The sequence below is a fragment of the Mycobacterium kyorinense genome (assembly GCF_002101735.1).
Lineage (GTDB): Bacteria > Actinomycetota > Actinomycetes > Mycobacteriales > Mycobacteriaceae > Mycobacterium > Mycobacterium kyorinense.
Genome location: NZ_LQPE01000034.1, coordinates 1 through 57671 on the forward strand (window position 1 = coordinate 1; position 57671 = coordinate 57671).

Here is a 57671-nt window from a genome sequence, read left to right on the forward strand (position 1 = left end):
GCCAGTTGCGCGCGCGCGGTGTAGAGAGCAGCGGTGTATCCGGCCGGTCCGGAGCCGATAACGATCACGTTGCGCACGGGGCTGCTGGCAGTCATACGAGCCTTTCGGATACTTCGAGCCGGGTCCAGACACTTCGAACGCCAGGGTAGGCGGCGCTGTTCCCGGGCTGAAACTCTCGTGGCGATTCGCCAGCGCGGCGGAGCCGGGCGCAGCGGGTCGCCACGGATCTTACGGACGGGGAACCGACCTGTCAGCCAGCAACCCCGTGTCGGCCCTACTGCAGGTCGGCGCCACCGCCAGTGCGGCCACCGTATCGGGCGTGTCGCCGGGCAGGACAAGTAGCACGCCCGGGCGACCGGCGATCTCGATCGGCCGGGCGCCCAGCACCCGGACCGAGGCGGCGTAGCCCAGGCCGGTCAGACACGACCCGCGCCGCTGCGGATCGGCGAGCGGGCCGTAGTCAGCGGGGCGGTCGAGCAGCGCGAGGATCTGCGCGTCGGACAACGGAATAGCCGCAGGCGGCCGCGACACCGTGATGTGCTGGGCAGTGATCGGGCTGCTGGGAGTCGCCGCCGGCTCGCTGACGAGCGCGGCCGTTCCGAGCGCGACGGCGACGCCGGCCGCGGCCAGGCCGGCCACCGCCGCCACCACCCGCAGCGGCCGACCGCCGGGCCGGGCGGCGTGTGCGGGTTTCAGCGGCGGATCACCATCCGCGTCGTCGCGAACGTCAGCCATCGGCCTCAGTGTGCGACATGGCCGGGTCGGTGTCCTTGTCGAGGTGGCCCAGTGCCGTGGCGAGCCGGGCCCGCGCGCGGGCACAGCGGCTCTTGACGGTGCCTTCGGCGACGCCCAGCAACCGGGCGGTGTCGGCGACGGTGTAGCCGTGCATGTCGACGGCCACCACCGCCGCACGCTGCTCGACGGGCAGCCGCATCAGCGCGCGCTGTACCGCAATCGCCGTTTCCACCTGCGCGGTCCGATCGGCCACCGGGTGGTCGTCGTCCAGCGCAGCGGTGGGGTGAGACCTGTTGCGGCGCAACCGATCCAGGCATGCGTTCACCACGATGCGATACAGCCAGCTGCTGACCGCGGCGTCGTGCCGGAACGATTTGGCGCCCCGGTGCGCCGAGAGCATCGCGTCTTGCAGCGCATCGGCGGCGTCCTCCGGGTCGCGGCTGGTGAGCCGGGCAAGGCGGTGCAGCTGGCGGTGGTGGCGGTAGAACAGCTCCTCGAACGCATAGCGGTCCCCGGCGACGTGGTCGGCCAGCAGTTCGGCGTCGCTGCGTTCTGTCCGCACCCGATTGCCGAGACCCACGGCCGGACACTAACCAAGCGGGCCCTGCCCGGCACTTCACCCGCGGGGCTGCCTTAGGAGGCGGCCTGCACGGTGATCTCGGAGATGTCGGCTTCGCTCTTGCCGTTGGTGGTTCCCAGCGTGGAGATCCACACCAGCAGGTTCGACGTCGGCGCCGACGCGTTGACCGGGATGCTGTTGTGCCCGGGGTGCAACGCCGTCGGCTGGGTCAGCGCCGTGGTGTCCTCGAGCTTGGCCGGCGACGACGTCGGCGACGAGCGGATCTGGACCTTTGTGCCCGTGCTGGAGATGTCGACGGTCACCGTGCCCACGGTCGTGGGTTTGGGCAGCTCCAACAGCAGCCCGACGCCGTTCTTGAAGCTGGGGAATGGCGCGGCGTCGGTGTAGGTGTCGGTCGCCCAGGCGGTGGCCGGGTTACCGTCGATCGCCTGGCCGGCCTGCCCCGGGTTGTCGGCCTCGCCGCCGGGGGAGAAGACCGTCGCCTTCAAGGGTTTGACCGTGCTGCCCGGCGCCGCCGAACTGCTGGCCGTCGCGGTGGTGCTCGACGACGGCGCGTTCAGGCCGAGGCGATCCTTGTCCAGGCCGCCGCCAAGGTCGCCGAAGATGCGGCCCAGCACCGTCGCCAGCACCAGCAGCGCGACCACGATCACGGCCACCGCTGCGCCCACCCCGATCATCACGTTGCGTCGACGCCGCAGCCGAACCTCGTCGTCTTCCGGGCTGCTGCGGCGGAACGGCCCCGGCCGCCCGGCGCCGGGCGCCGGCTCGTCGATCGGCGCCAGCAGATCGGTGCGGTCGGCAACCGCCGTGGCCTGCTGCAGTAGGTTCAAAAGCGTTGCCGCGCTGCGTATTCCGCCGTCGCCTTGGATGGCGTGACTGGCCGCCGCAGAGATCTGGAACGGAATGTCGCGATCGATCAGGCGCGGTTCCACCGGGTGACCGGACCCATCCCGCTCGGCCGGCGCCAGGCCGCTGCGCACCCCGGACTCCGGCAGCGGCCACCGGTTGACCAGCAGCGCATACAGTGCGCCGCCGATGCCGCGGATGTCGGCATCGGGCGTGGCGTCGGGCATGGTCGCCGGGAAGGCCAGCACCACGTCGCCCTCGATGCTCACCCGCACCCGGCTGGGGTGGTCGATCGACAGCGCGACGCCGGCGTGGTGGGCGGCTTCGGCGGCGGCGGCCAGGGTCTGCATCGCGCGGGCCGCTCCCACCGCCGACGGCGAGGTGTTGGCCACCTCCTGCAGCGAGCCGCCCCGGATCCACTCGGCGACCACCAGCCCGCCGCGGCCGGTGTGCACCACGTCGAGCACCCGGGCGACGCCCGGCTTGTCGATACGGCTGAGCCGCAATGTGCGAGACAGGATTTCGCGCAGTTCGTCGTCGGGCAGCGTCCCGTCGGGGTCCACGAACGTCAGCGCCACCTGCCGGTCCAGCGCGGTGTCGAGGGCCTGCCAAAACTGCAATCCCGGTCGACCGCCGTGGAATACGAGCAACCGGTAGCGGCCACCGGAGATGCTGGCGCCGGGCACCAGGTGCAGGTCTTCTCGCGCCGGCGGCCCCGGCGCCGGCGCGCGTGGCGCGTCGAACTCGATCGGATCGTCGGCGACGGAATCCCCGTTCGGCTTTTTCGGCGCGGGCGCTGAGACGGTGCCGACCTGAAGATCGGGCGGGATGTCGGGCTGGAAGTCGTCGGCGGACTGCTGCGACCGCTCGGCGTCGGACGCAGGTTTGGACGAGGTGCTGTGTGTCGGGCCGTCAGTCACCTCCGGTCCTTTCCCCATCCGCGCCCCGGCTACCTGCTCGGGAGGCATTCGCCGGATGGGTCCCCGGACCGGATACCCCCCCGGCGCCAACGAATTCCTCTGCTCAGAGTACGTGACCGGGCCACGCCCGGACAGGCGGTCGGGCGGGGCGGCCTTGCCCACGGCTAATCTTCCGCCCGTCCCGCCGAGCCATCGACGTGCCACAGCGGCCGCGGCGAGCGCCTCGGGCACCTGCGCGCGCAGCATCACCGCGGCCAGGATCGGCGCCATGATCACCGCGAGCACAAAGAGCCGCAGCAGTGAGCCGGCCCCGCCGCCGTGCGCCGTCAGGGTTTCGAGTCCAAGCAGCTGATCGACCACGTGCGCGATCAGGCCGGCCAGCAGCGACGCGGCGATGGTCACCAGGATGGTCCGGGTTTCCGCCGCACCGATCAGGTGCCGGCTGGGTGGGCGCAGCGTGTTGCGCAGCAGGTAGTAGCCGACTATCGCGCCGGCCAGGAAGCCCAGCCCGTTGGCCAGCCCCAGATATCCGGCCACCAGCTCGCGGTCGTCGGTGACATATGGCGCCAGCAGCGACCCGACCACCTTGACCGTGGTGATGACGACGATGATCACGATCGGCGTCCAGGGCTGCTCGCGGGCGTAGAAGACCCGCAGCTGCAACAGCACCAGCGCGTAGGGGATCAGCGTGAACGCCGACAGCGCGATGGCCGCACCGAGGTAGCCGGCGTCGACCTCGCCGAACCGCCCGTAGGCGAATAGCGCGCTGCCGATCGCCGGCCCGCCGACGGTCATGACCGCCACCGTCGGGATCAGCGTGATCATCGTCATCCGGGTGGCCAGCGACAGGTCGGCCAGGACGGCGGGCGTGTCGTCGGCGGCCGCGTTGCGGCTCAGCCGCGGCATCACCACCGTCAACACCGTCACCCCGATCATGCCGAACGGCAGCTGCAGGACCAGCCAGGCGTAGTTGTAGATCGCCGGCCCGGAAGCGGCTGCGGTACTGGCGATCTGGTTGCCGATGATGAAGCCGAGCTGGCTGATCAGCACGTAGAGCACCATCGCGGCGGCCATCGCCCCGAAACGTTTGAGGCGTTGGTCGATTCCCCACAGCGGGCGCAGGCTGATGTGCTGGCGCCAAATCGCCACCAGCAGCACCGCCGTCTGCGCGACTACGCCGAGCGTGGTGCCGATGCCGAGCACCAGCAGCTTGGCGTTGCCCATCTTGACTGGGTCCACCGACAGCTGCCCCGGCACGGCCAGGTAGACGCCGAGCGTGGCAATCGCAACGACGTTGTTGACGACGGGCGCCCAGGCCGGCGGCCCGAACACGTTGCGGGTGTTCAGGATCGCCATGAACACCGAGGACAGCCCGTAGAAGATCACCTGCGGCAGCAGCAGGTAGGCGAACGCGGTGGTCAGCGGTTCGTTGACCTGTGGGCTGGCGCCCAGCATCAACCGCACCAGCAGCGGCGCGGCGGCTACCGATAGCAGCGTGGTGACCAGCAGCAGCGTGGTGGCCATCGTGACCAGGCGCCGCACGAACGCCTGCCCGCCGTCGGCGTCGTCCTGTTCGGCGCGTGCGAGTACCGGCACGAAGATTGCGGTGAACGTCGCTTCCAGGACGAGGGCGGCGATCTGGTTGGGCAGCTGGTTGGCCACCGAGAAGGCGCTGGTCAGCGCCGCGCCCAGGATGGCTGCCAGCAGCACGATCCGGGCGAAGCCGGTGACCCGGCTGACCAGCGTCGCAAACGCCATCCCCCACGACCGCGACACCAGCGCCGCGTCGGACAGTTCGACGCGCTGCTGAGGCGCCGTGGCCTCCAGCGGCGTCGGCGAGGACAACCGCGCCGACAAAGGCACGCCCCGGCCGGCCGAGCTCATACCGGGTGCTCTTCCTCAACGCGGTCGACCACCCGCGCCTGGACGTCGGCGGGGTCGGGCCGGTCCAGGTCGGCGCGGTCGGGCTGGCCGCGGAAGCGGTGCCACAGCCGTCGTCCGGCCAGCGTCACCAGCACCGCGGCCGCGCTGAGCGTGATCGCGAACAACACCTTGCCGTAGGCATTGGAATGCACCGACAGCCGCACCGGCTCACCCAGCGGCACCCCGTCGGGGGTACGCAGCGACACGTCGATGGCCACCCGCTGGGTGAAGTTGACCTCGATCGGCACCCGCAGCGGCAGATACCCCGGTGGCAGCTCGATTTCGCCGAGGTCGGTCACCGTCATGCCGGGCGGGGTGTCCACGTGCAGCCGCACCCGGATCGGCACCGCCAGGCCGTTGTGCAGCGCCAGCGGCAGCGGGCTGTGCTCGGTGGCCAGCGTGTAGGACCCGCCCGGGTTGACGATCGTGACCGACCCGTACAGGTCGTCGATGGTGCCGCCGACGATCTGCACCCGCCGGTGCGCCAGCCCGTTGCGAGTGTCCGGTCGCTCCGATTGGCTGACCGCGCGCAGCATGTCCTCACGCAGCGGCGCGGTGTAGCCGGCACCGGTCAGCCCGGTGCGCACGTCGGTGGTCAGCGCCGCCGTCAGACCGCCCAGCCGGCCCAGCTCGCCGGCGATCTGGGCGATGACGACGTCGTCGAACCGTCCCCGCGGGGCGATGTCGTTGCCGACGGGCCGGGGGGCGGAGTTGACCGCGGAGGCGTCGGCTATCAGCGCCGGCAGCGGCCGCGGCACCGCCAGCCCGGAACGAACGGCCGCGGCCAGTGTGGTCAAGATGGCCCCCGCGTCGTCGGATTGCAGGGTCCAGGTCGGGGGCGGCACCAGGATCTCGGTGCGCTGGGCGACGTCGGGTTGCAGGCCCCGCCACAGCATCGAGCCCAGCGCGTCCTGGCGGCGCGCGGTGGCGGAGTCATGCCGCAGCCGTACCGCCAGCGAGGCGTCCAGGTAGGTCGGTGCGACGGGGTCGGTGCCGGCCGCCGCCAGCGCGGCGCCGACGGTGGGGTCGAACGGCGCCGCGACCACCTGCGCCGACACGCGGCGCGGGGCGATGTCCGCCGTCGCCGGTTCGCCGGTGGCGGAGTCCTGTCCGGAGAACTCGGCCGCGGCGACCGCCACCGTGGCGGTGTTGGCACCGAGCAGGTCCACGCTGCGCCGTGTCAACAACCCGTCGGCGATCAGGGTGGCTCCGCGGACAGATGCGACGCCCAGGATCTGGTCGACGATGTCGCCCGCGGTGGCGATGCTGGCGGCGTCGCCGAGCCCCGCGTCGCCCACCCGTTGCACCGCGTCGAGGTCGGCCTGGGCGTACGGGGTGGGCGCCACGCACATGCGGTGCGCCAAGGCGCGCACCCGATCGAGCCAGCTCACGGCCGCGGCCTGGCCGGTGCCCGGGTGCACCGGCGCGCCCGGACCGCTGCTGTCGGGCGCGTCGGCGACCACATAGCCGCGGGTCATCGCGTTGACCGTGACGAGCAGATCCGGGTCGACGGCCAGGCACAGCGAGCGCCCGACAGCGCCGTCGGGGTCGACGTCGCGGCTGGTAGCGAATTCGGCTGCGGACAGCAGGATGTCCAGCCTGCCGCCGGTGGCCAGCGAGGTCGCCAGCTCGTCGTCGACCAGCCTCACCGGGATCGTGCCGCCGGGTACCCCGGGGGCCAGCCGCGGCCGGTCGGCCAGCGGCCACAGCATGGTCACCTGCACCGGTTTGGAGGTGTCGGGCGCGACCACGGAGCTCAGCGCATCCGAGGACTTGTCCGCGGGGTCGGCGGGCACACCCATCACCGGCAGCAGGAAACGGGCATTGTCGAGGCGGGCCGCTTCGCCGTAGTCGGGTGTCCCGTTGACGTTGACCAGCAACGGGTACACGCCCGGCTTGCCGATGGCCAGCGACGGCTCGGTCAGTGAGCGCACCGGGGCCGACAGCGTGAAGCCGGCGTTCTGCCCGCGCTGCAGTTCGCTGGCCACCGTCAGGAAGTCGCCGACCGGCTCGTACTGGTCGGTGCCGCCGTCGAGGTTGGTGCGCAGACCCGCCGAGGAGCCGACGGCCGCCGCCCGCTCGAGGCGGACCATCACGTCGCGCACCGGCCGGTCGCCGACATTGGTCACGATCCCGGTGACCGTGACGACCGGCTCGCTGGTGGTGGTGACCACGTCGGGCGTCACCTGGTCGACGCGCACCTGCACGAACGGAGTCGTACCGGGCTCGCCCGCGACGGCCCGGGGCGCGGCGGTCGGAAGCGTGAGCACGGCCCCCAGACCAGCCAGGATGCCGGCCACCGCGGCGAGGCGCAGTAGGGCGGCTCGTCCGTGGCGATCGCAAGCGCGGCGAAGCCGGGCGCAGCGGGTCGCCACTTGGAACAGCCGCAACCTGGTCACGGCCCGGGACCGCGACCGTTCTTCCGGCCCGGCGCGGGTTGACGATGGTGGGCGCGCGAATGCGTCTGCGGGCGCCGGCGCGGGGTGGTGGGCGGCAGCGGCGGCAACGCCGCCGGGCCGTCCGACTGCAGCTTGTCGATCAGTTCGTCGGCCACCTCGGCCAGGCGCCGCTCGTCGGCGTAGGCAAGCCGCGACGGCAGCTCCCGGATCGGCACCCACGCCACTTCGGCGACTTCGAGGTCCTCGTCGGACAGCTCGCCGCCCGCGCACCGCATCAGATAGTGGTGCACGGTTTTGTGGACCCGCCGGCCGTCGGTGACGAACCAGTAGTCGATGCTGCCCAGCGCGGCCAGCACGCTGCCCTGAATGCCGGTCTCCTCGGCGACTTCGCGGATTGCGGTCTGCTCGGCGGTCTCGCCGAGTTCGATGTGGCCCTTGGGCAGGGACCACAGCATGCGGCCGCGGCGGTCGACGCGACCGATCAGCGCGGCGACCTGTTCCTCACGGGGCCCGTCGATGCCGTCGATGACCAACCCGCCCGCGGAGGTTTCGTGCACGGTGCGCAGCCGCTCGGGTCCGCGCCGGGTCGAGCGTCCACGTCCCGACTTGGCCGACTGAGCGGTGCCGTCGACTGGCGTGTTGTCGGTGCGGTTTTCGGCTGTCCCGGCGGCGCGACGACCCCGGCGCCTGCCTCGGCGCCGGCGGGGTTTGGCTTGTTCGCCGTCCGACACCCAAGCGATAGTAGCTGGCACGCCTACGCGTTCCAGGGCACACTCGCCGTTCGTCGCCGTAATGTGGCCGAGCGTCGCCGTACTAGGCTGGACCAACGTGCCCGAAACCGCCCAGGACGCCGAGCTGCTGACCGCGGCCGCAGTCGCGTTGAACTCCTACGCCGACCTGTTGCGCGAACTCGGCGCGGTGTTCGCTGCGGCCGGTCACGAGTTGTACCTGGTGGGCGGGTCGGTGCGGGACGCGTTGTTGCGGCGGCTCAGCCCCGATTTGGATTTCGCCACCGACGCGCACCCCGAGCAGGTGCAGAAGATCATGCGGCCGTGGGCGGATGCCTTGTGGGACACCGGGATTGAATTCGGCACGGTCGGCGTGGGCAAGGGCGGGCACCGGCTGGAGATCACCACGTTTCGCGCCGACCAATACGACCGGGTGTCGCGCAACCCGCAGGTGCGGTTCGGGGACTCGCTGGACGCCGACCTGTCTCGCCGCGACTTCACCGTCAACGCGATGGCGGTGCGCGTCACCCCGGCCGGGCCGGGCGAATTCGTCGATCCGCTGGGCGGTTTGGCGGCGCTGCGCGCCGGCGTGCTCGACACCCCCGCGGCGCCCGAGGTGTCGTTCGGCGACGACCCGCTGCGCATGCTGCGCGCGGCCCGGTTCGTCTCGCAGCTGGGCTTCGCCGTGGCGCCCCGGGTCCGCGCGGCGATCGAGGAGATGGCGCCGGAGCTGGCCCGCATCACCGCCGAGCGGGTGGCCGCCGAACTGGACAAGCTGCTGCTCGGCGATGACCCGGTCGCCGGCATCGACCTGCTGGTGCAGACCGGGATGGGCGACGTGGTGCTGCCCGAGGTCGGCGGGATGCGGATGGCCATCGACGAGCACCACCAGCACAAGGACGTCTACCAGCATTCGCTGACGGTGCTGCGGCAGGCCGTGGAATTAGAGGGCGCTGGAGGTCCTGATTTGGTGTTGCGCTGGGCGGCGCTGCTGCACGACATCGGCAAACCCGCCACCCGCAAACACGAGCCCGACGGCGGGGTGAGCTTTCACCACCACGAGGTGGTGGGCGCCAAGATGGCCCGTAAGCGGTTGCGGGCGTTGAAGTACTCCAAGCAGATGGTCGACGACATCTCGCAGTTGGTGTACCTGCATCTGCGGTTCCACGGCTACGGCGACGGGAAGTGGACCGATTCGGCGGTGCGCCGCTATGTCACCGACGCCGGTCCGCTGCTGCCCAAGCTGCACAAGTTGGTGCGGGCCGACTGCACCACCCGCAACAAGCGGCGGGCCGCCCGGCTGCAGGCCAACTACGACAACCTCGAGGCCAGGATCGCGGAGCTGGCCGCGGCCGAAGACCTGCAGCGGGTCCGGCCCGACCTGGACGGCAACGAGATCATGAAGCTGCTGGACATCCCGCCGGGGCCGCAGGTGGGCGAGGCGTGGCGCTACCTCAAGGAGCTTCGGCTGGAGCGCGGCCCGCTGTCGCACGAGGAGGCGACGGCCGAGCTGCTGGCCTGGTGGAAGGCGCGCGGGAACCGGTAGCGAGTGCGCCGCGTCTGACCGGCATGGAGTACTGCTTGGGCAGCGGCGACGGTACGGCGGCCATGTGGACCGGCCAGCCCGATCTCGACGTCGACGGCGACGGCCGGCTCGACGCGGTCGGGCTGGACTTCGACGGCGACGGGCTGCGCGACGACGCACTGGCCGACCTCGACGGGGACGGGCTGGCCGACCACGCCGTGCTGGACCTCGACAACGATGGCTCGCCGGAGAGCTATTTCACCGACGACGGGACCGGCACCTGGTCGGTGGCCGTCGACGGGGGCGCGAAACTGCGGTGGTTCGGGCTCGACGGCGCCGAGCACACCGGCGGGCCGCTGGTCGACTTCGACGCCGACGGCGCCGTCGATGACCGGCTGGTCGACAGCGACGGCGACGGGCTGGCCGACCGTGCGATGTGCGCCGGCGAGCACGGCGTGACGGGATATGTGGACACCGACGGCGACGGCCGCTGGGATGTGCGGCTGACCGACAGCGACGGCGACGGCGCCGCAGACGGCGCTACCACGCTCTAGTCACTGCGCCGAGTGTGGCGAAGATGCACGCCAATCGCGAAAAGGCGTGCACCAAGCGCACATTCGCCGCTTACCGACCGATGCCCGGCGGGCCGGCGAAGGCCTGCGCGATGTCCAGCCAGCGCTCTGCTTCGTCACCTTCGGCGACGACGTCCAGCGTGCGGCGCGGCCGGCGCTGGGTGACCAGGAAGCAGAAGTCCTCGGCACTACCGGTGACCCGCTGGGTCGCGTCGGGCGGGCCCCACGACCACACCCCGCCGTCGGGTGCACGCAGCTCGACGAAGAACGGCTCGGCCGGCGGCGTCAATCCGTTGACCATGAAAGCGTAGTCGCGGGCCCGCACGCCGATGTGCGCAACCGATCGCAGCCGCGCGGTGGGCGGTCGTGTGACGCCGAGCGTGTCGGCCACATCAAGGCCATGCGCCCAGGTTTCCATCAACCGCGCGGTGGCCATCGAGGCGGCGCTCATCGCGGGACCGAACCACGGCAGCTTGCGGCCGTCAGGAACGGTCAACAGCGCGTCGTGCAACTGCCCCCGGGTAGACCGCCAATCGGCAAGCAGCTCAGCAGGTTTCGTGGCCGCCAGCTCTTCGGCGCCGGCGTCGACGAAGCCGGTGGGGTTGGCGGACGCGGCATGCAGCAGCTCGGCAAAGCCGGCCTCGTCGGTGACGGACGTCAGCGCAACACGGTCGGTCCACAGCAGGTGCCCGATCTGATGTGCGATGGTCCAGCCCGGGGCGGGCGTCGGCTCGGCCCACCGGTCGTCGGGAAGCGGCGCCACCAACGCGTCGAGTTCGTCGCTCTCGGTACGTAAGTCAGCCACGATCGAATCAAGCCCGGCCATCGGATCACCTTAGCGACCGTTCGTCGCCCGCCGACCGGGCCTATGGGCGGCGGCTCTCCTCGCGCTGCGCGCTCGTCGCCCGCCGACCGACCAGAGCATGCACCGCCAGGCCCGCCAGATACAACGCCACCCCGGCCAACACCAGCACGGGCGCGTGCCCGTCGTCGGGAATGACGATCGCCGCCCCGGTGATCGCCGCGATGAACGAAACCCAAAACAGCGAATCCTGCACCGCGAACACGTGTCCGCGCAGGGCGTCGTCGACGTCGATCTGCATGGCGGTGTCGGCGCACAGCTTCACCACTTGGCCTGCGGTGCCGAGGAAGAACCCGCAGACCACCATGACCGGCAGGTGCAGACCGACCCCGACGAGCTGGATGGCGGCCGCTATCGCCAGCGCGCCGTTGGCGGTGGCGTAGCGACCCCAGCGGCGAACCGCGGGCGGTGTCAGCACGTTGGCCAGAAACGAGCCTGTCCCGGTGGCGGCGACGAACAGCACCGCGGTGCCCAACCCGCCGACCGAGGTGCCGCCGGCGTGGCGCACCAGCAGCAGCACCAGCAGCGTGTTGATGCCGAACACCATCCGGTGCGCCGCCAACCCGGCCAGGGTGCCGGCGACGGTCGGACGGCTCAGCACCGTGCGCGCCCCGTGCAGCCAGCCGGTGACCACCAGGTAGAGCACCGATCCATGGATCGCGCGGTTGGTGTCGTCGGGCCCGAGCACGTGGGCGCCGAACCGCAGCGACAACACCAATGCGATCGCCACCGGGACCAGCACCAGAAAAATGATCGACGCGGCGCCGTAGTCGCCGGACCCGAAGATCCGGCGCGGCACCAGCATGAAGTTTGCGCCCAGGAAAGCCGCCACCGCGCCCGTCGCGGTGGCGATCGAATTCATCGTGACCACTTGCTCGCGGGGAACCACGTGCGGCAGCGCCGCGGAAAGGCCGGACGAGACGAAACGACCGAAACCGTTGACGATCAGCGCGCCGCACAGCACCGGCAGGTCGCCCTTGCCGGCGGCCAGAAGGAGCCCCGCCACGACGGCGGACAGCAGCCGGCCCACGTTGGCGCCGACCAGCACCAGCCGCCGATCCCAGTGATCCATCAGCGCACCCGCGAACGGGCCCAGCACCGAGTACGGCAAAAACAGCACCGCGAACGCGCCCGCGACGGCCAGGGGACTGGCCGCCCGCTCGGGATTGAACAGCAACGCCCCGGCCAGGCCCGCCGAGAACAGCCCGTCGCCGAATTGGCTGACGGCGCGCAACTCCAGCAGCCGCCGAAAGTCGCGCAGGCTGCGCACCGAGCGCCAGACAGCGACAGGCGGGCGGGTGTGAATCACGAAACCTACTTCCAGGGTGCGGCCCGGCAAGCCGGCACCGCGCCGAGCCACCCACCCACCCTACAAATATCAAGCGGCGCCCGGTTTGTTCGCCACGACGGCCGCGCGCTGATGCGATGATGGTGTTGTGGCGCAGCATGAAGACCCCGAGGACTATGTCGCCCCTGCGGCGCATCGCGTGCGGGCGGGCACGTTGCTGCTGGCCAACACCGACCTGCTCGAGCCGACATTTCGCCGCAGCGTGATCTATATCGTCGAGCACAACGACGGCGGCACGCTCGGGGTGGTGCTGAACCGGCCCAGCGAAACCGCGGTCTACAACGTGCTGCCGCAATGGGCGAAGTTGGCCGCCAAACCCAAGACGATGTTCATCGGGGGACCGGTGAAACGTGACGCGGCACTGTGCTTGTCGGTGCTGCGGGCCGGCGCCGAGCCCGACGGTGTGCCCGGCCTACGGCATGTGTCCGGGCGGCTGGTGATGGTCGATCTGGACGCCGACCCCGAGTCGATCGCCCCGCTGGTGGAGGGGGTGCGGATCTTTGCCGGATACTCCGGTTGGACCATCGGCCAGCTCGAGGGCGAGATCGAGCGTGACGACTGGATTGTGTTGTCCGCGTTGCCTTCTGACGTCTTGGTCCCGCCCAGGGTGGACCTGTGGGGCCGAGTGCTGCGGCGCCAGCCGATGCCGCTGTCGCTGTTGGCCACCCACCCGATCGACCTGAGCCGCAACTAAGACGGCACCGGATCGCGCGAGAGTCTGCTGGCGATCACCGCGCAGACCAGCAGCTGAATCTGGTGAAAGAGCATCAGCGGCAACATGATTACGCCCACGGTGGCCGCGGGAGACAGCACCAGCGCCATCGGAAGCCCCGACGCCAGGCTCTTTTTCGAGCCGCAGAACAGCAGCACGATCGCGTCGCCGCGGTCCAGCCCGGCCAGCCGGCCGACCAGGGCGGTGAACGCCAGCACCACCCCCAGCAATGCGGCGCTGACCACGGTGACCGCGACCACCCGCCACAGCCCGACACTCAGCCATATCCGCTCGACCATGCCCATCGAGAACGCGGTGTAGACCACCAGAAGGATCGACCCGCGGTCGACCAGCCTGGTTAGCACAGTGTGCCGGGCAATCACGTCGGCGATCCACGGCCGCATCAACTGGCCCGCCACGAACGGCAACAGCAGCTGCAGCACGATGTCACGAATTGCGGTGGCGTCCACCCGCGGTGCGCCGCTGGTGTGCATCAGCAGCAGGACCAACACCGGGGTGACGAGCACGCCGACGATGTTGGACAGCGATGCACTGACGATCGCGGCCGAAACGTGGCCGCGCGCAATCGAAGTGAACGCGATCGAGGACTGCACCGTCGACGGGACCAGACACAAAAACAGCAGACCGTTATAAAGGTCCAGCGTCAGCAACCACGGCACCAATGCGCGCGCCGCCAATCCGAGTATCGGGAACACGAGGAACGTCGCCGCCAACACCAGCAGGTGCAGCCGCCACTGCCGCACGCCATGCCAGGCCTGCTGCGGCGACAGGCGGGCGCCGTAGAGCCAGAAGAGCACCGCGATCGCGATCTTGGCCGCCACCGACACCGCCTCCGCCGCGGCACCGCGAGCAGGGAAAACCGCCGCGAGAGCTACCGTCGCCAGCAGCGCCAATAAGAAGGTGTCGATCGGCAGGGCCGACAGCCGCGTGCGCATGCCCGGCGGATCAGCGGCACGACAACGTGCAGGCCGCACAGTCGCCACCGCAGACAGCGGGCGCCGCTTCGCGGCGTAGCGCGTACCGCGCGCTCTGCCACGACCCCGCGGCCACGGTGCCGACCGCACCGACGACGCACACGCCGACCAGGACACCGGCGGACGGGCGCGGCCCGGCCAGGGCCACCGCGCCGCCGGCTGCCAGCATCACCGCGGCCGCCAGCTGCGTCGGCGCGACCGCGCGCGTCACCTGCTGGGCCCCGGGACGTGATAGCGACCACAATCCGTGTCCGGCGCAGGCGATCGCCATGCCCATGCACAGCAGTCCGGCGATCAGCATGGGGCCACAATACTTAAGGCCGCCACGCGGCGGGTTTACCGCGTCGGCGCGGGCACCGGCGGGTGGGCCGGCAAGGCAGGCACGGCAGGCGCGGCGGGAGCGGCGGGCGGCGCGGCGCCCGGCGCAGTCACCCGGAAGCCATTGACGATCGCGTCGGTGGCGGGCGCGTCGGCGACGGCCTGGGTGACTGCCGTCGTCACCGCCAGCGACACCAGGTAGCGGTCAGCCCCGGACGTGGCGATGACATGCCGCCGAGATGTGTTGAGGGTCATATCGTTTTGCCGATAGGTGCCCTCGATGACCGACGACGGGAACCCGCCGAAGTCGCCCATCGTACCCTTGGTGGTCTGCCAGGCGGGCAATTGCTGGCTGTCGACGTACCCGTGGGTGATGGCCTCGCGCGGATCGAAGTCGCCGACCAGCTTGTAGACCACCACTTGGGCGTTGGACGTGTAGAGGCTGTTGCCGGTGCCGGATCGGTCTGCGATAACGGCGAACGCGTCGGGCACATTGGGGTCGGGCACCTGAGTCCAGCGCGGCGGCACCGGCAAGGTGATGTCGAGCGCGTGCAAGTTCTGCGGTTGCTGCGGCTCGAGTTTGACGCCCTTGCCGGCGAAGTAGTCGCGCAGTGTCCCGCTGGTGGCCGGCACCAGCGTCGCCGGTGCCGGCGCTGCGGCAGGTTGCGGTGATGGGACACGGGGAGCCACCGAGGGGGCGGTACCCGGCGTGCTGTTGCCGACGGCACCCAGCGCGTTTTGGGTGAGGGGCGGGGCGGGGGCCGGCACCGGGTTGGGCCCGGGCGGAAACACGGGATCTGCCGAGGCCGTGCCGGCGACGCACATCACACCCGCGACGCCGACGACGACACCGGCTGCCAGCACCCGCAGGCCGCGGGCAATCTGCGTCATCAGAGTCGCTCCTTCCCTCGGATCGGCGTTAGAGGCCGACTGTAACCAGCGCAAACCGGCAGCGACAGGCTTGAGATTGACCTGGGATGAACCCCTGATCGGTATGCGACGAAACCGAGACCAACCTGTGGCCGGAAGGCGGTCGGCGCCGTCCTTATACCCTGTGTGACGTGACCGAATCCCCGACCGCAGCAGCCGGCGCCGTCCCGGGCGCCGACGAGGCGGACTCCGACGCGCCGCGGTACCGCTACACCGCGGAGCTGGCCGGTCGCATCGAACGGACCTGGCAGGACAACTGGGCCCGCTGGGGGACATTCAACGTGGCCAACCCGGTCGGCTCGCTGGCGCCGGCCGACGGCTCACCCGTGCCCGGCGGCAAGATGTTCGTCCAGGACATGTTCCCGTATCCGTCCGGCGAGGGCCTGCACGTCGGTCACCCGCTGGGCTACATCGCCACCGACGTCTATGCCCGCTACTTCCGGATGACCGGACGTAACGTGTTGCACGCGTTGGGTTTCGACGCGTTCGGGCTACCCGCCGAACAGTATGCGGTGCAGACCGGCACCCATCCGCGGACCCGTACCGAGGCCAACATCGTCAACTTCCGCCGTCAGCTGGGACGGCTGGGCTTCGGCCACGACGCCCGGCGAAGCTTTTCCACCACCGACGCCGAGTTCTACAAGTGGACGCAGTGGATCTTCCTGCAGATCTACAACGCCTGGTTCGACACCACCGCCAACAAGGCGCGGCCGATCGCCGAGCTGATCGACGAATTCGATTCCGGTGCACGCACTTTGGACGATGGCCGGGACTGGACGGCTCTGGCGGCCGGTGAGCGCGCCGACGTGATCGACGGCTACCGGCTGGTCTACCGGGCGGATTCGATGGTGAACTGGTGCCCGGGATTGGGCACCGTGCTGGCCAACGAAGAGGTCACCGCCGACGGCCGAAGCGACCGGGGCAACTTCCCGGTGTTCCGCAAACGGTTGCGGCAGTGGATGATGCGCATCACCGCCTACGCCGACCGGCTGCTGGACGACCTGGACCTGCTGGAGTGGCCGGACAAGGTCAAGACCATGCAGCGCAACTGGATTGGCCGCTCGACCGGTGCCGCGGCGTTGTTCGGCAGCGACGCCGGCGATATCGAGGTGTTCACCACTCGGCCCGACACCCTGTTCGGCGCCACTTATCTGGTGCTGGCGCCCGAACATGAGCTGGTCGCCCGGCTGACCGCCGACGAGTGGCCGGACGGCGTCGACCCGCACTGGACGTTCGGTGCCGCCACCCCCGCCGAGGCGGTGGAGGCATACCGGCGCTCGATCGCCGCGAAGTCCGACCTGGAGCGCCAGGAATACAAGGCGAAAACCGGTGTCTTTCTTGGTACCTACGCCACCAATCCGGCCAACGGCCAAAAGGTGCCGATCTTCATCGCCGACTACGTGCTGGTCGGCTACGGCACCGGGGCGATCATGGCGGTCCCGGGTCACGACCACCGGGACTGGGAGTTCGCGCACGAGTTCGGCCTGCCGATCGTCGAAGTGATTGCCGGGGGCGACATCTCGAAGGACGCCTACACCGGCGACGGCGTGCTGGTGAACTCCGGCTTCCTCGACGGAATGGACGTGACCGCCGCCAAGAAAGCCATGACCGCCCGGCTGGAAGCCGACGGCCGCGGCTGGGCGCGCGTCGAATACAAGCTGCGGGACTGGCTTTTCGCGCGGCAGCGGTATTGGGGCGAGCCGTTCCCGATCGTGTACGACAGCGACGGACGCCCGCACCCGCTGGACGAAGCCGCGTTGCCGGTCGAGCTGCCCGACGTGCCCGACTACTCGCCGGTGCTGTTCGACCCCGACGACGCCGACAGCGAGCCCGAGCCGCCGCTGGCCAAGGCCACCGACTGGGTGCACGTCGAACTGGATCTCGGCGACGGGCTCAAGCCCTACACCCGCGACACCAACGTGATGCCGCAGTGGGCGGGCAGCTCGTGGTACGAGTTGCGCTACACCGACCCGCACAATTCGGAACGCTTCTGCGCCAAGGAAAACGAGGCCTACTGGATGGGCCCGCGGCCGGCCGAGCACGGTCCGGACGATCCGGGCGGTGTGGACCTGTATGTCGGCGGTGTCGAGCACGCCGTGCTGCACCTGCTCTACGCGAGGTTCTGGCACAAGGTGCTCTACGACCTGGGCCACGTCACCTCCCGCGAGCCGTACCGCCGGCTGGTGAACCAGGGCTACATTCAGGCGTTCGCGTACACCGACGCGCGTGGTTCCTATGTGCCGGCGGCCGACGTGGTCGAACGCGACGGCAGGTTCTTCTACCCGGGACCGGACGGCGAGATCGAGGTCTTCCAGGAGTTCGGCAAAATCGGTAAGAGCCTGAAGAATTCGGTCTCGCCCGACGAAATCTGCGACGACTACGGCGCCGACACCTTGCGCGTGTACGAGATGTCGATGGGGCCGCTTGAAGCATCGCGGCCGTGGGCCACCAAGGATGTCGTTGGCGCGCACCGCTTTTTGCAGCGGGTGTGGCGGCTGGTGGTCGACGAGCAGACCGGCGGCAACCGGGTCGACAATCATGCGGAGGTCGACGTCGAAACGCTGCGCCAGCTGCACCGCACCATCGCCGGGGTGTCCGAAGACTATGCGGCGCTGCGCAATAACACCGCGGTGGCCAAGCTGATCGAGTACACCAACCACCTCACCAAGGAACACCGCGACGCGGTGCCGCGCGCCGCCGTCGAGCCGCTGGTGCTGATGCTGGCGCCGCTGGCCCCACATGTGGCCGAGGAGCTGTGGCAGCGGCTGGGCAACACCGCGTCGCTGGCGCACGGCCCCTTCCCGGTGGCGGACCCGCAGTATTTGGTCGAAGACACCGTCGAATACCCGGTGCAGGTCAACGGCAAGGTGCGCGGAAAAGTGGTGGTGGCCGCCGACGCCGACAACGACACGCTGGAGGCCGCCGCGCTGGCGGACGAGAAAGTGCAGGCGTTCTTGAACGGCGCCCCGGTCCGGAAGGTCATCGTGGTGCCCGGCCGCTTGGTCAACCTCGTCGTCTAACCAGCGCTCACCGGGGCCGCAGCACTACTTCGTGGACGTGCCCGTCGGGCGGGGTGGCCACCACATCGGCGACCGCCGCGGCGACGGTGTCGGGCCGCAGAAAGCGGCCCGGGTCGTACTCGCCGCCCTCGTAGGCGACCAGCTCGCGCTGCATGTCGGTGTCGACGCGGCCGGGATACACGGTGGTGACCCGCAGCGACGGCTCGTCGGCGCGCAGCGAATCGGCGAACGCGCGCAACGCGAACTTGCTCGCCGAATAGGACGCCATCCCCGGCGACACCCTGCGACCCGAGCCCGAATTGATGAACACCACCTGGCCGCCGGCCCGCCGCAGCCCAGGCAGCAGCGCCAACGTAACCGCCACCGCGCCAACGACATTCACGTCGAAAGTAGTGCGCCACTGCTCGACGGTGGACTCGGCGACGTGCCCGGGCATGGACACGCCGGCATTGTGCACCAGCACATCGAGCTCGGTGATCGACTCGGTGGCGGCCGGGATCGCATCGGTGTCGGCCAGATCCAGCGCAAGCGTGGTGGCGCCGAGGCGCTGCGCGACGGCATCCAGCCGTTCCGAGGGCCGACCGGCCAGCAGCAGGGTATGCGTCGGGGCCAGTGCGACGGCAATCGCCGAACCGATACCCCGGCTGGCGCCGGTGATCAATGCAGTGGGCATGCGGTCAATGCAGTTGTGGCGCTACGGTTTTCACGCCTGCTCGGCCTCGCCGGGACAAGCGGGGCCAGCCGGCTCCAGAGCCGCCAACCGTTCCAGCGGGGCAAGCGCCTTGGTCAGGGTTTCCAGTTCGGATTCGCTGAGCTTGCTGAGCATCCCGGCCAGCGCGGCGATCCGGTTGGCCAGCGACTCGCGGTGCACCGCCAAACCCCGCGGCGTGATGTCGACCAGCACGGCCCGCAGGTCAGACGGGTCGCGCGAGCGCTTCACCAGGCCGATCTTCTCCAGCCGGCGAATGGCCACCGTGGTGGTGGGAGTGCGCACCCGCTCGTGCGCGGCCAGGTCGGTCATCCGGATCGGGCCCCGGTCGAGCAGCGTCACCAGGATCGACAGCTGGGCCAGGGTCAGCTCGCCCGCGGTTGCGGTGGCGGCGCTCGGGTCCCCGCGGCGCAGGATGGAGAAAAGCTTGGACAGCGTGCGGTGTAGACCCTCAGCCAGCTGTGTCACTTCCGGCACGGTGGCTTCGCGTTCCGCCATAATTCGCCAGTCTAACCTGATTGCTCCGAGCCTGACGCGAAAATCGCTTTTGCCGTCAAAGTACTTGTGATAAGAACCGCTGCAGCCGCTCGGTTTCGGCCGCCTCGAAGATCTGCTCGGGCGGCCCGGTTTCCACCACCGCGCCGCGGTCCATGAACACCACGGCGTCCGCCGTCGACCTGGCAAAACCCATTTCGTGGGTGACGACCACCATCGTCATACCCTCCTCGCCGAGTTCGGCGATCAGCGCCAGGATGCCCTTGACCAACTCGGGATCCAACGCCGACGTGGCCTCGTCGAAGAGCATCACCTGCGGCGCCATCGCCAGCGCACGAGCGATCGCGACACGTTGCTGCTGACCACCCGACAGCGCGCCCGGGCGGCTGTCGGCCTTGTGCTTCATCCCGACCCGGTCCAGCTGCGCCAGCGCCAGCTCGCGGGCCGCGTCGGCCGGCAGTCGCTTGAGCTTGCGCGGCGCCAGCATCACATTGTCCAGCACGCTGCGGTGCGGGAACAGGTTGAAGTGCTGGAACACCATCCCGATGCGCTGGCGCAGCCGGTTGGGGTCATCGCCCAGCACGGACCGGCCGTCGAGCAGGACGTCGCCGCGGTCGGGCTCGTACAGACGATTCAGCGTGCGCAGCAACGTCGACTTGCCCGACCCCGACGGGCCGATGATCGCCGCCGTGCTGCCGGCGGGCACGTCGAGGTCGACGCCCCGCAGCACCACGTTCTGCCCGAACGAAAGGTGAATGTCCTTGGCCGCCAACGATACCGGCGCTGCACGCTCGACGGCCGCGGTCATAGCATCTCCTGCCCGGTCGCCGAGGCGAGCGCGTCGATTTGGTCCGGCGGCTCCACCGCGGGGCGGCCCTGGCGAAGCCGCTTGTCGACGTAGTTCACCAGATGGGTCAGCGGGATCGTCAAGATCAGGTAGAACACACCCGCGGCCACCAACGGGGACAAGCTGCCGGTTTGGGCGTTGAAATCGCGGCCGACCTGGAACAGCTCTCGCTGACCGGCGATCAGCCCGAGAAAGTAGACCAGGGCCGAGCCCTTCAGCAGCGCGATGAACTGGTTGACCAGCGCCGGCAGCACCCGGCGGATGCCCTGCGGCACAACCACCAGCCGCATCGACGACGGGTAGCTCAGCCCCAGCGCACGGGACGCTTCGAGTTGGCCGGTGTCGACGCTTTGAATGCCCGCGCGGAAGATCTCGCCGACGTACGCGGCGGCGGTCAACCCCAGCGCGGCGATACCGAGCGGGTATGGGTTGTTGTGGGTCAACCCGCCGACAATCGGCCCCACCCCGAGGCCGATCAGCAGGATGATCACCACTTCGGGCAGGCCGCGGAAGATGTCGGTGTACACCCGGGCCGGCCAGCGCAGCCACCGGGTATGCGAGATCCCGGCGACGGCCAGCGCAATCCCGACCACCAAGCCGATGACGCTGGCGCTGACGGTCAGAATCAACGTGTTCGGCAGTCCCGTCGTCAGCAGCACCGGGATGACCTGCTTGTAGAGATCCCAGTCGAGGAACGAATCCCGCAGCTGAGCCAGCGTCGACGTCGGTGCGGGCGGTCCGGTCTGCGACCGGTGATGCTGTTCTGCGATCTTCGCGAAGTCCGGCAGGTGCGGCGTCAGCGCACTCTTGGACCCGGGTTTCCAGTCCGGAGGCAGCGGCCGCGGCACCCAGTCGGAGTACAGCCCGGACCAGGTGGCGTCGGCGATGACGGCGTCCAGCGCGGAGTTGAGCGCATCGATCAGCGGCCGGTTGTCTTTCGCCACCGCGTACGCCACGAATTCGCCCTCGCTGAACGTGTTGGCGACGATCGCGGCCGGGTCACCGGGCCGCACTGCGTTCATCGCCTCCAGCCCGCCGGCCACCCAGGCGTCGATCTGGTGGGTCTTCAGGCTGGTGTACGCGGTGATGATGTCGGGGAATTTCACCGGCTGCAGGTGCAGGGTCTCGACGACGTAGGCGTCCTGCACGGTGCCCTGGACGACGCCGATGCGCTGCCCGGCCGCGAGGTCGTCGAACCCGGTGATCGGCGAGCCGGGCTGCACGACCAGCGAGGCATACCCGAAGTCGTAGCCGTTGGTGAAGCCGACAGTGCGCCGCCGCGCGTCGGTGGCCGTGATCGACGCCGAGCCGACGTCGAACCGGCGCGACGACACCTGCGCGAGCAGGCCGGCGAAGTCGGTGCCGACGAAGCGGACCCGCAAGCCCAGTTTGGCGGCCATGGCGCGCAGCAGCTCGTTGTCGAATCCGGTGTAGTGCCCGGCGGGGTTGATGCAGGCGTTCGGCGGCGCTTCCGAGACGGTGCCGACGGTCAGGGTGCCCGGCGTGATGAGACCCAGCGAGGCGGCGTCGACGGAACTGAGCGGCTCGACGCCGGCGGTCGTGTACTTGTCTTCGCGGGGGCGTTTGGCGGTGGCCAGCTTGGGCGGCAACGCCGTCGCGTTCTCCACCCCGGACGGCGCGCACTGGTTGGTGTCGGCCGCCGCGGGTGGCGCGGCTGCGAGGCCGCACACCATCAGGATCACCGCGATCACCGCGAGGAGCTTTCCGGCGAGGACGTTCATATTCGCAACGTACCGGCCCCTTGCGCGACGCCGGACCGGCCGGTTCAGAACGCGACAGCGGGTTTGTCGGGCGGGGACAGCACGCGGCGGCGAATGAGTTCGGCCACCATGATCTGGGCCATCAGCGCTGCGCAGCCGGCGCACGCCGCCCGGGCCGCGGCGGGATCGCGACGGTGGATGGCGGCGGTTTCGTCCTCGTAGAACGGCAGCATCTCGGCGATCACGTTGGGGTAGCTCAGCAGGAACGGGCGCGGAATCAGCGCGGTCGACGCGCGGATCGCCGCGTGCAGTCGCGGCCCGGCGTACTCGTCGGCGACGGCGCGGCGATAGTCGCGCGCGTCCTGCTGGAATGCGCGCGGTTCTTTCGCGGTGCGCAGCGTGCGCATCAGGGTGTCGAGCTGATCCAGGATCCGCGGTGTGGGGTTGGCGGCGGCACGCGCCGACGCGATTCCGTTGAGCACGCCGTGCAGTTCGTGATGCTCGAGAATGGTGTCCTGGTCGAATCTCTCGACGAACGCGCCGCGGTGATACCGGGTGAACAGCACGCCGTCGTGTTCCAGCTGGACAAGCGCCTCCTGAATGGGGACCCGACTCATCCCGAGTGCTTCGGCGATCTCGTTGCGGTCGACCCGGTCACCGGTGCGCAGCTTGCCGGTCAGAACCAGGTTGAGGATGTAAGCAACGACCTGGTCCTTCTCTTTAGCGCCGTACTTTTTCGGCATATCCCTTTCGAGTTTCTCACGGCGCGCCGGTTTACGTTGGGGTTCAACGATTATCGCGCCACCGGCACAGCGTTTCAGCAGCGCTCAGGTCGTAGTCGGGGCCGGTCGAGCCTACGGTCAGCAGGGTTACGCCCAGGCCCGTCAAGGCCTCGGCCTCGGCGATCAAGGCGTCGGCGCCCCGACCGCGCCCGGTCTCGCCCCCGACCGCGGCGGACCGCTCGATGCTGTCCGGGTCACGTCCGATCGCCGCGCAGTGCCGGGCCAGCACGTCCGCCTTCGCGGGATAGGCGTCGGCGCTGGCGAAGCTGTGCCACATGTCGGCATGTTCGGCGACCAGGCGCAGGGTCTTGCGTTCACCCTCGCCGCCGATCAGCAGCGGAATCCGGCGGGTGGGCGGTGGATTGAGCTTGCTCAGCCGCGATGTGATCCGGGGCAGCGCCGCGGCCAGGTCGTCGAGACGGCTGCCCGCGGTGCCGAACTCGTAGCCGTACTCGTCGTAATCCCTGCGTTTCCAGCCCGACCCGATACCCAGGATCAGCCGGCCCTCCGAAATGTGGTCGACGGTGCGGGCCATGTCGGCGAGCAATTCCGGGTTGCGGTAGGAGTTACAGCTCACCAGCGCACCGATTTCGATGCGCGACGTCTGCTCGGCCCAGGCTCCCAGCATGGTCCAGCATTCGAAGTGGGCGCCGTCGCGATCGCCGTAGAGCGGGAAGAAGTGATCCCAGTTGAACGCGATGTCGACGCCGATGTCCTCGCAGCGACGGACGGCGTCACGGATCTGGCTGTATTGCGGGGCGTGCTGCGGCTGAAGTTGAACACCAATACGAACGGGGCGAGAGGTCATACTGCCACGTTAGCCGTCGAGCACCCTGCGCAGAATCCCGATCAGCGCTCGAGGCTGGTCGCTTTGTACCGAGTGCCCGGACTCTTCCACGACCTGCGCCCCGCGGAAATGCTTTGCGCGACGGCTTAATTCGGCGACGTCCTGGTCGCTGACGAATCCCGACGAGCCACCGCGGATCAGCGTGACGGGCGCCGACATGACGCCGACGTCGTCCCACAGCGAGGCGAAGTCGGGGAAGCTGCGAATGGCGTCGTAGCGCCATGTCCACTTGCCGTTGTCGAGCTGGCGCGAGTTGTGGAATACCCCGCGCCGCATCGCCTTGACGTCGCGGTGCGGTGCGGCGGCGACGGCCTGATCGACCATGGCCTGGAAGCTGGGGAATTCCCGCTCGCCGTGCATCAGCGCGACGGTGCCGAGCTGTTCCTTGGTCATTTCAGCGTGCCGCTGCAGCGCCGACGGGGTGACGTCGATCAGGACGAGTTCATTGACGAGCTGGGGTGCGATCGCGGCCAGCCGGATGGCGGTGAGCCCGCCCAGCGACATCCCGACGACCAGATCGGCTTGCGGCGCAAGCTCACTCACCACCGGGACCAGCGTCGCGGCGTTGCGCTGCGGCGAGTAGTCACCGTCGTCGCGCCACGCCGAATGCCCGTGGCCGGGCAGGTCGACGGCAAGAGCCGCTTCACCGAGGCCGACGATGACCGTGTCCCACGTGTGCGCGTTCTGCCCGCCGCCGTGCAGGAAGACGACGCGGGGTGAGGTGTCGCCCCACGTGAGCGCGCTGATGGGGCCGCGCTCGACGCGTGCGACGGCCGGCACCGTGTCCACGCCGGCCTGCTCGGCGTTCTCGTGCAGCAGCTCAAACTCGTCCACGATTTCGGCGCGATTATGTGCGCTCAGCGATGATTACCGCGCCGAACTAGCCGATGATGAACTGCTCGAGCTGGGCGCGCGCGATGTCGTCGGGCAGCTGCTGCGGCGGGCTCTTCATCAGGTACGCCGACGCCGCCACCACCGGGCCGCCGATGCCGCGGTCCTTGGCGATCTTGGCCGCCCGGATCGCGTCGATGATCACGCCCGCCGAGTTCGGCGAGTCCCACACCTCGAGCTTGTACTCCAGGTTCAGCGGCACGTCGCCGAAGGCCCGGCCTTCCAGCCGCACGTAGGCCCACTTGCGGTCGTCGAGCCAGCCGACGTGGTCGGACGGGCCGATGTGCACGTCTTTGGTCTTGAACTCGCGCTGCACGTTGGAGGTGACGGCCTGGGTCTTGGAGATCTTCTTCGACTCCAGCCGCTCACGCTCGAGCATGTTGAGGAAGTCCATGTTGCCGCCGACGTTGAGCTGCATGGTGCGGTCGAGTTGCACGCCGCGGTCCTCGAACAGCTTGGCCATCACCCGGTGGGTGATCGTCGCACCGACCTGGCTCTTGATGTCGTCGCCGACGATCGGCACCCCGGCGTCGGTGAACTTCTTCGCCCAAACCGGGTCCGAGGCGATGAATACCGGCAGCGCGTTGACGAACGCCACGCCGGCGTCCAGCGCGCACTGCGCGTAGAACTTGTCGGCCTCTTCCGAGCCCACCGGCAGGTAGGAGACCAGCACGTCGACCTCGGCGTCGCGCAGCACCTTGACCACGTCGACGGCCTCGACGTCGGACACCTCGATGGTGTCGGCGTAGTACTTGCCGATGCCGTCCAGAGTCGGTCCGCGCTGCACGGTCACGTTGGTGGGCGGCACGTCGGCGATCTTGATGGTGTTGTTCTCCGACGCGAAAATCGCCTCGGACAGATCGAAGCCGACCTTCTTGGCGTCCACGTCGAACGCGGCGACGAACTTGACGTCGCGGACGTGGTACGGCCCGAACCGCACGTGCATCAAGCCGGGGACTGTCGCCGTCTCGTCGGCGTTCTGGTAGTACTCGACGCCCTGAACCAGCGAGGACGCGCAGTTGCCGACGCCGACGATGGCGACCCGGATTTCCGTCGACGCCTCTGCCGCGGTGTGCTCAGTCATAGGGGCGTTCTCCTTACTTCTACCTGTGTCGTGCGTTGCTTGGATTGGTTAGGACTGCTCGGCGCGGCGTTGCGCCACGCGTTCGGCCGTGATCAGCTCGTTGAGCCACTTGACTTCACGTTCGCTCGACTCCAGCCCCAGTTGATGCAGCTGGCGGGTGTAGCGATCGAGCGAGTTGCTGGCCCGCGCCACTGCTTCACGCAGGCCCTCGCGGCGCTCCTCGACCTGGCGGCGACGGCCTTCCAGGATGCGCATCCGCGCCTCGGCCGGAGTGCGGTTGAAGAACGCCAAGTGCACACCGAACCCGTCATCGGTGTAGTTCTGCGGGCCGGTGTCGGCGACCAGCTCGGAAAAGCGCTGGCGGCCGGCGTCGGTCAGCTGGTACACCCGCCGGGCCCGGCGCACCGGGGTCCCGGCCGGCGCGGCGTCCTCGGCGATCAGCCCGTCGGCCTGCATCCGGCGCAGCGCCGGGTACAGCGAGCCGTACGAAAACGCCCGAAACGCGCCGAGCAGGCCGGTCAGTCGTTTGCGCAGTTCGTAGCCATGCATGGGCGACTCGAGCAGGAGTCCGAGGATGGCGAGCTCCAGCATCGAGTCACCTCCTTTGCTCGGCCGTGAGGACGTTTTCATATCGGGCGACAGCCTCGGGACATAGTATCGCCCCGATATATTTGGCACCACACCCGGCATTCGCCCGCTGTTCAGGCGTTCAGGAGGGATAGTTCACCCGGCTGACGGTTCCGTCGCCGGCGAACTGGATGTAGCCGCTGCCGTAGTCGCTGGAGACATACACCGACAGCGATACCGCTGCGGGCGCGGCCGGGTCGCGCGACGGCTCCACGATCAGATACGTGGTCTTGACGTCGGAGGGCTTGATGCCCAGCGTCTCGGGCGCCCCGCGCAGGATGCCGACCGTCGCCTTCGGGTCGAAGTTGCCGAGGTCGACCAGGGTGGCGTCACTGCTCTTGGGCGAGCTGTTCGGGTCGCCCCACCCGCCGCGGTAGGTGTAGCTCAGCGCCCGGCGATCCTCCTTGGGATCGGCGCGCTCCATGACTGCGTAGTCGGGGTAGATCACCAGCCGGTAGCCCATGGTGTCGCCGAATTTCTTGCGGGCCTGCTCCAGCAGCCCGGTCAGCCCGCCCAGCGACTGCAGTTGGCGCGGCGGGGTCAGCACCACCGGTGCGACGCCGTCAGGCTTGGCCCCGGGGTCGGAGGTGAAACTCAGCGGCGAGCTGGTGTGGCCGTAGAGCCCCCACCCGATGCCGACGCCGAGCAGCACCGCCACCACGAGGGCAGCCGCCGCGATGCCGGCGCCGCCGAATCGGGGCGGGGTCGTGTTCAGCGACGGCAGCTGCACCGGGGCGCTGGCGGTCTGCAGGTCGGCGACCAGGGCGTGCAGATCGCCGAGGGTGACGGCGCTGGTGGCCGCGCTGACCCGTTCGCGGTGCTCCTCCATCGACAGCTGGCCTTCTTCGAGGGCCCCGTCGAGAATCCGGCAGGTATCTTGCCGGTCGCTGTCTTTGGCCCGGGTCGCCGTCGTTTGCCGCGTCGCCACGGCGATGATCGTAGAAGGCGCTGCTCGCGGCGATCGGGGAACCGCAGTTCTAATCACGGTGGGCCTAAGCCTTTTCGCGACGCCGACCGTCGGGCATAAGTGAATAGCGTGTCAATACATCTGCATTGGTTTCTTCCCACGTACGGAGACTCCCGCAATCTGATCGCCGGCGGGCATGGCAGCACCATGCGCGGCGACCGGCCGGCCGATTTGCGGTATTTGATCCAGCTCGCGCAGGCCGCCGAGGTCAACGGCTTCGAGGCTGTCCTCACGCCGACCGGTCAATGGTGCGAAGACGCCTGGCTTTCCACGGCGATGCTGCTCGACGCCACCGAGTCGCTGAAATTCCTGGTTGCGCTGCGCCCGGGGCTGATCAGCCCGACGCTGGCGGCGCAGATGGCGGCCACCTTTCAGTGGCAGTCGCAGGGCCGGCTGCTGCTCAACGTGGTCACCGGCGGCGAGAGCATCGAGCAGCGGGCGTTCGGCGACTTCCTGACAAAAGAGGCCCGATACGACCGGTGTGCGGAGTTTCTCGCCATCGTTCGCCGGCTGTGGACCTCCGAGGAGCCGGTGACCTTCACCGGAGAACATCTGCGGGTCGAGCAGGCGTCGCTGGCACGGCGTCCCGAGCCGCTGCCGGCCGTCTTCTTCGGCGGCTCGTCGGCGGAGGCCGGCCAGGTCGCGGCCAGGTTCGCCGACACCTACCTGACTTGGGGTGAGCCGCCCGAGCAGGTCAGCGAGAAGCTGGACCGGATCCGGGGCCTGGCGTCGGCGCAGGGGCGGGAGCTGTGCTACGGAATCCGGCTGCACGTCATCTCCCGGGACACCAGCGAACAGGCCTGGGCGGAGGCAAACCGGCTGCTGTCCGGGTTGGACCCGCACACCGTCGCGGCCGCGCAGCGCTCGCTGGCCCGGTCGGAGTCCGAGGGCCAGCAGCGGATGCGCCAATTGCACGGTGGCGGAGGCGATTTCGCCGTCGGCGCCGACGCCCGCAGTCTGGAAATCTATCCCAACCTGTGGTCCGGGGTGGGGTTGGTTCGCGGCGGCGCGGGCACGGCGCTGGTCGGTTCTCACCAAGATGTCGCCGACCGGATCGCCGAGTACGCCGCGCTGGGCCTGCAACACTTCATCCTGTCCGGCTATCCGCATCTCGAGGAGGCATACACCTTCGGCGAGGGCGTGCGGCCGCTGCTGGCGAAGGGTGGGTTGCTGGAGGACCACGCGGCGACGCCCGCCGAGCCCGTCCGGTCGGCGTTCCTGAGCGAGCTTCCAGAGGTGAGTGCCTCCTAGCGCCGTGGTCAGTGTGGCCGCGACCGCGCCGCTGAAACCGAACTGAGCGACGGCACACCGGGCAAGCTCTCGGCAACGGCGATCCGCACGTACTCTGGTCAACGTGCGACTGCAGCGACAGGTAGTGGATTACGCGCTTCGGCGCCGCTCACTGCTGGCCGAGGTGTACTCGGGCAGAACCGGGGTGTCCGAAGTGTGTGACGCCAATCCCTACCTGCTGCGCGCCGCGAAATTCCACGGCAAGCCCAGCCCGGTGATGTGCCCGATCTGCCGCAAAGAGCAGCTCACGCTGGTGTCGTGGGTGTTCGGCGACCACTTGGGTGCGGTATCGGGATCGGCGCGCACCGCCGAGGAGCTGGTGATGCTGGCATCTCGTTACGAGGAGTTCTCGGTGCACGTGGTGGAGGTATGCCGGACTTGCAGCTGGAATCACCTGGTCAAGTCGTATGTGCTCGGCGCGGCACGCCCGGCCCGCCCGCCACGAGGCACGCGCAGCACGCGGACGGCGCGCAACGGCGCCCGCACGGCCAGTGAATAACGAAGGGCCACAAGACCGTTCGGCCAGCGACGTCCCGAACGGGTCACGGTCCGACGGCGAGTCGACGCGCAAGTCCGGCGGCGACAACGGCGTCGGGCCGCGCCCCGCATCCGGCCCGCCGCGCCATCGTCGTCCGGTCCCGCCCGACGACCGGTTGACCACCGTCCTGCCGCCGGTCGTCGACGAGCGACGGCTGCGGGATCCGGTGGAGCAGGTCAAGGCCGCGCTGGATGGAACGCCGCCCCCACCGCCACCGCCCCGGCGCCACAGCCGTGACCCGGTCGAGCAGGTCAAGGCCGCGCTGGATAGCACGCCACCGCCCAGGCGCCGGGACCGCGAACTGGGGCTGGGCGGAGGGCCGCCGGGCGGAGGCCCGCCAGGTCCGCCGCCGCGTAAGCCTGGCCAACCGAACTGGGATTGGCTGCGCCAACTGGACTGGAGCTGGCTGCGCCGGATCAACTGGTTGTGGGTGCGCCGGGGCCTCTATGTGGCCGCGGTGGTGCTCCTGCTGTTGCCGATCGTCACGTTCGCGATGGCCTACTTCATCGTCGACGTGCCCAAGCCGGGCGACATCCGCACCAACCAGGTGTCGACGATCCTGGCCAGCGACGGCACCGAGTTGGCGAAAATCGTTCCGCCCGAAGGCAACCGGGTCGACGTGAACATCAACCAGGTGCCGGTGCATGTGCGCCAGGCGGTGCTGGCCGCCGAGGACCGCAACTTCTACTCGAATCCGGGGTTCTCGCTGACCGGTTTCGCGCGGGCGGTGAAGAACAACATCTTCGGCGGCGACACGCAGGGCGGGTCGACGATCACCCAGCAATACGTCAAGAATGCGTTGGTGGGCGCGCAGCGCGCCGGGGTGGGTGGCCTGATCCGCAAGGCCAAAGAACTCGTCGTCGCCACCAAGATGTCGGGCCAGTGGTCCAAAGACGATGTGTTGCAGGCATATTTGAACATCATCTACTTCGGCCGCGGCGCCTACGGTATTTCCGCGGCGGCCAAGGCGTACTTCGACAAACCCGTCGAGCAGCTCACCGTCGCCGAAGGCGCACTGCTGGCCGCGTTGATCCAGCGGCCGTCGACGCTGGATCCCGCCGTCGACCTCGACGGCGCCAAGGAGCGCTGGAACTGGGTGCTCGACGGCATGGTCGAGACCGGGGCGCTGGCGCCGAAGGACCGTGCGGCACAGCAGTTTCCGCCGACGCTACCGCCGGATGCGGCCCGGGCGCAGAACCAGACCACCGGGCCCAACGGGTTGATCGAGCGGCAGGTGACCAAGGAACTGCTCGACCTGTTCAACATCGACGAGCAGACCCTCAACACGCAGGGCCTGCAGGTCACCACCACGATCGATATGCAGGCCCAACGGGCCGCCGAGAAGGCCGTGTCGACGTATATGGAGGGACAAAACCCCGACATGCGGGCCGCGGTGGTATCGATCGACCCGCACACCGGCGGGGTCAAGGCGTACTACGGCGGCTCGGATGCCAACGGTTTCGACTTCGCTCAGGCCGGGCTGCAGACCGGGTCGTCGTTCAAGGTGTTCGCGTTGGTGGCCGCGCTCGAGCAGGGCATCGGCCTGGGCTATCAGGTGGACAGTTCTCCGCTGACCGTCAACGGCATCAAGATCGGCAACGTCGAGGGCGAAAGCTGCGGAACCTGCAACATCGCCGAGGCGCTCAAGCGTTCGCTGAACACCTCCTACTACCGGCTGATGCTGAAGCTGAAAAACGGCCCCGAGGACGTCGCCCAGGCCGCACACCAGGCCGGCATCGCCACCAGCTTTCCCGGCGTGCCGCACACCCTGTCCGAGGACGGGCAGGGCGGACCGCCCAAAAACGGAATCGTGTTGGGCCAGTATCAGACTCGCGTGATCGACATGGCTTCGGCGTATGCCACGCTGGCCGCCTCGGGCACCTACCACCCGCCGCATTTCGTGGAGAAGGTGGTCAACTCCGAGGGCCGGGTGCTCTTCGACGCGGCCACCCAGGACAACTCCGGTGAGCAGCGCATCGACAAGGCCGTCGCCGACAACGTCACCTCGGCGATGCAGCCGATTGCCGGCTACTCACGCGGCCACAGCCTGGCCGGCGGGCGGCCGTCCGCGGCCAAGACGGGCACCACGCAGCTCGGCGATACGGACGCCAACAAGGACGCCTGGATGGTCGGGTACACGCCGTCGTTGTCGACGGCGGTGTGGGTCGGCACCGTGCAGGGCGACCAGCCGCTGGTGAACAAGTGGGGCGGCCCGGTGTATGGCTCGGGCCTGCCGTCGGACATCTGGAAAGCGACCATGGACGGCGCGCTCAAGGGCACCAACAACGAATCGTTCCCGAAGCCCACCGAGATCGGCGGATACGCCGGTGTGCCGGCCGCGCCGCCGCCGCCACCGCCGCCGCCGCAGGTGACCGTCATCCAGCCCACAATTGAAGTGGCGCCGGGCATTACGATCCCGGTCGGGCCGCCGACCACCGTGCCCGTGGGGCCGGGACCGCCACCGTCGCCGCCGGGCGCACCGGAGGCTCCGGCAGCACCGCCGCCGCCGTGACGGGCGACACCGTTTCGCCGCGGCAGTTGGCTACCGACCTGCGCTCCGCCGACGATCGCGATTGCCCCAGCCGCACAGACTTTTTGGGCTCGGCGATGTCGGGCGTCATCGGCGGTCCGGTGGGCCGCCACGCGCTGATCGGCCGGGCCAGGTTCTGGACCCCGCTGCGGGTGATGTTCGCGATCGCGCTGGTGTTCCTGGCGTTGGGCTGGTCGACGAAAGCGCCGTGCCTGGTAAGCACGGGAACAGGCCCCGGCGATCAGCGGGTGGCCAACTGGGGCAATCAGCGCGCCTACTACGAGTTGTGCTACTCGGACACCGTGCCGCTCTACGGCGCAGAGTTGTTGAGCCAGGGCAAGTTTCCGTACAAGTCCAGCTGGGTCGAAACCGATTCCAGCGGCAAGCCGCAGATCCGCTACGACGGCCAGCCTGCGGTGCGCTACATGGAGTATCCGGTGCTGACCGGCGTCTACCAGTACGTGTCGATGGCGCTGGCCAAGACCTACACCGCGGTGAGCAAGCTGATCCCGCTGCCGGTGATCGCCGAGGTGGTGGTGTTTTTCGACGTCGCCGCGTTCGGTTTGGCGCTGGCCTGGCTGGCGACCGTGTGGGCCACCGCGAATCTGGCGGGCCGACGGGTGTGGGATGCAGCGCTGGTGGCCGCGTCCCCGCTGCTGATATTTCAGGCGTTCACCAATTTCGACGCGCTGGCAACGGCTTTGGCGACGGGCGGGCTGCTGGCCTGGGCGCGCCGACGGCCGGTGCTGGCCGGTGTGCTGATCGGCTTGGGTGTCGCCGCCAAGCTGTATCCGGTGTTGCTGCTAGGGCCGCTGCTGGTGCTGGGCATCCGGACAGGACGCCTGCGTGAGCTGGCCCGCACCGCCGCGGCGACGGCGGCAACGTGGCTTTTGGTCAACCTGCCGGTGATGGTGCTGTTTCCGCGCGGCTGGTCGGAGTTCTTCCGGCTCAACACCCGCCGCGGCGACGACATGGATTCGCTGTACAACGTGGCCAAGTCGTTCACCGGCTGGCGGGGATTCGATCCGTCGCTGGGCTTTTGGCAGCCGCCGACGGTGCTGAACACCGTCGTCACCGTGCTGTTCGTATCCTGTTGTGCCGCAATCGGTTACATCACGCTGACCGCTCCGCAGCGGCCGCGGGTGGCGCAGCTCGCGTTCCTGGTGGTGGCGGCCTTCCTGTTGACCAACAAGGTGTGGAGCCCGCAGTTCTCGCTGTGGCTGGTGCCGCTGGCCGTGTTGGCGTTGCCGCACCGCCGGGTCTTGTTGGGGTGGATGACAATCGACGCGCTGGTGTGGGTGCCGCGGATGTACTACCTCTACAGCACGCCCAACCGCGGGCTGCCCGAGCAGTGGTTCACTTCGGCGGTGCTGCTGCGCGACCTGGCGGTGGTGGGGTTGTGTGTGCTGGTGGTCCGCGAGATCTATCGCCCCGAGGAGGACCTGGTCCGCTGGGGTGGGCGGGTGGACGACCCGACCGGCGGGGTGTTCGACGGTGCCGCCGACGCGCCGCCCGCCTGGCTGCCGGGGTGGCTGCGTCCGCGCACTACCGATTTCCCACGCTCAACCGTCGTCCGGTAACCTGATCCGGTTGCCGACGCAGGCGACCCTCCTGCCACGGAAAAGACCGTGGCCGCACACGACCATAGGAGGTGATGAGGTTCCCATGCGTCCATACGAAATCATGGTCATCCTTGACCCCACCCTCGACGAGCGCACCGTAGCTCCCTCGTTGGAGGCCTTTCTCAATGTCGTCCGCAAGGACGGCGGAACGGTGGAGAAGGTCGACATCTGGGGTCGGCGCCGACTGGCCTACGAAATCGCCAAGCATGCCGAGGGCATCTACGCGGTGATCGACGTCAAGGCCGCGCCGGCGACGGTGTCCGAGCTCGACCGTCAGCTGTCCCTGAACGAGTCCGTGTTGCGCACCAAGGTGATGCGCACCGACAAGCACTAGTGGCGATCGCCAGCGCGGCGAAGCCGGGCGCAGCGGGTCGCCACCGACAAGCACTAGCCTGTGGGCGAACGGCCGCGGCGCGTCGGAGCCGTTGCGTAGGCTCAGCCCAATGCCAATCCCAGGAGGAGCTAATGGCTGGTGACACCACCATCACCGTCGTCGGAAACCTGACCGCTGACCCCGAGCTGCGGTTCACCCCGTCCGGTGCTGCCGTGGCGAACTTCACCGTGGCCTCCACACCGCGCATCTACGACCGCCAGAGCGGGGAATGGAAGGACGGCGAGGCGCTGTTCCTGCGGTGCAACATCTGGCGTGAGGCCGCCGAGAATGTGGCCGAAAGCCTGACCCGCGGATCGCGGGTGATCGTGCAGGGCCGGCTCAAGCAGCGCTCGTTCGAAACCCGCGAGGGCGAGAAGCGCACCGTGGTCGAGGTCGAGGTCGACGAGATCGGCCCGTCGCTGCGCTACGCCACCGCCAAGGTCAACAAGGCCAGCCGCAGCGGCGGCGGAGGCGGCGGCTTCGGCGGAGGCGGTGGCGGAGGTTCGCGGCAGCCGGCGGCACCGGCCGCGGGCGCCACGGGCGACGACCCGTGGGGTAGCGCTCCGGCCTCGGGCTCGTTCGGCGGCGGCGACGACGAACCACCCTTCTAGTACTCGAAAGATAGAACGAAAGAGACAGACATGGCCAAGAGCAACAAGCGGCGACCGGCACCGGAGAAGCCGGTCAAGACACGCAAGTGCGTGTTCTGCGCCAAGAAGGATCAAGTGATCGACTACAAGGACACCGCGCTGTTGCGCACCTACATCAGTGAGCGCGGCAAGATCCGGGCGCGCCGGGTCACCGGCAACTGCGTGCAGCACCAGCGCGACATCGCCCTGGCGGTCAAGAATGCCCGCGAGGTGGCGCTGCTGCCCTTCACCTCCTCGGCGCGCTAGACCCAGAACGGAAAGCACACAACGATGAAGCTAATTTTGACTGCCGAGGTCGACCACCTCGGTTCCGTCGGCGACACCGTCGAGGTCAAAGACGGATACGGCCGCAACTACCTGCTGCCGCGCGGACTGGCGATCGTCGCGTCCCGCGGCGCGCAGAAGCAGGCCGACGACATCCGTCGCGCCCGGGAAACCAAGCAGGTCCGCGACCTCGACCACGCCAACGAGATCAAGGCGGCGCTCGAGGCGCTGGGCCCGGTGTCGCTGCCGGTCAAGACGGCGGGGGACACCGGCAAGCTGTTCGGCTCGGTGACCGCCGGTGACGTCGTCGCCGCTATCAAGAAGGCGGGCGGGCCCAACCTGGACAAGCGCATTCTGCGGCTGCCCAAGGCGCACATCAAATCCGTCGGCAGCCACCCCGTCACGGTGCACCTGCATCCCGACGTCAACGTCGAGATCGCGCTGGACGTCGTCGCGGAGAGCTAGACCCACTTCCACGCACCCCGGCGGCAGCTATGCCGCCGGGGTTGTCGTGTTGGCTGGCGAACTTTTCGGCGCGCCGCCCGCGCTGTGAACGTAACCGTCTGTTAACGCCCGGCACGGGTAGCCGATACGCAACACGCCCGAAACGGCAACCTGCCACGACACGCCGAAGCGATTCTCATCCACACAAACTGCACGCTGTTGTGGTGCGCTTATCTGCAGAAATGCGGTAACCCTCGACAGTGCTCCACAGGTTTTCCACACCCGCCTCAACACAGGGGCCGACGGATATGCACACCCGATGCACAGCTTCATGAACAACACCGTTTGGAAGCCTTGCCAGCAACCTTTAGCGTCAACCCGTCGCGAGGCGGTGTCGGTGGCTTGACTTAACGTCGAATCACCAGATCTCGAATGAACGTTCGAGCGATGTGCCGAGGGAGGTGGGGAGCTCATGGCGGTCGTCGACGACCTCGGTCAGCCGGGCATGGACACCCCCAGCGAAGACTTCGGCCGCCAACCGCCGCAGGACCTCGCCGCCGAGCAGTCGGTGCTGGGCGGGATGCTGCTCTCCAAGGACGCCATCGCCGACGTGCTGGAGCGGCTGCGGCCCGGTGACTTCTACCGCCCCGCGCATCAGAACATCTACGACGCCATCCTGGACCTGTATGGCCGCGGTGAGCCGGCCGACGCGGTGACGGTGGCGGCCGAGCTGGATCGGCGCGGTTTGCTGCGCCGGATCGGCGGCGCGCCCTACCTGCACGACCTGATCTCGACCGTGCCCACGGCCGCCAACGCCGGCTACTACGCGAGCATCGTCGCGGAGAAGGCGCTGTTGCGGCGGCTGGTCGAGGCGGGCACCCGGGTGGTGCAGTACGGCTATGCAGGCGCGGAGGGCGCCGATGTCGCCGAGGTGGTGGACCGGGCCCAGGCCGAGATCTACGACGTGACCGATCGGCGTCTGTCCGAGGATTTCGTCCCGCTGGAGGATCTGCTGCAGCCCACGATGGACGAGATCGACGCGATCGCGTCCAACGGCGGGGTGGCGCGCGGGGTGCCGACCGGGTTCACCGAACTCGACGAGGTGACCAATGGGCTGCATCCCGGGCAGATGATCATCATCGCGGCCCGGCCCGGTGTGGGGAAGGCGCTGGCGCTCAACACCCCGCTGTCGACCCCGACCGGCTGGACCACGATGGGCGACGTCGCTGTCGGTGATGTGTTGCTGGGCGCCGACGGGCAGCCGACCCGGGTGGTGGCGGCCACCGAGGTCATGCTGGAGCGGCCCTGCTACGAGGTCGAGTTCTCCGACGGCACGGCCATCGTCGCCGACGCCGATCACCAGTGGCCGACGGGTTACGGGATCCGCACCACGGCCCAATTGCGTTGTGGTCTGGACACAATCGCCGGTGCGGGCTCGATCGGGCGGTACGCAGAGGGCGGCGCGACGCTGATGGCGCCGGTGTTGCAGCTGGACGCGGTGCGACGGGTGCGCAGCGTTCCGGTGCGCTGTGTTCAGGTCGACAACGCCGCGCAGCTGTATCTGGCCGGCCGCGGGATGGTGCCGACGCACAACTCCACGCTCGGGCTGGATTTCATGCGGTCCTGCTCGATCAAGCACCGGATGGCCAGCGTCATCTTCTCGCTGGAGATGAGCAAGTCCGAGATCGTGATGCGGCTGTTGTCGGCCGAGGCGAAAATCAAGCTGTCCGATATGCGGTCGGGCCGGATGAGCGACGACGACTGGACGCGGCTGGCGCGGCGGATGAGCGAAATCAGCGAGGCGCCACTGTATATCGACGACTCGCCGAACCTGACCATGATGGAGATCCGCGCCAAGGCGCGGCGGTTGCGCCAAAAAGCCGATCTGCGACTGATCGTGGTGGACTACCTGCAGCTGATGACCTCGGGAAAGAAGTTCGAGTCACGTCAGGTCGAGGTCTCCGAATTCTCCCGGCATTTAAAGCTTTTGGCCAAGGAGCTCGAGGTTCCGGTGATCGCGATCAGCCAGCTCAACCGCGGGCCGGAGCAGCGCACGGACAAGAAGCCGATGCTCGCGGACCTTCGCGAGTCGGGCTGCCTCACCGCGAACACCCGAATCCTGCGGGCCGATACCGGCTCTGAGGTGACATTCGGTGAGCTGATGCGCACGGGTGAGCGGCCGCTGGTGTGGTCGCTCGATGAGCGGCTGCGGATGGTGGCCCGGCCGATGACCAACGTGTTCCCAAGTGGGCGCAAGGAGGTGTTCCGGCTTCGGCTGGCCTCGGGGCGCGAGGTCGAGGCGACGGCCAACCATCCGTTCATGACGCTCGACGGCTGGACGCCGCTGGGGGAGCTGAAGGTCGGCGATCGCCTTGCGGTACCACGGATGGTCCCCGAACCCGTCGAGACGCAACGGATGGCCGATTCCGAGGTGGTCCTGCTCGCGCACATGATCGGCGACGGCTCGTTCGTGAAGAACCAGCCGATCCGGTATGCCTCGGTCGACGAGGCCAACCTGGTTGCGGTGACGATTTCGGCGGCGCACTTCGGGGTGACAGCGATCCGCGATGAATACCCGGCGGCGCGGGTGACGACGCTGCGGCTCCCGGCACCGTATCACTTGACGCACCGGCGGCGTAACCCGATTGCCGGGTGGCTGGACGAGCTGGGATTATTTGGATTGCGCAGCCACGAAAAGTACGTGCCGCAACAGGTTTTCAAGCTGCCGAACGATCAAGTGGCGTTGTTCCTGCGCCACCTCTGGGCGACGGATGGTTCGGTGCGGTGGGACGACAAGCTCGGAATGGGGCGGATTTACTATGCGTCGACAAGCCGGCGTCTGGTTGATGACGTAGCCGCACTTCTGCTGAGGGTCGGCGTTTTCTCGCGCATCAAGCGCGTGCTGAAAGCCGGGTACCGCGACTCATGGCACCTGCACATCTACGGCGCTGAGAATCAGACGCGGTTCCTTCGACACGTCAGCGTACACGGCGTCAAAGCGGTTGCTGCACAGGAGGTCCTTGCCCAACTCGACGGGATCGTCCGCAACACCAACCTGGATACAGTCCCCAAAGAGGTCTGGGCACAGGTAAAGGCGTCGCTGATCAGCAGACAGATGACGCATCGGCAGTTCGCTGCCGCCATGGGTACCCAGTTCTGCGGATCCACCATGTGGAAGCACGCACCGAGCCGTTCCCGGTTGCACCGTGCCGCGGCATTGCTCGAAGACCGCGAGATTCACGCCTTGGCCGTAAACGATGTGTTCTGGGATCAGATCGTCGAGATTACGAGCCTTGGCGAGATGGATGTCTACGACGGAACCGTAAGTGACACACACAATTTCGTCGCAAACGGGATAAGCGCACACAATAGTTTGGAACAGGATAGCGACATGGTTATCCTGCTGCACCGACCGGATGCGTTTGAGCGTGACGACCCCCGTGGCGGTGAGGCCGACTTGATCATTGCCAAGCACCGCAATGGGCCGACGAAGACCGTGACGGTCGCGCACCAGCTGCATCTGTCAAGATTTGCCAATATGGCGCGGTAGTAGTAGTAGTAGTGATGACGACGCCGGAGCAGCCACGGGTGCTTGTAGATTCCCATCCCACATGGCGGAATTCCCATCTTTGACACACCGTATGTCGTATTGAGGGTGGCAGCATCGCTAGCGTGACGTACTCGTTTCACAACCGACTGGTACTGAGCGGCGCAGCCAGTGCAGGCCTGTTGGGGGAACCCAACCCGGAGACGGCCAACGTGGAAGTGACAAGCGTTGTTCTGGCCAATGACGGCCTGGATGGTGTGGTGGAGCTATGCGGTCCGGCCGAAGGCGAGCCGATACAAGGCGCACTGGAGCTTCGCCTTACGGGACGGGATTTTCCAACGTTCGAGGCGGCCCACAAGGCTGGTATTGCGTGGCGGAACCACCTCACAATCGCGTTCGCTCACTACTTGGTTGGCATCAAGATTGGATCCGCCGACGAGCCAGTTCACCAGGGCTTCGGCACGCCTTACTACCAGAGCCCTACGCAGCGCCGTTTGCGGGATGACCCAGGCCTGCTCGTGTTCGAAACCGATAAGCGAACTGGGTCAGGCGGATTGTTCGCTGAAGGCTATGTCATGCGGGGCTTGCATGGGTTGGTGAGCTATGCATTGCCCTGGATCATTAGTCGTAACTACGAGTTAAGTTCGCAGCAGTCGTTGGCATACGGGCTGGTGCACGCGGCGTACTTCGAGGACAACCCCGAAACGAGTTTCATCCTGTTAGTTACCGCGATTGAAGCGCTGTTGCCGCCGCGCGAAGCGGCTCCACACGATATTGCTGAAGCGATCGACGCGCTCAAGCAGAGTCTTAATGAGATGACCAACATCGATGACGATTTACGTCAAGACGTCGCGGAAGCGCTGGAGGACGACAAGTTCGACCCGATTGGGCGCAGAGCCCGCCAACTGGTCAGCTGCCTTGGGACAGAGCGCTTTGCCGGTCAGAAGCCGAAGGACTACTTCCACGGTCGCTACAAGGTACGCAGCGGCTTGGTGCACGGCAGCGTTGATCGCCTCACCGAATATCAACTCTCGAAAGAGGTACCCGAGCTGCGTCGCTTCGTCCTTGCTCTGCTGGGGGTCCTGGTGTTCGGGGAGCGGATGCCGGAACAGTGGACGGCAGAAAGCGTCCAACGTTCGCCGATGTACTGAAAGAAATCCGCGATGGCGGGCAGCCGGTCGGGCGGAACCGCCGTTCCGACAACGCCCCGGGATCCGACGACGCGCTCGGCGCGCTCGGAGGCATGCATCCGTTCGTCGTCCTACTCCATCGGCCCGCCGATCTGCGTTGAAAACATGGCCACGCAGAATAATTGTCTCTGTATAGCAGAGAAGTCATTGCCGGATTCTCGCCAAAAGTCCTAAGCTGCCTTTCTGTAACAAGGTTCAACCTTTCTGCTGTACAGAGAAGGCGTGGAAGAGTCGCGTTATGGCTGATCAGGTTTTCGACGATGTCCGCCGCGGGATGATCCCGGCGCACATCTACAACGACGCTGGAATCTTCCAACTCGAAAAGGAGCGGCTCTTTAGCCGCGCCTGGCTGTTCGTGGCCCATGAGTCCGAGATCCCGCAGGACGGCGACTATGTGGTGCGACGGGTCTTGAACGATTCGTTCATCATCGCCCGTGATTCAACAGGTGATGTGCGTGCCTTGTTTAATATGTGCCTGCACCGCGGGATGCAGGTGTGCCGCGCCGAGATGGGCAACGCGTCGAATTTCCGTTGCCCGTACCACGGCTGGTCCTACCGCAACGACGGCAGGATCCTCGGTTTGCCGTTCCACCACGATGCCTACGGTGGTGAGGAAGGGTTCAAGAAAAAAGGTCAAACCCTGCTGCCGGCACCAAATTTGGCCAGCTACAACGGGCTGATCTTCATCAGCATGGACCCCGACGCGGCTCCGCTCGAGGACTACCTTGGCGACTTCCGGTTCTATCTGGACTTCTACACCAGGCAGAGCAGGCAAGGGCTGGAAGTTCGTGGCCCGCAACGGTGGCGGATCAATGCGAACTGGAAAATCGGTGTCGAAAACTTCGCCGGCGACATGTACCACACTCCGCAGACCCACGCATCGGTCGTGGAGATCGGTCTATTCCGGGAGCCTAAGGCCGAAAAACGCAAGGACGGGGCAACCTACTGGGCCCATCGGGGCGGAGGAACCACCTACAAACTTCCTCCCGGAACGTTCGAAGAACGGATGCGCTACGTCGGCTACACCGATGACATGATCGAGCGGATCAAAGGACTCTGGACCACCGAGCAGCAGCAAGTGGTCGGCGACGACGGCTTCATGATTTCCGCCGCATCATGCTTTCCGAACCTCAGCTTTGTGCACAACTGGCCCAAGGTGGAAGACGGCGAAGACGCGTTGCCGTTCATATCAATCCGGATGTGGCAGCCGATCAACGAGCACGAGACCGAGGTCTATTCCTGGTTCGCGGTCGACTCGGCGGCGCCCGAGCAGTACAAGAAAAACTCCTACAAGGCCTACCTCATGTGCTTCGGCTCGACCGGGATGTTCGAGCAGGATGACGTCGAGAACTGGGTCTCGCTCACCAACACCGCCGCCGGCCCGATGGCACGTCGGCTCCGCCTGAACAGCCGCATGGGTCTGCTCGCCGATGACCGGCCGGTCGTGGATCCGTTACCGCCCAACGCGTTTCACGGTCCGGGCGAGGCACGCGTGGGCTACAGCGAGCACAACCAACGGGCTCTGCTGCGATTGTGGGCCGACCATCTCGAATTGCCCCCGGTGTCGGACCGCCGAACCGAAATCGGAACCCACAATCCCGACGGCGTCGCTCCGCTTGTACAGACCATCACGAAGGAGACGGTGACGCAGTCATGACGAACACCGAGCAGCCAGTCCGGCCTGGCTACCGTCGCGGCGGGCCCAACCAGACATATTCCGAACAAGCCGTCCTGGGCGGTCACGCACCGCGCCAGCAGCGAGTGGGAAAGCCGTTGCCGTTCAACGACGAACGGCACCTGCAAGCGCACCAGTTCCTGGTCGACGAAGCCTATCTTCTCGACGCCCAGCAGTACGATGAATGGCTGGACTTGGTCACCGACGACATTCACTACCACATGCCGGTCCGGGTCACCACCGCGCGCGGCGCTGGATTTGACACCTCGCCCGGAATGGCTCATTTCGACGACAACAAGTACTCGCTGAGCCGACGAGTGGCACGGTTCCTCACCGAGCACGCCTGGACCGAGGATCCACCGTCGCGACTGCGGCACTACATCACCAACGTGCGGACGTTCGCCACCGATGACGACGCCCACCTGATCGTCGAATCCGCCGAACTGTTGTACCGCAGCCGAGGTGACGTCAACGAGGCAGCGTTGCTGTCCTGCGGGCGGGAAGACCTGCTGCGCCGCGGCGGTACGGGCTGGAAGTTGGCGCGCCGCACCATCTTGATCGACGAGTCGGTGATCCGCATGCAAAACCTGGCGGTGTTCTTATGACCCACGCCGCGCGGCAGCTGGCCCAACTCTTGGACGGCACGATCGGTGAACCGCTCACGATCGCAAACGAATTCACAGAAGTGCAAGTGCGTCGCGTTGACACGCGAAACGGATCGCGGCTGCTGATCACGTCGCCCAAGTCAGGACAGTGGATCAGCCTCGACGCGCTCGAGGTCGAGGCGTTGACATGGCAGAACACCCGTACTCTGGCGGCGATGGTGGGCAACATGTACCGACCGCTGCTCCCTGCCGAAGACAATGCGCCATGACCGGATGGCTCGATGGCAAGCGGGCCCTCGTCGTCGGCGCGGGTTCGGGCATCGGCAGGGCAGTCGTAGACGCCTTTCGTGCCGAGGGCGCGCGGGTCGCTGTGCTCGAGCGTGACCGCCGAAAGTGTGAGGCGCTGCGCGAGGAACTGCCCGACGTGCCGGTAGTCGAGGGTGACGCGACCAACCGAAAGGCCAACGAGCATGCGGTCAGCACCGCGGTCGAGGGCTTCGGCGGACTCGACACGCTGGTCAACTGCGTCGGGATCTTCGATTTCTACAAAGGGATTACCGACATCGACGCCGACCAACTCAGCAAGGCATTCGATGAAATGTTCCGCACCAATGTGTTGAGCCATCTGCAGTCGGTCAAGGCCGCGGTGCCCGCGCTGCGAGCCCAGGCCGGCGCGTCGATCGTGCTTACCGAGTCGGCATCGTCGTTCTATCCCGGCCGCGGCGGAGTGCTGTACGTCTCGTCGAAGTTCGCCGTGCGTGGCCTGGTCACCACGCTCGCGTACGAGTTGGCGCCGCAGATCAGGGTCAACGGTGTGGCACCGGGCGGTACCCTGAACACCGACCTTCGTGGCCTGAAGAGCCTGTCGCTCAACGATATCCGGCTCGACGACACCCCCAACCGCGCGCGCGACCTGGCCGCCCGCAGCCCGCTCAACGTTGCGCTCTCCGCCGAAGACCACGCGTGGAGTTACGTGTTCCTGGCGTCGGACCGCTCCCGGGGCATCACCGCCGGCACCACCCACCCCGACGGCGGCTTCGGCATGGGTGCACCATGACCCCCACCGCAAACCTGGATGCTCGACGTGCATTGGTCGCCGAAGCATGTCGGGTCGCAGCGGCACGCGGACTGGTTGACGGCGTCCTGGGCCACATCAGCCTTCGCGTCGACGACCAACACTTGCTGATCCGCTGTCGCAGTGATGCGGATAACGGCGTGGCCTTCACCCGGACTGAGGATGTGCGGCTCGTGCGTTTCGACGGAACCGCCGGCGCACCAGGCGAACTCGACGGCTATCGGGTGCCCAACGAGCTTCCTATCCACACCGAAACCCTGCTGGCGGCGCCGCACCGCCGCGCGGTCGCGCACTTGCATCCGCCGGCCGTCGTGGCGGCCGATCTTGCCGGGATCACCATCCAACCGATCTACGGCGCGTTCGACATCCCGGGTGCGTGGCTGGCACGCGGCGGCGTACCCGTCTACGAACGTGCGGTGCTCATCCGCAGCGCCGAACTCGGCAGGGAGATGGTCGCCGCGATGGGCGAGCGGCCCGTGGTGATCTGCCGAGGCCACGGAATCGTCAGCGCCGCAGCCACCGCCGCGGAGGCGGTGCTGCAGGCCATCAGTCTCGATGAATTGGCGCGCATGTCGCTGCGAGTGCGCGCGGCGGGCGGCACGCTACGCGAGATCGATGAGCGGGACTGGGCGGACCTGCCCGACCTCGGACCGGCGTTCACCGCCGATGCGGCCTGGCGCCATGAAGTCGCACGAATCGCGATGCCGTGACAGGTTTTTCATTCCGTGCGATCGCCGATCTCCTTGGCGGCCTCGACTAGAACCGCGACCACCATCGGATATTGGGACGCCTTGAGACGGTGTGTCGGTGCAGCAGCGTTGAGGGCCAATCGCAGTCCAGGCGCCCGCGTGGGAATCGGGACGGCAAGTGACGCAACGCCTTCCTCGCTTTCTTCGCGGTTGACCGCGTAGCCCCGTTGGCGGATGCGGCGAATTTCGTTGACCAATTCGGTTCGGCTACCGATCGAATGCTGCGTGATTTGTTCTAGATCTTCCTGTGGGTACAGTCGCCCGATCTCGTCGTCGGACAGTTGGGCGAGCATCGCCTTACCGGTCGAAGTGCAGTGCGCCGGCATGGTCAGGCCAAGGCGCGACGCGACACGCACGGCGGTTGGGCCTTCGACGGCGGCGACGAATCGAACCGCGGCACCGTCGAGCATTCCGATGTGCACGGACTCGCGCAGCCGTTCAGCGAGTCGACGCATGACCGGCTTCGCCGTTGCCTCGATGTCGATGCGACCCAGAATCGCAAACGCAACGCTCGTCAGAGCGGGGCCCGGGTGATAGACCTTCGAGACCGGATCTTGGCGGACGAAGCCGCGGTAGGCCAGCATCGCCAGCAACCTGTGCGCAGTCGACGACGCGACGCCCAAATACCGCGTCGCCTCGCTCAACCGGATCTCGGGTCGTTCCCCCAATAGCAGGATCAGCCGTAACGCCTTGTCGACCGATTCGATCGGATACTGCGGCAGCAGCGGGTCTACTGCCCGCCGAGACCGCCTTTTCTGCACACCAGAGACGCTACGCCGCCTCGCAACTTTCGATCATCGAGATTCGGCAGGAATGACCAGCGGATTGCGTGCGTTCGTGGCGGGTATGCCTACCGGAATCATCCTCTTCGCCCGTCCCGATGCTCCTAACCTCGTCGACGACGTCATCGCCCAGGCCACGCAAGCCCACGAGCTCGGCGTTGCCCAAGTGTGGTTGGCCCAGCAGCTGAACTACGACGCGATCACGCTTGCTGCGCTCATCGGAGCTGCCGTGCCCGGATTGGGCGTGGGCACCTCTGTGGTGCCGATCAACCCCCGCCATCCGCTGATCGTCGCCTCGTTGGCGCAGACGGCGCAGGCCGCCCCGCACGGCAACTTCAGCCTGGGGCTCGGGCTGGGCGCCAAAGAGATCGAGCGCCAGACCTTCGGCACGGCCTGGCCCAACACCATCACGCGGTTACGCGAGCATCTGTCCATCCTGCGGTCGGTGTTCGACACCGCCGGCGTCGATTTCCACGGCAGTGAACTGAGCGCCAGCCCTTCCTGGCCGGTGCAGGTTGCGGGGGGCACCCCGATCCCGGTGTATGTGGCAGCGATGGGCCCAAAGGCGTTGCAGGTCAACGGAGAACTGGCCGACGGGACCTTGCCCTATCTGGCGGGCCCTCGGACTCTCGAGGAATTCATCGTGCCGACGATCACCAAGGCTGCGGCTGAAGCGGAGCGACCGACGCCGCGCATCATCGCCGCCGTGCCGACATTGTTGTCCGAGGACCTCGACAGCGCGCGCACCATTGCCGCGCAACAGTTGAGCTTCTACGAGACCATCCCGTCGTACCGCAATGTCATCGCCCGTGAAGGCATCGCCAGTGTGGTCGACCTTGCCGCGATCGGGACCGAGGAAGCTGTTGCGCGTCAGCTGCGTCGGTATCGGGATGCGGGTGCCACCGACATCGTGATCAGTCCGCTAGACCGCTCCGACTCCGTCGACCGCAGCGCGCTGTGGCGGCTCACCGCCGGGCTGTGAACTGTTAAAGCCAATTAGTGGCCAGCGTTGCGGGCAAGGTCGATCGCGTACTGGCTGACGAAGGTGCCGGCCTGGGGTTCTCCGCGGCCGCACGACCCGTCGGATTCGCCCGGGCGTTTGATCCAGAGATAGGCGTCGGCGTGTGCGCCCGCCGTCGCCGTGGTGGGCGGCGTACCCAGTGCGCGGCCGGTCGGGTTACACCAATAAAGTTCGCCGCCGGCGGGACCGGCGCCGTTGCGCGACGTGTCGATCACGTAGTTCGATCCGTTCGTCAGCCCCGAAATCGCTTCGCCGTAACCGATTTCCTCGTCGGTGGCGAAGAAGTTGGCGGTGTTGAGGCTGAATCCGCGCGCCTTGGCCACGTCGACCTGGTTGAGCCTGGCGGCCATCTCGTCGGCGTTGATCCAGCGCGAGTGCCCGGCGTCGATGTAGACGGCCGCGGCCGGGTCGCGGGTCAGCGTGTCGACGGCATACCGGATCAGCTCGAAGCGCTCCTGACGCTGGTCGGCCGACAAGCAGTCGGCCATGGCCAACGCATCGGGTTCGAGGATGACCGCGGCGGGGCCGGTGCCAATCGCGGATGCGACGCCGTCGATCCACGCTCGGTAGCTGGCGGCCGACCCGAATCCGCCCGAAGCGAAGCTCCCACAGTCACGATGCGGGATTCCGTAGAGGGCCAGAATCGGCACGGCGCCGGCGGCCTGCGCCCCCGCGATGTACTTCGCGTCCACCGCGGGATTAGACGCCTGGTCCATCCAGTAGGCGTGCGGCGTGTTCGCGATGGCCGTCAGTTCCGGACTGGGCGGATTGGCGCCTTGCGCGGCGCGCATGGCCTTCGATGCCGGATCGACATACAACGGCTTGCCGGCCAGGGGGTTGTCGTTGCTGGCCAAGCGGATCGACGGGACCTGCACCGGGTGGGCAACGAAGGCCGCAACCATCAGGAAGGGAGCGATCCACCGCGCGACTGCGCTAATAGCTGAGGACATCACGTCAGGAAATTAGCGTTTCGACGGATTGGGCGCGACACCGGCCCGACCATCGGGTCAGCGGAAGCGGATGTTCACGGTCGCCAGGCCGAAGATCTTCCGGCCGGCAGACTTGGCGCCGACGATGACGACACCGGAGCGGGTTTCCGGATCCAGCGACTTGACCCGGCCGCTGAACTCGATGTCTGCGCCCTCTTTGGCCGACACAATCGCGGGCGCGGACAACCGGACCACGTAGCGGGTAACCGCGCCGGGGTCGCCCGACCATGCGGACACAAAGCCGGCACCCAAACCCATCGTCAGCATCCCGTGCGCGATCACATCGGGCAGCCCGGCGAGCTTGGCGATAGCTTCATCCCAGTGGATCGGGTTGGCGTCGCCGGCCACGCCGGCATAGTTGACCAGGTCACCCCGGGACAGCCGGGTGTGGTGCACCGGCAGCTCGTCGCCGACCTTCACCTCGTCGAACGACGGCGTCCCCGGCGTTCGGGTCAAGCCGCCGTCGGCGATGTGAATCTCGCCTTCGGGGCGCACCGTCTTCTCGTAGGCCTCATCGTTTTCGCCGATCGCGGCGATGTCGACGTCGTGCATCATCGCCTTCTGCGCGGCCGTCTTGATCGCCGGATCGACGTCCTCGGCGGTGAGGCCGACGACGGTGGTGTGCAGGGTGTGCACCCGCTCGCCGGCAGTGTCGGTGAAGGTGTTGGTCACGGTAATCAGGTCTCGGCCGGCGATCCTGCGCACCGACGACAGTTCGACGTCGATCCGCAGCTCGTCGCCGGCCACGATCGGGCGGTGCTGCTCGAAGACTTCTTCGGTCTGCATGTAGGTGTCGTAGCCGATGACCACCGATTCGAACATGCGCCGGTTGCACGCCATGGCCGGCGTTGACGTGAAGGTCAGCGGCGCCACCAGACCCGAGTAGCCCAGTTCTGCCGCGGCGGCGACATCCCAGTGTGCGGGGTGATAGTCCTGTACTGCGCGCGCGTATTCACGAACTTTCTCGCGGCCCACCAGGTAGGGGTAGTCCATCTGGTAGTAGTGGCCGACCCGCGATTCGATCGCCGACGCCTCTGCTGGTGCGGTCATGACTTGCTCAACTTTTCTATCGGCTTGTTCGGAGGCCGACGCAAGCACACTAACCCTCGGACACCGGGTGTAGCCGTCCACCCGACTGCTAGAAACGACAGGTGCAGATCTTCCGTACCGCAACGTGCGCCGATTCCGGGCATCCGGAATTCACGCTGGTTTTCAAAGACGAACCACCAACGCCGAATACGGTGGGCTGGATTTTGGACCACTTTCAGAACGCGGTGGCGGGTGGCACTCGGTTTGTGGCCGGACAATCAGTCGGCATTGGTTGGCGGGGGCTGCGGGTGATCGAACGCGGTGACGGCACCCTCGGCCTGGAGGAGCGAGTCGCCGAGGATGTGTGGCAGGACCATGTGGATCAGGCGCTCGGCGACTTGTGGTGGCAGCTGGAGGCGGCCGCGAAACTTGGCTTGCCGGAAGAACCGGACTCCGTTGCCGAGGATCAGATCGCAGCCGTCCAGTCCTGTGTATTCGACGCGTCAACGTTGATTCTCAACCGTCTCGGTCCGGACTCGCCGCAACACGGTGGGTGGGCGATCAGCTGTGGAGATGAGCACGATCACTCTGACTGGTCCTTTATGGAATTGTTTCGGCTTGCGGTGGCGCTCCCGTTTGTCACCCAATTCCTTGCTCTGCCACCAGAAACCGGCCTTATCATCGAACGCCGTCGAGTAGACCCGGCCGGCGGCGTGGTGGCCGACGTGGCCTACAAGGACACGATGCTGACCCCGGATGACGGGATGCATTTCGGTCCACAGCCCGCATCCGCGGCCGCTCCTAAAGCGCACTTTGCGATCGGCCGGTTCGGCGAGGGCCTGTATCGCACCATGACCGGCGATCAGCACGGGCACCCCGATATCGTCGCCTGCATCACCACACCGCCCATACCTGGCATGCAGGATTCGTTGGTGCAGTGGATATTGGATGATCTGCAAGATTCCATTGCAGCGGGCACACGTTTCGAAGCGGGTCAGACGATCCGGGTCGGGTGGCGGACTCTGCGCGTCGTCGAACGCGCCGACGGGATGCTGGGACTGCAAGAACGCGTCGACGTCGACAGCTGGGAAGAACACGTCGAGCTAACCCTGCGTGACCTGTGGTACCAGAAAGAAGTCGCGGCAAGCCTCGGCCTGACGAAACGGTTGTCGTTCCCGGCTGAGGATCAATATGCCGCTGTCGCCGAATGCGTGAACGAGACGATTCCCGCGCTGCTGCTCAGCCGTGCAGAAATCGACGACCCGGCTTCCTGCGGCTGGAGGGTTTGCTGCCGGCGTGGCCATGACCACGGAAAGTGGCTGTCGCAAACCGTCTGGGACCTGTCGGACTCGATGCCCTTCGTCACCCAGTTTCTTGCGCTTCCCATAACCACGTCGGTTGTCATCGAGGCGCCCCACACGACCTCCACCGGCCACATCGGCGTCCGTGTTCTGCTCGACGGCCGACATCTGCTCCCAGAACCCGGCTCCTATCTGTCCGCACTCAACGGCAGCGGTTAATCCGCCAGTTAGCGCACTGGCAGCGGTCGGGAGCGCACCAGCGTGGGCCACCAGAACCACGGCCCGAGGATTCGCAGGACGCACGGCACGACGAACGAGCGCACGATCAGCGTGTCGAGCAGCAGACCGATGCAGACGGTCGAACCCACCTGACCGATCGTTCGCAGATCGCTTGTGAGCATGGCAAGCATCGTGAACGCGAACACCAAACCCGCGGAAGTTACTACACCACCGGTGCTTCCGAGCGCGCGGATCAGGCCGGTGTTCAACCCGGCGTGCAGCTCCTCTTTGACTCGGACGATCAACAGCAGGTTGTAGTCCGAACCCACCGCCACCAGGATGATGAACGTCAGCGGCAGCACCAGCCAGTGCACGGGCAGGCCGATGAGATGCTGCCAGACGAGTATGGAGAGCCCGAAGGCTCCGGCATACGAGAACGCCACCGTGCCGGGAATCACCAAGGCGGCCATCAGACTTCGCGTGAGGAACAACATGATCAAGAAGATCAGCACGAAGGCGGCGATCGCCACGATCAGCAGATCCGACGCGGCGTATTCCTTGATGTCCTTGTCGTTGGATCCGGAGCCGCCGATGTAAACCCTTGCGCCGGCCAACGACGTCTCTTTCAAGATCGTGGTTATCGCCCCCGGGAATTGCTCGACATGCTGTACGCCTTCGGGACCCATCGCGTTGCCCTCGTGGGTGACGATGAACCGAGCGGCCTTGCCGTCCGGCGACATCAGCAGTTGCATGCCGGTCTTGACGTCGTCGTTGTCGAAACCTTCACGGGGGATGTAGAAGAAGTCGTCGCTGCGGGACCGGTCGAAGTCGAGGCCGACATTGATCAAGTCGTCGAACGTCTGGTCGGTCTGCGTGGACTGCAGAGCCGACTGGCCGTACGTGCTGACCAGAAGAGACGCCAAAGCCTCCGAGTCGTCGGCCGTGAGTTTCAGCTGCGTGATGACTTGCGGCAAGATCCTGTCCACAGCTTCCAGCGAGGTTCTGGCGTCCTTGATATCGGCGGCCAGGTGGTCGATGTTGTCGAGGCCATCGAACAACGATCTGAATGCCCAGCAGATGGGGATGTCGAAACAGTGCTTCTCCCAATAGAAGTAGCTCTTGATCGGCCGGAAGAAATCGTCGAGATTCGAGATTTCCGAGTTCATTTCGTCGGTGATCTGCTGCAGATCCTCCACGGTGAGAACCGTCTGGTGCAACTCATCGGACATGTTCTGGAAGTAGACGATCTCTTTCCGCAAGACCTCGACGGAGTGGGCGGTGATCTGAGCCTGCTGGTCGGTATTCGCGTTCTGCTGCTTGTTGAACGGCAGCTGTTGACCGTTGCCGCTGCCCTGCGTGGTGAACAAGTAGGGCAGCGTGGCGTGTTCCAATGGCCGGCCCAGAGGCCTGGTGATGCTTTGCACCATCGCTACGCCGGGAAGACGAATCAGACTCTTCGCCACCCGGTCCAATGAGATGAAGTCGGCCGAGTTGCGCATGTCGTGATCGGTCTCGACCATCAGCATCTCGGAGAACAGCTTGCTCTTCGGGAAGTGCCGATCGGCCGCCGCGAACCCCTGATTGGCGGGGGCAGCGTGCGGCTGGTACTGCCGATCATCGTAGTTTTGCCGGTAGGTCGGCACGAAGATCGCCCCGAACATGACGGCAGCGGCGCTGGCCGTGAGGATCGGCACCGGCCAGCGCACCACGCTCGCCCCGATCCGCCGATACAACGTCGCCTTGGCCTTTTCTCTGGGGTCGAAGAGGCCGAAGAGGCTGCCCACGGTCAAGATGGCCGGGCCGAGCGTCAGCGCTGCCGCGATGGTGAACAGCATCGCGATCCCAACGGCGGGTCCCATGGTGTGGAAGTAGTTGAGCCGCGCGAATGTCAGGCAGTAACACGCGCCGGCGATCGTCAGGCCCGAGCCGATGATGATGGGCGTTACGCCCTTATAGGCAATGTAGAAGGCGTCCTCTCGGCTTTCGCCGGCCTGTCGCGCCTCGTGATAGCGACCAATGAGGAAGATGCCGTAATCGGTTCCGGCTCCCAGGGTCAGCGCGACGACGATGTTCACCGCGAACGACGAGAGTTCGATGTAGCCCAAATGTCCGAGGGTCGCGATAACTCCCTTGGCGACCAGCATCTCGATCAGAACCCCGAGCAGGGGCACCAGCACGTTGCTCGGGGAGCGGTACACCAGCAGCAGCATCGTGACGATGAGGATGATCGTCACGATCGTGATGTTGTTCAGGCTTGAATTGGCAATAGCCACGGTGTCCGAGGCGAGCGGCGCCGCGCCGCTGACATAGACCCGCAGCCCGGGAGGCGCCGGATCCTTGGCGACGATATCGCGAACGGCGGCAACGGATTGATTAGCTTGCATCTGACCGATGTCGCCGGCGAGACGCAGCAGCACGTACGCGGCTTTGCCGTCTACACTCTGCGCTCCCGCCGCGGTGATCGGCTTGCCCCACAGATCCATGACGTACTGCACGTGCTTGGGATCTTGCTTCAGTCGGCGCACCAAGTCGTCGTAGTAGCGATGGTCCACATCGCCCAGCGGCCGGTTGGCTTCCAACACGAGCATCGTCAAGTTGGTCGAATTGGACTCGTGGAACTTCTCACCGATGCGAAGCAGCGCCCGCTGCGACGGCGCGTAGTGCGGGACCATCGGCCCCGCGAGTTCTTCTGCGACGCGCTCGACCTGCGGCATAAAGGTGTTGGTCGACACGGCGAGCAGCGCCCAAAAAGCGATGATCGGTATTGCAAGGACGCGGACCATTCGCGGCACGAAAGGTCGTCTCGCCCGGTGCTCGCTCATGCGGATTTCACCCTGCACATGACGTGCGCGTCCTCGTGGGTGTCGGATTGTTCGTCGCGGACAACCCCGTTCACCAACATGCGGCAGCCGAGTTGGCCACCATGAACCTGCGCCGAGATGCTGCCGGACACCACCGTCAGCGTCGTCGTCTCCGTGTGCGACCACGGCAATGTCGTCAGCTCAACCTGATGCGGATGTCCGTCGATGTCCAAGTAGACGAGCATCCCGCCGTCGCCGACGGAGCCGAACAATTCATACGTGAGCTGTTTGGGCGTGGTCTGCTCGGGCGCTGCCGGGCCGTTGACCGTGATGACGGGTGGGGGAGCGGAGAACTGGTGCACCTTCCACATGCCCACCGCTCCCGCGCCGACCGCAACGACGGCAACCAAGGGCATCCAGGCTCGCGCCAAGAGGGTCCGGCCGACGGAACGAGGGCTCACTCGATCACCTTCGGAACTCGGTCCGCACGTCGTGTCCCCTCGCTCCCGCACTCAGGCCAAACGCAGATAGTAGACGGTGATGTACCTAATTGTCTACACGGGGCCAAAGTCTGTCGGGACCCGGCTGCCGGAATGCCTTACGACATCTTCTGCAGGCGGCCTTTCAACGCTGCGCTTCGCAGCATCCGAATCGTGAAGTTGATCGCGGCCAACATGGGGAACACCCCGAGAAACGTCCGCTCGGACGGCGTCGCTCCGTGCAAGTGGTAAAGGCTGCCGAACACGTAAAAACAGCCCACCATGAACAAAGCACCGGGGATGCAGAACGCCAGCAAGGAGCTACGGTCGGCGACGATTTGCTTCGCGTAGTCCACCTCGTCCCGCGACATCGGTTGGCGCTTACGCACTTTGGCCATCACCGCTTTAGCACTGCCTATCTCCTCGCTGATCGGAGTAGGGGTGCGATCCGCCATCCGCTTGACGGCTACAGAAGCTAAGGCGACGAACACCAACGCCAACAAGAAGCTGAGGACGGTCAGGTAACCGAATAAGCCCGAACTCACTATTGCGCCTCCTTCGCGTCGCGGTCGAACCTAACACTGACTCTGCGTCCACCAAGCAAAAGTGCGAGTAGCTTGCCTGGTGGACGCAGAGTCAACGCCGCTCAGGTCAGCGAGGCGCGGTAGATCTCGTCGATGTTCGAGCCGAGCTTCTCGTCGAATTCCTCGTCGGTCTGGTCGACCGTCAGCCCTTCGGTCAAGGCACGGGAGAAGCTGGCGATGAGCCCGTGGCAGCGGGCCAGGATGGTGCAGCTTTCGGCGAGGCTGTAGCCCCCGGACAACGCCACGACGCGCAGGACCCGAGGGTGTTCGATCAGCGGCGCATACAGGTCGTTCTCGTCGGGCAGCGTCAGCTTCAGCATCACCTGCCTGTCCGAGTCGAGCTCGTCGAGCTTCGCCTTGAGCGCCTCCACCAGCATGCTGTCCGCTTTGGCCTTGTCGGGGCATTTGATGCTCACCTCGGGCTCGAGGATCGGCATGAGTCCACGCTCGGCGATCTTGTGCCCGTACTCGAACTGTTCGTCGACGATGGCCTTGATCCCCGCTTCGTTCGGCTCGGAGACGAACGAGCGCATCTTGGTGCCGAAGATCCCCTTCTCGAGGGCCCGCTCCAACAACGAGTCGAGCTTGGTCATCGGCTTCATCAGCTGCACACCGTATTTGGCGTCGTCGAGGCCTTGGTCGACTTTGACGAACGGCACGATGTGCTTCTGCTTCCACAGAAACGCCGCGGTGTCCTCGCCGCTGATGGTGCGGTCCATGGTCTGCTCGAAAAGGATGGTTGCCAGGATCTTGTCGGCGGTGAAACGGGGACTCGACATGAGCCGCGCCCGCATCTGGTGGATCAGATCGAACATCTGCTCCTCAGTGTGGTACCCGTCCTCCGGAATCCCGTAGAGCTTCAAGGCCTTGGGCGTGCTGCCGCCGCTCTGGTCCAGTGCGGCGATGAAGCCACGCCCCGACGCCATCAGGTTGCGTTGTTCTTCGTTCACTGCGGGTCCTTTCGTCCTCACGCACCGCCACCACTGTGACTACCACTTTCGGATAGGCCCGCAAACCCCCCGCAAAGGGTCAGGAATCGGTCACTGCGGCGGCGTGGGGCTCATCGAGCCGATGTAATACGTTTCGTGTCCGGTCGGATATCCGCCGCCGTCGGTGGCGATATGGACATGGTCGTAGTGGTTGAGGGTTTCGTTGCCGTAGTCCGCGGTCCAACTCGGCGCGCCAATGCCCGGGTAGAACTTCTGTCGCCAGATCACGTGCAGCACCCCCCATCGTTTGGCGTTCGCCAAGGCATACCCGGCGATTTGGTTGCCGAGCTCGATGCCGTCGGGGGAGTGATAGTTCGGGATCATCACGTCGATCGCCAGCCCGTTGGGATGCCATTTCAAGGCGTCCTGGCGGTACCCGCCGATGGTCTTGATCTGCGGGAACAACACGCTGATCGCCCGGGCCGCCCAAATCGTCTTGACCTGTAACCCTTGCTCGGGTGCGACGCCGGCGGGCAACGCGAGTTGAAAGTTCTGGGCGGTGGCGGGTGCGCTTGCCGCCAGCATGTCGACTTCGGCGGGCGTGGCGATGTGCGGCTTGACCGGATCGTTGGCGTGCGGCGCGGTTGTCGGCGCACTCGGCTTGGCGGCCTGGGCCGCGGCCGAAGTCCTAGCGCAGCACGGAGTCTCGGTGCTTTGGGCATACAGCATGGCGCCGGAGACGACGAGCAAGGCAGCCATTGCCAGCCAGCGGCCCCGCCCGTTGGCCAACACGTTTCTGCCCACGCAGAGCACTTTAGTGTTCTGCGCGAGACCCCGTGGCGGTCTTAGTTATTAGTCAGTTGTCTAATCCGGTCGGTTCGGCGGGAATTCGGCACGTTTCGCAATGGCGTCGCGATAGGCGTGCACCCGATTCGGGATCGTTCCCAGCACGGCGATCGTGCGCCCGTCGCGTCCGTATGCGGCGACGAACTCCCACGCGTCCGGGGCGCCTTCGACGATTTCCAGCACGTCGTAACCCGTTGGGACGCCGAGCATTTGGACTTTGACATGGTATTGATCGGACCAGAAGTAGGGAATTTCGGCGTAGGCCTCGGCGGCGTCGCGGCCCGCCAACAGAGTTCGTGCCGCGGCCGCGCCCTGTCGCCCGGCGTGATCCCAGTGTTCGGTGCGCAGGTGGCGTTCGTACAGCGGATGCCACCACCGCGCGACATCGCCGGCAGCAACGACATCGGTGCCACCTTCGGCCGCGCCCGTCGCGTCGCAGACCACTCCGTCGTCGACGCGCAACCCCGAGCCGTCCAGCCAGTCGGTCGCGGGCGTCACACCCAAGCCGACGATGACGACGTCCGCCGGGACCAGCGAACCATCGGTGAGCCGAACCGCCTCGACCCGGCCATCACCCACGAACGCGTCGACGCTCACGCCAAGCCGGACGTCGACGCCGTGGTCACGATGCAGCTCGGCCCACCGCGGCGCCAGCTCCTTGCCGAGCGCAGCCAACAGCGGGCTGTCGGCCTTTTCGACCAGCACCACGCCCAGCCCCATTGACCGGCACGTCGCGGCCACCTCCGCGCCGATGAATCCACCGCCGACCACCACGACACGAGTCCGCCGGCCGAGTCGCTCTCGGATGGCCAGGCAGTCGTCGACGGTGCGGAGCAGCAGCACCCCGTCGGGAACGGAGCCGCCCGGCCACGGGCGGGGGTTCGCGCCGCTCGCGATCACCAGACCTTCGAACTGTACGGAGAAATCCTGGTTGGCATCGCGCAGGTGGACGGTTCGCGAGGCCAGATCCAGCTTGAGCGCCGTGACGCCTCTGAGCACCCGCGCGTCGAGGTCGAACTGGGGCGCGAGGTCGATGCCCGCCCGGTGCACCTGGCCGCTGAGCAGCTTCTTCGACAGCGGTGGACGGTGGTAGGGAGCATGCCGTTCGGCGCCGACGATGGTGAGGCTGCCGTCGTAGCCCTGCTGCCGCAGCGATTCGGCCGCCCGGGTGCCGGCCACGCCGGCGCCGACGACGACCACGTGCTTGAGCATCACGTCAGTCCTCCACTGTGATTGCCTGGGTGGGACACGACACTTCGGCGGCCTTCAACTGTCCGCGCAGCTCGTCCCGCGGCTCGTCCTGGAGTAGATGAAGGCCGTCTTCTCGCACGTCGAACACTTCGTGACACAAGCTCATGCAGACGCCGTTGCCGTCGCAGGTGTCGAGGTCCACGGAAACCTTCATCGCAGCGCGGCCTTTCCGGCGTGGGCTCGTTCACGGGCGGCCTTGGCTGCCGGCGAGTACTCGAGGTAGGCGACCGCCATTTCGGTGCACGCTTCGGGGCCTGGGTGATGACTGGGCCGCAGATACCGAAACGGCAGGGTCACCAGGATGTTCCACGGACCGGGCAGCCGGTACTGGCGGGCCGCCCGCAGCCAGTCCCGCCAGCGCCACTTCTGGTCGACGGTCGGGTCGTGGGCCATCAGGTAGCGCGCCCCCGCGATCCACCAGCCCACGAACGCCGGCGCCGTCATCAGCATCGACAGCGCCCTGATCAGATAGCTTCCGCACACGTTCTGATAGACGTCGAAGACCAGTGAGCGGTGCTCGACCTCCTCGGCGCCGTGCCAGCGCAGCAGATCCAGCATCACCGGGTCGGCGCGGGCGTAGTCCAGGCCGCGGTTCTGCAAAACCCACTGGCCCAGCACGGCGGTAAAATGTTCCAGCGCGGCGACATCGGCCAACCGCCGATACAGCCACCGCCGTTTCAGCGCCGGCGGGAAGAAGCTCGGCGGATCACCCAGGGTGATCGACAGCGCCCGTCGGAGCCGGTCGGTGTACGGCGCGGTGTCGATGCCCTGCTCGGCCAGATGGTCGAGCACCACCTGGTGCGCCCAGGCATGCCACGACTCCTGCTGGATGAACGGTTTGATCGCCGCCTCGAGGTCGGGGTCGTCGACCAGTGACGACGCCTCGAGGACCGCCTTGATGAAATGGCGCTCGCCCTCGGGCAACAGCAGGTGCAGCACATTGATCATGTGCGTCGAGAACGGGTCGCCGGGAACCCAGTGCAGCGGGGTGTTCTCCCAGTCGAAGCGCACCATCCGGCGATATTTCGGGTGCCCGTCGTGGTGAAGTTCCACTTCCGGCATGAGTAGCTCCTCCCGCATCGAGGGCAATTCGGAACAACTGTTCACTGAACCGGTACCCACGGGCGCGGCCGACTATGCCTTCATGCGGGGCCGGATTTCTCAGACGCCGACGGCGCGTTCCAAATCCTTGAGCGACGTCTCCAGGTGTCCCAGCAGCCGCTGCAGGTGTGGCACGCTGCGACGGCAGCCGACTAGGCCGAAGTCGAGGTTGTTGGCGTTGTTCGTGACGGTGATGTTGACCGCTTGGCCCTCGAGCGCGATCGACAGCGGATAGTTCCCGTCCAATCGGGCCCCGCGCCAATACATCGGCTCCGTACGCCCGCTCGACACGTTCGAGATGACGATGTTGAACGGCGGCGCGGCGGCGGACAGATACCCGGGAATCAACCCGAAGAACAACCCGCCGATGTTGAACGCCGACAGCACCAGCTGCTGCACAGGAG

At 67.1% G+C, this 57671-nt stretch carries 53 protein-coding genes and 1 pseudogene (1 of these 54 running past the window's edge); 21 read left to right on the plus strand and 33 right to left on the minus strand.

The features are described 5' to 3' along the window. The 6 genes and pseudogenes from AWC14_RS29130 to AWC14_RS06130 all read right to left on the minus strand — a co-directional run. Positions 1 to 95 (minus strand): annotated as a pseudogene (locus AWC14_RS29130) (thioredoxin-disulfide reductase); the annotation flags it as partial. 133 nt (positions 96 to 228) lie between these two features. Then, entirely contained in the window at positions 229 to 735 is a 507-nt protein-coding gene (locus AWC14_RS06110; RefSeq protein WP_052425649.1) for a hypothetical protein, read from the minus strand. Continuing rightward, on the minus strand, positions 728 to 1315 hold the full coding sequence (sigM, locus tag AWC14_RS06115) for an RNA polymerase sigma factor SigM (RefSeq protein WP_045382585.1): 588 nt from the start codon (positions 1313 to 1315) through the stop codon (positions 728 to 730). Before sigM ends, AWC14_RS06110 begins: the two co-directional genes overlap by 8 nt. Positions 1316 to 1368: 53 nt before the next feature. Then, positions 1369 to 4965, minus strand: coding sequence for a murein biosynthesis integral membrane protein MurJ (gene murJ / locus AWC14_RS06120; protein ID WP_045382582.1), 3597 nt, complete (start codon positions 4963 to 4965; stop codon positions 1369 to 1371). After that, the gene (locus AWC14_RS06125) at positions 4962 to 7379 is read right to left on the minus strand and encodes a hypothetical protein (protein ID WP_045382590.1); all 2418 of its coding nucleotides are present in this window, start codon (positions 7377 to 7379) and stop codon (positions 4962 to 4964) included. The genes murJ and AWC14_RS06125 overlap by 4 nt, the downstream gene beginning before the upstream one ends. A 20-nt stretch (positions 7380 to 7399) precedes the next feature. Then, positions 7400 to 8134 carry an NUDIX hydrolase gene (locus tag AWC14_RS06130; RefSeq protein WP_045382579.1) on the minus strand — a complete coding sequence of 245 codons (735 nt, stop codon included), beginning with the start codon at positions 8132 to 8134 and terminating at the stop codon, positions 7400 to 7402. 97 nt (positions 8135 to 8231) lie between these two features. Between AWC14_RS06130 and AWC14_RS06135 the strand changes: the two genes are divergently transcribed. Next, positions 8232 to 9677: a CCA tRNA nucleotidyltransferase gene (locus AWC14_RS06135; protein ID WP_057003113.1), complete on the plus strand. Its 1446-nt coding sequence runs from the start codon at positions 8232 to 8234 to the stop codon at positions 9675 to 9677. Between the two features lie 23 nt (positions 9678 to 9700). After that, complete coding sequence (locus tag AWC14_RS06140; RefSeq protein ID WP_045375668.1) at positions 9701 to 10210, plus strand: hypothetical protein; 510 nt, start codon at positions 9701 to 9703, stop codon at positions 10208 to 10210. Positions 10211 to 10280: 70 nt separating this feature from the next. Here AWC14_RS06140 and AWC14_RS06145 read toward each other — a convergent pair whose 3' ends face one another. After that, positions 10281 to 11054: a TIGR03084 family metal-binding protein gene (locus tag AWC14_RS06145; protein WP_045375613.1), complete on the minus strand. Its 774-nt coding sequence runs from the start codon at positions 11052 to 11054 to the stop codon at positions 10281 to 10283. Between the two features lie 40 nt (positions 11055 to 11094). Beyond that, positions 11095 to 12414: an MFS transporter gene (locus tag AWC14_RS06150; RefSeq protein ID WP_428838949.1), complete on the minus strand. Its 1320-nt coding sequence runs from the start codon at positions 12412 to 12414 to the stop codon at positions 11095 to 11097. Between the two features lie 112 nt (positions 12415 to 12526). Here AWC14_RS06150 and AWC14_RS06155 point away from each other — a divergent pair, with 112 nt between their 5' ends. Then, positions 12527 to 13132, plus strand: a complete 606-nt coding sequence (locus AWC14_RS06155) for a YqgE/AlgH family protein (protein ID WP_045375615.1) — start codon at positions 12527 to 12529, stop codon at positions 13130 to 13132. Here AWC14_RS06155 and AWC14_RS06160 read toward each other — a convergent pair. From AWC14_RS06160 to AWC14_RS06170, 3 genes are read right to left on the minus strand one after another with little or no spacing between them, the layout of a single operon-like run. Beyond that, on the minus strand, positions 13129 to 14106 hold the full coding sequence (locus AWC14_RS06160; RefSeq protein WP_045375616.1) for a bile acid:sodium symporter family protein: 978 nt from the start codon (positions 14104 to 14106) through the stop codon (positions 13129 to 13131). The genes AWC14_RS06155 and AWC14_RS06160 overlap by 4 nt on opposite strands. Before the next feature lie 10 nt (positions 14107 to 14116). Further along, a complete protein-coding gene (locus AWC14_RS06165; RefSeq protein WP_045375618.1) occupies positions 14117 to 14446 on the minus strand; it encodes a hypothetical protein in 330 nt (109 codons plus the stop codon). Between the two features lie 35 nt (positions 14447 to 14481). After that, positions 14482 to 15354, minus strand: coding sequence for an LpqN/LpqT family lipoprotein (locus AWC14_RS06170; RefSeq protein WP_045375620.1), 873 nt, complete (start codon positions 15352 to 15354; stop codon positions 14482 to 14484). Between the two features lie 170 nt (positions 15355 to 15524). Here AWC14_RS06170 and leuS point away from each other — a divergent pair, with 170 nt between their 5' ends. After that, positions 15525 to 18413 (plus strand): leucine--tRNA ligase, encoded by a 2889-nt coding sequence (gene leuS / locus AWC14_RS06175; RefSeq protein WP_057003106.1) that lies wholly within the window; start codon positions 15525 to 15527, stop codon positions 18411 to 18413. Positions 18414 to 18420: 7 nt separating this feature from the next. Here the strand turns inward: leuS and AWC14_RS06180 are convergent, their stop codons facing one another. From AWC14_RS06180 to AWC14_RS06225, 10 genes are all read right to left on the minus strand, one after another. Beyond that, positions 18421 to 19086, minus strand: a complete 666-nt coding sequence (locus AWC14_RS06180) for an SDR family oxidoreductase (RefSeq protein WP_045375622.1) — start codon at positions 19084 to 19086, stop codon at positions 18421 to 18423. 30 nt (positions 19087 to 19116) lie between these two features. Continuing rightward, the gene (locus tag AWC14_RS06185; protein ID WP_045375624.1) at positions 19117 to 19620 is read right to left on the minus strand and encodes a MarR family winged helix-turn-helix transcriptional regulator; all 504 of its coding nucleotides are present in this window, start codon (positions 19618 to 19620) and stop codon (positions 19117 to 19119) included. Between the two features lie 55 nt (positions 19621 to 19675). Next, the gene (locus AWC14_RS06190; RefSeq protein WP_045375626.1) at positions 19676 to 20425 is read right to left on the minus strand and encodes an amino acid ABC transporter ATP-binding protein; all 750 of its coding nucleotides are present in this window, start codon (positions 20423 to 20425) and stop codon (positions 19676 to 19678) included. After that, complete coding sequence (locus AWC14_RS06195) at positions 20422 to 22254, minus strand: ABC transporter substrate-binding protein/permease (RefSeq protein WP_428838950.1); 1833 nt, start codon at positions 22252 to 22254, stop codon at positions 20422 to 20424. The genes AWC14_RS06190 and AWC14_RS06195 overlap by 4 nt, the downstream gene beginning before the upstream one ends. Further along, positions 22251 to 22928: a GntR family transcriptional regulator gene (locus AWC14_RS06200; RefSeq protein WP_045375630.1), complete on the minus strand. Its 678-nt coding sequence runs from the start codon at positions 22926 to 22928 to the stop codon at positions 22251 to 22253. The genes AWC14_RS06195 and AWC14_RS06200 overlap by 4 nt, the downstream gene beginning before the upstream one ends. Before the next feature lie 43 nt (positions 22929 to 22971). After that, positions 22972 to 23775, minus strand: coding sequence for an LLM class F420-dependent oxidoreductase (locus tag AWC14_RS06205; protein ID WP_045375632.1), 804 nt, complete (start codon positions 23773 to 23775; stop codon positions 22972 to 22974). A 9-nt stretch (positions 23776 to 23784) separates the two neighbouring features. After that, complete coding sequence (locus AWC14_RS06210) at positions 23785 to 24675, minus strand: alpha/beta fold hydrolase (RefSeq protein WP_045375634.1); 891 nt, start codon at positions 24673 to 24675, stop codon at positions 23785 to 23787. Between the two features lie 19 nt (positions 24676 to 24694). Further along, entirely contained in the window at positions 24695 to 25789 is a 1095-nt protein-coding gene (locus AWC14_RS06215; protein ID WP_045375635.1) for an inositol-3-phosphate synthase, read from the minus strand. Positions 25790 to 25837: 48 nt separating this feature from the next. Next, complete coding sequence (locus AWC14_RS06220) at positions 25838 to 26380, minus strand: PadR family transcriptional regulator (RefSeq protein WP_045375637.1); 543 nt, start codon at positions 26378 to 26380, stop codon at positions 25838 to 25840. Positions 26381 to 26498: 118 nt separating this feature from the next. Next, positions 26499 to 27344, minus strand: coding sequence for a DUF1707 SHOCT-like domain-containing protein (locus AWC14_RS06225; protein WP_081968029.1), 846 nt, complete (start codon positions 27342 to 27344; stop codon positions 26499 to 26501). Positions 27345 to 27452: 108 nt separating this feature from the next. Between AWC14_RS06225 and AWC14_RS06230 the strand changes: the two genes are divergently transcribed. The 15 genes from AWC14_RS06230 to phtC all read left to right on the plus strand — a co-directional run bounded on the left by AWC14_RS06230 (position 27453) and on the right by phtC (position 43896). Beyond that, complete coding sequence (locus tag AWC14_RS06230) at positions 27453 to 28634, plus strand: LLM class flavin-dependent oxidoreductase (RefSeq protein ID WP_045375639.1); 1182 nt, start codon at positions 27453 to 27455, stop codon at positions 28632 to 28634. A gap of 103 nt (positions 28635 to 28737) precedes the next feature. Then, on the plus strand, positions 28738 to 29172 hold the full coding sequence (locus AWC14_RS06235) for a DUF5318 family protein (RefSeq protein WP_045375640.1): 435 nt from the start codon (positions 28738 to 28740) through the stop codon (positions 29170 to 29172). Further along, positions 29165 to 31723 (plus strand): transglycosylase domain-containing protein, encoded by a 2559-nt coding sequence (locus AWC14_RS06240; protein WP_142281572.1) that lies wholly within the window; start codon positions 29165 to 29167, stop codon positions 31721 to 31723. The genes AWC14_RS06235 and AWC14_RS06240 overlap by 8 nt, the downstream gene beginning before the upstream one ends. Further along, entirely contained in the window at positions 31720 to 33321 is a 1602-nt protein-coding gene (locus AWC14_RS06245; protein ID WP_057003105.1) for a glycosyltransferase family 87 protein, read from the plus strand. The genes AWC14_RS06240 and AWC14_RS06245 overlap by 4 nt, the downstream gene beginning before the upstream one ends. A gap of 85 nt (positions 33322 to 33406) precedes the next feature. Further along, a complete protein-coding gene (gene rpsF, locus AWC14_RS06250) occupies positions 33407 to 33697 on the plus strand; it encodes a 30S ribosomal protein S6 (protein WP_045375644.1) in 291 nt (96 codons plus the stop codon). Between the two features lie 131 nt (positions 33698 to 33828). Continuing rightward, positions 33829 to 34347, plus strand: a complete 519-nt coding sequence (locus AWC14_RS06255) for a single-stranded DNA-binding protein (RefSeq protein WP_045375646.1) — start codon at positions 33829 to 33831, stop codon at positions 34345 to 34347. 30 nt (positions 34348 to 34377) lie between these two features. Continuing rightward, positions 34378 to 34632 carry a 30S ribosomal protein S18 gene (gene rpsR, locus AWC14_RS06260; RefSeq protein WP_045375648.1) on the plus strand — a complete coding sequence of 85 codons (255 nt, stop codon included), beginning with the start codon at positions 34378 to 34380 and terminating at the stop codon, positions 34630 to 34632. A gap of 24 nt (positions 34633 to 34656) precedes the next feature. After that, a complete protein-coding gene (rplI, locus tag AWC14_RS06265) occupies positions 34657 to 35115 on the plus strand; it encodes a 50S ribosomal protein L9 (protein WP_045375650.1) in 459 nt (152 codons plus the stop codon). Between the two features lie 451 nt (positions 35116 to 35566). After that, positions 35567 to 38644, plus strand: a complete 3078-nt coding sequence (locus tag AWC14_RS06270; protein WP_085241017.1) for a replicative DNA helicase — start codon at positions 35567 to 35569, stop codon at positions 38642 to 38644. Between the two features lie 122 nt (positions 38645 to 38766). Next, positions 38767 to 39792 (plus strand): hypothetical protein, encoded by a 1026-nt coding sequence (locus AWC14_RS06275; protein WP_045375654.1) that lies wholly within the window; start codon positions 38767 to 38769, stop codon positions 39790 to 39792. A 277-nt stretch (positions 39793 to 40069) separates the two neighbouring features. Beyond that, on the plus strand, positions 40070 to 41488 hold the full coding sequence (locus AWC14_RS06280) for an aromatic ring-hydroxylating dioxygenase subunit alpha (RefSeq protein WP_045375656.1): 1419 nt from the start codon (positions 40070 to 40072) through the stop codon (positions 41486 to 41488). Next, on the plus strand, positions 41485 to 42111 hold the full coding sequence (locus AWC14_RS06285; RefSeq protein ID WP_081968031.1) for a 3-phenylpropionate/cinnamic acid dioxygenase subunit beta: 627 nt from the start codon (positions 41485 to 41487) through the stop codon (positions 42109 to 42111). Before AWC14_RS06280 ends, AWC14_RS06285 begins: the two co-directional genes overlap by 4 nt. Next, positions 42108 to 42380 (plus strand): hypothetical protein, encoded by a 273-nt coding sequence (locus tag AWC14_RS06290; protein WP_045375657.1) that lies wholly within the window; start codon positions 42108 to 42110, stop codon positions 42378 to 42380. Before AWC14_RS06285 ends, AWC14_RS06290 begins: the two co-directional genes overlap by 4 nt. Further along, positions 42377 to 43168, plus strand: coding sequence for a 3-(cis-5,6-dihydroxycyclohexa-1,3-dien-1-yl)propanoate dehydrogenase (gene hcaB, locus AWC14_RS06295; RefSeq protein WP_045375659.1), 792 nt, complete (start codon positions 42377 to 42379; stop codon positions 43166 to 43168). The genes AWC14_RS06290 and hcaB overlap by 4 nt, the downstream gene beginning before the upstream one ends. Beyond that, complete coding sequence (gene phtC / locus AWC14_RS06300; protein WP_045375661.1) at positions 43165 to 43896, plus strand: 3,4-dihydroxyphthalate decarboxylase; 732 nt, start codon at positions 43165 to 43167, stop codon at positions 43894 to 43896. Before hcaB ends, phtC begins: the two co-directional genes overlap by 4 nt. Positions 43897 to 43904: 8 nt before the next feature. Here the strand turns inward: phtC and AWC14_RS06305 are convergent, their stop codons facing one another. Next, positions 43905 to 44696: an IclR family transcriptional regulator gene (locus AWC14_RS06305; protein ID WP_045375663.1), complete on the minus strand. Its 792-nt coding sequence runs from the start codon at positions 44694 to 44696 to the stop codon at positions 43905 to 43907. 85 nt (positions 44697 to 44781) lie between these two features. On the opposite strand from AWC14_RS06305, the gene AWC14_RS06310 reads away from it, so the two are divergent. Then, positions 44782 to 45699, plus strand: a complete 918-nt coding sequence (locus AWC14_RS06310) for an LLM class F420-dependent oxidoreductase (RefSeq protein ID WP_045375672.1) — start codon at positions 44782 to 44784, stop codon at positions 45697 to 45699. Positions 45700 to 45713: 14 nt separating this feature from the next. Here the strand turns inward: AWC14_RS06310 and AWC14_RS06315 are convergent, their stop codons facing one another. After that, positions 45714 to 46691 (minus strand): glycoside hydrolase family 6 protein, encoded by a 978-nt coding sequence (locus tag AWC14_RS06315; RefSeq protein WP_082632477.1) that lies wholly within the window; start codon positions 46689 to 46691, stop codon positions 45714 to 45716. Between the two features lie 54 nt (positions 46692 to 46745). Further along, positions 46746 to 47777, minus strand: a complete 1032-nt coding sequence (locus tag AWC14_RS06320) for a fused (3R)-hydroxyacyl-ACP dehydratase subunits HadA/HadB (RefSeq protein ID WP_045375665.1) — start codon at positions 47775 to 47777, stop codon at positions 46746 to 46748. A gap of 101 nt (positions 47778 to 47878) precedes the next feature. Between AWC14_RS06320 and AWC14_RS06325 the strand changes: the two genes are divergently transcribed. Further along, positions 47879 to 49276 carry a hypothetical protein gene (locus AWC14_RS06325; RefSeq protein WP_045375666.1) on the plus strand — a complete coding sequence of 466 codons (1398 nt, stop codon included), beginning with the start codon at positions 47879 to 47881 and terminating at the stop codon, positions 49274 to 49276. Positions 49277 to 49284: 8 nt separating this feature from the next. Here AWC14_RS06325 and AWC14_RS06330 read toward each other — a convergent pair whose 3' ends face one another. The 9 genes from AWC14_RS06330 to AWC14_RS06370 form a co-directional block, all read right to left on the minus strand. Continuing rightward, positions 49285 to 52059: an MMPL/RND family transporter gene (locus AWC14_RS06330; RefSeq protein ID WP_193393794.1), complete on the minus strand. Its 2775-nt coding sequence runs from the start codon at positions 52057 to 52059 to the stop codon at positions 49285 to 49287. A 35-nt stretch (positions 52060 to 52094) separates the two neighbouring features. After that, positions 52095 to 52493, minus strand: a complete 399-nt coding sequence (locus AWC14_RS06335) for an MmpS family transport accessory protein (RefSeq protein ID WP_045380331.1) — start codon at positions 52491 to 52493, stop codon at positions 52095 to 52097. A 182-nt stretch (positions 52494 to 52675) separates the two neighbouring features. Next, on the minus strand, positions 52676 to 53101 hold the full coding sequence (locus tag AWC14_RS06340; protein WP_045380335.1) for a hypothetical protein: 426 nt from the start codon (positions 53099 to 53101) through the stop codon (positions 52676 to 52678). Between the two features lie 101 nt (positions 53102 to 53202). Then, a complete protein-coding gene (locus tag AWC14_RS06345; RefSeq protein WP_045380338.1) occupies positions 53203 to 54090 on the minus strand; it encodes a fructose bisphosphate aldolase in 888 nt (295 codons plus the stop codon). A gap of 90 nt (positions 54091 to 54180) precedes the next feature. Continuing rightward, positions 54181 to 54828, minus strand: coding sequence for a VldE C-terminal domain-containing protein (locus AWC14_RS06350; protein ID WP_428838951.1), 648 nt, complete (start codon positions 54826 to 54828; stop codon positions 54181 to 54183). Between the two features lie 105 nt (positions 54829 to 54933). Continuing rightward, positions 54934 to 56127: an NAD(P)/FAD-dependent oxidoreductase gene (locus tag AWC14_RS06355; RefSeq protein ID WP_045380471.1), complete on the minus strand. Its 1194-nt coding sequence runs from the start codon at positions 56125 to 56127 to the stop codon at positions 54934 to 54936. Positions 56128 to 56131: 4 nt separating this feature from the next. Beyond that, entirely contained in the window at positions 56132 to 56320 is a 189-nt protein-coding gene (locus tag AWC14_RS06360; RefSeq protein WP_045380343.1) for a ferredoxin, read from the minus strand. Next, on the minus strand, positions 56317 to 57228 hold the full coding sequence (locus AWC14_RS06365; RefSeq protein ID WP_045380346.1) for a metal-dependent hydrolase: 912 nt from the start codon (positions 57226 to 57228) through the stop codon (positions 56317 to 56319). Before AWC14_RS06365 ends, AWC14_RS06360 begins: the two co-directional genes overlap by 4 nt. Positions 57229 to 57327: 99 nt before the next feature. Beyond that, positions 57328 to 57671, minus strand: the 3' end of a protein-coding gene (locus tag AWC14_RS06370; RefSeq protein ID WP_045380473.1) for a WS/DGAT/MGAT family O-acyltransferase. The gene runs 1012 nt beyond the window's last position; the window shows 344 of its 1356 coding nt (coding positions 1013–1356); the start codon falls outside the window, past its right edge; its stop codon occupies positions 57328 to 57330.

Excerpts from the sequence above, each read along its gene's own strand:
- AWC14_RS06110 (WP_052425649.1), bottom strand. The coding sequence starts at position 735 with ATGGCTGACGTTCGCGACGACGCGGATGGTGATCCGCCGCTGAAACCC.
- murJ (WP_045382582.1), bottom strand. The coding sequence starts at position 4,965 with ATGAGCTCGGCCGGCCGGGGCGTGCCTTTGTCGGCGCGGTTGTCCTCG.
- AWC14_RS06140 (WP_045375668.1), top strand. The coding sequence starts at position 9,701 with ATGGAGTACTGCTTGGGCAGCGGCGACGGTACGGCGGCCATGTGGACC.
- AWC14_RS06145 (WP_045375613.1), bottom strand. The coding sequence starts at position 11,054 with ATGGCCGGGCTTGATTCGATCGTGGCTGACTTACGTACCGAGAGCGAC.
- AWC14_RS06160 (WP_045375616.1), bottom strand. The coding sequence starts at position 14,106 with ATGCGCACGCGGCTGTCGGCCCTGCCGATCGACACCTTCTTATTGGCG.
- AWC14_RS06165 (WP_045375618.1), bottom strand. The coding sequence starts at position 14,446 with ATGCTGATCGCCGGACTGCTGTGCATGGGCATGGCGATCGCCTGCGCC.
- AWC14_RS06170 (WP_045375620.1), bottom strand. The coding sequence starts at position 15,354 with ATGACGCAGATTGCCCGCGGCCTGCGGGTGCTGGCAGCCGGTGTCGTC.
- AWC14_RS06180 (WP_045375622.1), bottom strand. The coding sequence starts at position 19,086 with ATGCCCACTGCATTGATCACCGGCGCCAGCCGGGGTATCGGTTCGGCG.
- AWC14_RS06185 (WP_045375624.1), bottom strand. The coding sequence starts at position 19,620 with ATGGCGGAACGCGAAGCCACCGTGCCGGAAGTGACACAGCTGGCTGAG.
- AWC14_RS06190 (WP_045375626.1), bottom strand. The coding sequence starts at position 20,425 with ATGACCGCGGCCGTCGAGCGTGCAGCGCCGGTATCGTTGGCGGCCAAG.
- AWC14_RS06200 (WP_045375630.1), bottom strand. The coding sequence starts at position 22,928 with ATGCCGAAAAAGTACGGCGCTAAAGAGAAGGACCAGGTCGTTGCTTAC.
- AWC14_RS06205 (WP_045375632.1), bottom strand. The coding sequence starts at position 23,775 with ATGACCTCTCGCCCCGTTCGTATTGGTGTTCAACTTCAGCCGCAGCAC.
- AWC14_RS06215 (WP_045375635.1), bottom strand. The coding sequence starts at position 25,789 with ATGACTGAGCACACCGCGGCAGAGGCGTCGACGGAAATCCGGGTCGCC.
- AWC14_RS06220 (WP_045375637.1), bottom strand. The coding sequence starts at position 26,380 with ATGCTGGAGCTCGCCATCCTCGGACTCCTGCTCGAGTCGCCCATGCAT.
- rpsF (WP_045375644.1), top strand. The coding sequence starts at position 33,407 with ATGCGTCCATACGAAATCATGGTCATCCTTGACCCCACCCTCGACGAG.
- AWC14_RS06255 (WP_045375646.1), top strand. The coding sequence starts at position 33,829 with ATGGCTGGTGACACCACCATCACCGTCGTCGGAAACCTGACCGCTGAC.
- rpsR (WP_045375648.1), top strand. The coding sequence starts at position 34,378 with ATGGCCAAGAGCAACAAGCGGCGACCGGCACCGGAGAAGCCGGTCAAG.
- rplI (WP_045375650.1), top strand. The coding sequence starts at position 34,657 with ATGAAGCTAATTTTGACTGCCGAGGTCGACCACCTCGGTTCCGTCGGC.
- AWC14_RS06270 (WP_085241017.1), top strand. The coding sequence starts at position 35,567 with ATGGCGGTCGTCGACGACCTCGGTCAGCCGGGCATGGACACCCCCAGC.
- AWC14_RS06280 (WP_045375656.1), top strand. The coding sequence starts at position 40,070 with ATGGCTGATCAGGTTTTCGACGATGTCCGCCGCGGGATGATCCCGGCG.
- AWC14_RS06285 (WP_081968031.1), top strand. The coding sequence starts at position 41,485 with ATGACGAACACCGAGCAGCCAGTCCGGCCTGGCTACCGTCGCGGCGGG.
- AWC14_RS06290 (WP_045375657.1), top strand. The coding sequence starts at position 42,108 with ATGACCCACGCCGCGCGGCAGCTGGCCCAACTCTTGGACGGCACGATC.
- hcaB (WP_045375659.1), top strand. The coding sequence starts at position 42,377 with ATGACCGGATGGCTCGATGGCAAGCGGGCCCTCGTCGTCGGCGCGGGT.
- phtC (WP_045375661.1), top strand. The coding sequence starts at position 43,165 with ATGACCCCCACCGCAAACCTGGATGCTCGACGTGCATTGGTCGCCGAA.
- AWC14_RS06310 (WP_045375672.1), top strand. The coding sequence starts at position 44,782 with ATGCCTACCGGAATCATCCTCTTCGCCCGTCCCGATGCTCCTAACCTC.
- AWC14_RS06320 (WP_045375665.1), bottom strand. The coding sequence starts at position 47,777 with ATGACCGCACCAGCAGAGGCGTCGGCGATCGAATCGCGGGTCGGCCAC.
- AWC14_RS06330 (WP_193393794.1), bottom strand. The coding sequence starts at position 52,059 with ATGGTCCGCGTCCTTGCAATACCGATCATCGCTTTTTGGGCGCTGCTC.
- AWC14_RS06335 (WP_045380331.1), bottom strand. The coding sequence starts at position 52,493 with ATGCCCTTGGTTGCCGTCGTTGCGGTCGGCGCGGGAGCGGTGGGCATG.
- AWC14_RS06350 (WP_428838951.1), bottom strand. The coding sequence starts at position 54,828 with ATGGCTGCCTTGCTCGTCGTCTCCGGCGCCATGCTGTATGCCCAAAGC.
- AWC14_RS06355 (WP_045380471.1), bottom strand. The coding sequence starts at position 56,127 with ATGCTCAAGCACGTGGTCGTCGTCGGCGCCGGCGTGGCCGGCACCCGG.
- AWC14_RS06360 (WP_045380343.1), bottom strand. The coding sequence starts at position 56,320 with ATGAAGGTTTCCGTGGACCTCGACACCTGCGACGGCAACGGCGTCTGC.
- AWC14_RS06365 (WP_045380346.1), bottom strand. The coding sequence starts at position 57,228 with ATGCCGGAAGTGGAACTTCACCACGACGGGCACCCGAAATATCGCCGG.